Origin of the sequence: Leyella lascolaii, from assembly GCF_900079775.1 — a bacterium.
Lineage (GTDB): Bacteria > Bacteroidota > Bacteroidia > Bacteroidales > Bacteroidaceae > Prevotella > Prevotella lascolaii.
Genome location: NZ_LT556036.1, coordinates 408049 through 465719 on the forward strand (window position 1 = coordinate 408049; position 57671 = coordinate 465719).

Here is a 57671-nt window from a genome sequence, read left to right on the forward strand (position 1 = left end):
TTGAGATTTCATGTAAAAAACAGGGGTATCTTATTATGATAAAAACATCAAGATACCCCTATATATAATTAGGCGTCATAACCGACAGACGGAGCGTGCTTGTTTTCCAACTATGCTTTGTTCTGTTTCTATATTCTTTGTTTCGTGTTTTTCAGCAGTATCTTGCTCCTGTGGCGGTGCGGTACAACGACAAAAATCGTTTCTCCTGTACGCTATTATATTATAAAGGTGTAGGAATCTTATTAAAAAATGAGAAATTCTAACTTGCACCTCTTGGCATCGTTCCATTCATCACAATAATCATCGGATACTCGTGTTTTACTTGCTCTGCTTGGCAATCCTTGCGGTTCACAACCTTACTGATAAACCATTGTCTGAACAACAAGGCTTGGTATGTATCCATTTGAAGTGCTATGGCGATAATCACTTCCATATCATAGACATGCGCAGAATATCCATTTTCAAGTTTGATGTATTGAGAATGCCGGAAGTCTTTCAGCACACTTTGTTTCCAAATGCGCTTGATGGTATTCTTCACTGCTGTCCCTGTTACATTCAACAGTTCGGCAATCTCCCAAGCGGTCATCCACACCTCGCCATGATGAGGAGCGTAGATAACCATGCTTTCCTGTATAGTTATCACTTGTCGTTTCATACTATGCCTTTTTTGTGTTCGTATTATCGCTGCAAATATTCCCGAATGTGAATTCCTCAATGTGATTGAGTTGTTGGGACAACTTTTCTACATCCTTGCTCAACTTTTCCTTGGTAATCTTGGCGTACACTTGCGTGGTCTTGATGTCTTTGTGACCAAGCATGGAACTTACTGTTTCTATTGGTACACCATTGGAGAGGCAAACCGAGGTTGCGAACGAGTGCCTTGAGACATGCCAGGAAAGTGGCTTGGTGATACCGCATTTCTTTCCCAATCTTTTGAGCGAACGCAGACAACTTCTATAAGGTGGTACAGGAAAGACTCTGCCATCCTTGCACAATCCACGATATTTCTCCATTATCTGCTTGGGATAGTCAAGCAACTTGATGTCGGCTTCCGTTCCTGTCTTCTGTCGGTGGATAACAATCCACTCGCCATCGTCAAAAAATGTCTTGATGTTCTCTTCCTTCAAGTTGTACAGGTCAATGAATGCGAGACCTGTGAAACAGCAGAATAGATACAAGTCACGCACCAACCCCATATGCTTTCTGGTGATAGGAGTTTCCATCAACAGGTGAATTTCTTCTTTTGTCAGAATCTCCCTTGTTGTTCCCTCGTTCTTGTACTCGTATCGTCTGAAAGGGTCTTTGACGAGCCACTCGTTATCAATCGCCCGAAAAATCATGGCACGGAGATTACGGACAAACACCATTGCGGAATTTATCTTCAGTTGCTTGTCTATTCTAAGGAATGTCTCATAGTTCGTAATAAACGGCAGGGACAATTCTTTCAAGGCAATGTCCTTTACACGATAATGCGACTGCAAAAACTCGCCCACGTAAGCACAACCGATTCTATATTTTGTGAATGTGCTCAAAGATTTCATGCCAGCCTTGTATTGTTTTTCCATTTCATCCCTGCTTTGCTCATAGACTTTCATCAAGGTATGGCAGCGATACTCCAATCCAAGAAAAGCGTTCTTAACCTTGTCGGCAGAGACAAAGTTGTCTCGATCTATTATCTCCTGATAATGCTTGCTGATACTCACACGCATTTTGTCCAGTTTGCGGTTCACCTCCAAGGCTTGCATACTTTTTCCAGTCATGCGTCCGCCCTTGGTGTCCCACAAATTGGGATTCACAGTCATCTTGCAACTGAACTGTGCCTGTGTTCCGTCCACTGTGATACGTCCCATAACTGGAACAGTACCGTCTTTCTTTACTACCTGTCTTTTGAGGTAGAAGATAATTGAAAATGTACTCTTCATAACGTCATTCTTTTTTGCGTTCAAAATTAATACATGAAGAGTCTTTTCTTGCTANCCGTCTTCGTCTGTCCTCGCCACTTTTAACCAAAATGAGGAAAGTAACTGATAACCAGTAAACTTTCCTCATTCTTCTCTCAAACACTTTTTATATGTACTTTCTATGACGGAAAAGGCTGTTTGGGAGTACAGAAAAGGCTCTATGATGGTATGAAAAAGCCTTTATGGGGAAGGTGTATTCCAGCATGAGCATGGTGTGTAGGGCGGAATAACTCTTAAAAAAGACAGATTTTGCGACTTTAGGATGAGCAATACGATGTACTATTCTGCTTTCGAGGAAACTTTCAGAATATGAATACAGTCTGTTGAGTAAATATGTATTCCTAATTTATATCAGTATTGTGGAAAAACCGTGCAGTCCTACGTAATGAATACCTGTTTTTATCTTGTCGGCTCTGTCTATTTCAATGAAATTTTTTGTCAATATTTTTTACTTCAGCTATAGCTATTATGGGCAATTTATTATATGGGTACAAACGTGTCATAACATTGTATATTTGCTCTTGTTTTATTCTGCTTTCTTTTCATGTATTTATGTGATTATGCCTACTGATTGTCGATTGTCGAGTCTTGTTGTAGTCATATATATTTTCACCATAACTGAAAGCTGTCCTTCTTGTGTGTGATTAATGTCGGCATGTATCATTATGCAATCAAGTGTGCACAGCATGGCCTTTATCTATCATTGCCCATATTTGTACGCTCAAGATGATGAACAGATATAAAAAAAGTAGGAGGAAAATAAGTGTTATTTTTCCTCCTACTTCTTATTATTCTTAATAATGATTAGAATTTAGCCATTTTTATAGCATCTATAGCACATTCGTCACCTTTATTTCCAAGCTTCCCTCCGCTTCTGTCTTTTGCCTGCTGCAAATCATTGGTTGTCAATAAGCCATATATAATTGGAATTTCACTTGTTGTATTAAGGTGTGCGATTCCGTATGTAACGCCTTGGCAAATGTAATCAAAGTGCGGAGTCTCACCTCTGATGACACATCCTAAAATTATTACCGCATCGTATCCGTGAAGTACCATCTGGTGTGCTCCATATATTAACTCAAAGCTCCCGGGTACTTTTTTTACATGTATATTTTCGGGTAGTGCACCATGTTTCTCCAGTGTAGTTACCGCACCGTCGAGCAACGCATTTGTTATATCACTATTCCATTCTGCTACCACTATGCCGAAACACATGTTGCTGGCATCCGGTATCGATTCCTTATTGTATTTAGAAAGATTATGTAGTGCTGTCGCCATTTATTCAGAAACCCGTTCTATATATTTGTCAATTTCAGAATTTTGAACCACCGGAGAGTTTACATATTTTGTTTTGATGTCCTGATATATTTTCAGTGCATCCGACTTTTTACCCTGGCTTTCAAGCAGTTCTCCGGCTTGGATAAGGAATGTCGGTGAAATGCTCATGTTTGCTTTTGCCTCAGACCGGCTATCAGCCATTTTTGCTGCGTCTTTTAGGTTTTTCACAGCTTTATCAATTTCTCCTATCTGAGCATAGGCGTTTCCTAATGCTGCTACTGCGGCAGGACTGACCATTGCATCATCGGAAGGTGAATATGCTTCCAGATACTTCACTGCATCATTCCATTTGTTAAGATTCGCACAAGAAAGTCCGGCATAAAGATTTGCAAGGTTTGCGGCGTCAGTTCCACTGTAATCACTGATGATTCTGATAAAGCCGGTATATCCCGTGCTGTCTCCATTGAGTGCTTTGTCGAATTGCTCCATGTTGAAGTATTCCTGACCTTTTGCTAATGCCGTACTTGCCTTTTCTTCTCTTGGTCCTGCGTAATAAGCTTTGTAAATCAAGAGACCCGCAATTAAGATTATGATTGCGGACAATACGATAAGAATAGCTTTCTTGTTTTTATTATAGAAAGCTTCTGAATTGCTGAGAGTCTCTTTCATGTCAAGAGCTCCGGATTCTTTTTTGTTTGCCATTCTATTTTATTGTTTTTATTATTTTCTGTTTTTGCAGAATTAGATGTAGTATATGCATAAAAAATGCGACACAAAATTACGTAATTAATCTCATATATTGAAATTTATTTTCTACTTTTTTCTTTTTTATTGATAAAAGACTTATCTTTGCATAAAAGAAGATTTTACATTTCGGATGATATTAAATAAAGTTTCAATTATTAATTTTAAGAACATTAGAGAAGCGACGTTGTTGATGTCACCCAAGATTAATTGTTTCATTGGAAATAACGGTGAGGGTAAGACAAACTTGTTGGATGCGGTGTATTATCTTTCGTTTTGTAGAAGTTCTTTTAATCCGATTGACTCACAGATAATAAAACACGGAGAGGATTTTTTTGTTTTAGAAGGATTTTACTCTGATGATTCCGGGAATGCCATAGATGTATATTGTGGCATGAAGCGTGGAACAAAGAAGCATTTTAAACGAGACAAAAAGGAATATAAAAAGCTCTCACAGCATATAGGATTAATACCTCTTATATTTATATCTCCGAACGACGTTTCGCTCATAGGTGGCGGCAGTGAGGAGCGAAGACGGTTCATGGATGTGGTGATTTCTCAATATGACCGGAATTATATTGAGGCTTTGACGGCATATAACAAAGCTCTCATGCAGCGTAATTCTTTGCTGAAAACGGAAAAACCGGACGAAACGCTTCTTGATATCTGGGAAAACGAGATGGCACATCATGGAAAGATTATCTATGATAAAAGGGAACATTTTATAAAAGAGTTCATTCCTGTTTTCAAATCTGTTTATAATACTATATCAGGGAATAAAGAGAGCGTTTCTTTGAGCTATGTCTCACATGCGCAAAAAGGTGATTTGCTTGACATGATACGTAAGGGGCGCAGCAAGGATTGCATTTTAGGATATTCTTTGCACGGTGTGCACCGTGACGATTTGAATATGATGTTGGGAGATTATCAGATGAAGCGTGAGGGAAGCCAAGGACAGAATAAGACTTTTGTGTTGGCACTTAAATTGTCACAGTTTGATTTTCTGTGCAGGACTGTTTCAAATACGAAACCGCTGCTATTGCTTGATGACATTTTTGATAAATTGGATGCGGATAGGGTAGAGCGGATTATAAGTTTGGTTTCCGGGAACAATTATGGTCAGATATTCATCACAGACACAAATCGTGAGCATCTTGACAGAATACTTGACAGCGGGTCTTTCAATTATAAACTATTTGTGGTTAAGGACGGTGAAATAGAGGAGAATACAGATGTTTAAGCAGGAAGTTATGTCAATTTCAGATCTCGTGAACATTTATTTGAGGAAAGAGGGACTTGAGACACCATTGTTACAAAAACGCCTTGTTGACTCATGGAGTATTGTGGCTGGGCGTACTGTCGAGAGGTATACTGCGGAGAAATATATAAGAAACCAGACTCTTTTTGTAAAGATATTGAATCCTGCTTTGCGGCATGATTTATCTATGATGAGAGAACAGCTTGTGAAAAGACTTAATATGTCTGTCGGAAGCCAGGTGATTGTTGATGTGAGGGTGTATTGATTTTATCATGTCCTTGTTCTATATTACTTCATCTACGGGAACATCATTATTGTCAGCAGGTATGTCTGTGATTTTTTGGAAGTCGAAGCATATGCCTATTTTGTATGCAAGTGGAATCTTTGCTAAAAACCTGTCATAGTATCCCTTGCCACGCCCGAGTCTGTTGTTTTTTTCATCATATGCGATTGCCGGAATGACTGCAACGTCTATACTGTCGAAATCCGTATATTTATGCCCTATGGGTTCCATTATGTTGAATGCTCCTTCACTCATATTATCTTTCCGGCTGAATTTATGCAGTTCCATTTCAAAATTATCAAGAACTACCGGAAGGAATACTTCTTTACCTTCGTTTACAAGCTGTATAATCGCCTCATGTGTGTAAACCTCATCAGGCAAAGAATAATACATTAATATTCTTTTTGCTTTTTTTATCCGAGGGTGACCCAACAGCCTGTCAATAATAGCAAGCGACAATTCCCTTAATTGTTCTTCTGTGAATTGTCGCTTGCGTCTTTTTATCTGTTGTCTGATTTCTTCTTTTCTAAGCATGATATATCTTTATATGACCGTGCTCTCTGAGGTCACGGCTCACATATGCCGTCGTGTTTTTCTTTTTATTTTCCTTTTGTGGCTTCTGTGGGAATGCGGCGTTGTTTTTGAAAACATTTATAGCACTCTCAATTGCCGGATCGTCAAGATTGATATATTCGGTCCATGCCGCCTCATCAAGCATGTTGTAAATGATGCGACTGTTAATGTAACGCTCTAACAGTTTGTGCGACTTCCTGATCATAATATTGCGTCGCTTCAAACCATGTTTTTCAGCGTATACAACAAATTTCTCTACAATATTCTGACTCACCAGATAGTCTGATAATTCGGACATCTCCTTGTAGTTATTCAGCTTTTGCCTGTTATTGTCTGTGTAGTTAAACGCAAACTGCAGGATGAGTCCGCTTATGCTTGCTTCTTTATAATATGAAGTAACACCAAGTGTATCCTCTGCAATGAAAATGTCCGGCGTTATGCCTCCACCTCCATATACGGTTCGGCCTAAACCGGTGTAGTATGCCGGACCGGTGTGTTTGATGCTGTCCTGTGAGAAGAATTCTCCATGCTGGTAACGGGCAATAATATCCTGTTCGTAATTTTTGTCATCACCGGCTGTATACGGTTTCTGGATGCATCGTCCGGACGGAGTGTAATATCTTGCTACAGTAAGCCTTATCATACTTCCATCAGGGAATTCCATAGGCAGCTGTACAAGACCTTTTCCAAAGGAACGCCGTCCTATAATTGTTGCACGGTCGTTGTCCTGCATTGCACCTGCAAAAATTTCAGACGCTGATGCCGAGCCCTCGTTTATCAAGACAACGAGAGGGAGGTTCTGATAGTTGCCACGCCCGTCAGACCTGTATTCCTGTCTTGGCGATTTTCTTCCCTGAGTATAGACAATAAGTTTGTTCTTTGGTAAGAACTCGTTAGCCATCTGCACTGCCGGATTCATATAACCGCCGGTGTTATCCCTCAAATCTATGATAAGACTCTGGAATCCGCTTTGAGACAATTGTGCCAGAGAAATAAGCAATTCAGGATATGTCGTCTCGCCGAAATTCTTTATTCTTATATATCCGGTTTTGTCGTCAAGCATATATGTCGCGCTGATGCTCTTCTGAGGTATTTCTCCACGTGTTACGGTAAAGTATTTTACGTTCTTCTGCTTATATCTGATGACACCAATTTTCACTTTTGTTCCCTTAGGACCTTTCAATCTGTACTGTGCCTCCTGATTGGTAACAATCTTTCCGACGAAAGGTTTGCCGTCAACACTTACAATCTTGTCTCCCGCAATTATTCCGGCTCTTTCAGCGGGACCATTGCTTATGACGTTCTGTACCCTTATCGTATCCTCCCTTATGGTGAATTCTATACCTACACCGGAAAAAGAACCTTTCAGATCATCGTTTGCCGCCTGTACATCTTTTGCACTTATATATACAGAATGCGGGTCAAGTTCTGCAAGAATCTTCGGTATTGCAGCCTCTGCCAGTGAGTCGAGGTTTACTTTATCCACATATTTGTCATCGATAACATGAAGTAGGTTCGTGAGCCGGTTGCTCCCTGAGTTTATTATATTCAACCGATTTCCTGAAAAATGATTTGCATAGAACGTTCCTATGACAATACCAATTACGACGCACAAAGCCATCATAAATGGTATGAAACGATTTGATTTATTAATATTCATTCTCTTCTGGATTTAAATAAATCACTTCAATATTTGCTTTTTTTAATAGATTTATGCCATCCTCCAACCTGTATTTCTCACCATAGACAACCCTTTTTATCCCGGCTTGAATAATCAGTTTTGAGCATTCTATGCATGGTGCGGCTGTTACGTATAGAGTAGCATTGTCACTGTTATTGTTGCTTCTTGCAAGTTTGGTGATGGCGTTTGCCTCGGCATGTAGAACGTAAGGCTTGGTTACATTGTTGTTGTCCTCGCATTGGTTCTCAAATCCGCTGGGTGTTCCGTTGTACCCGTCGCTGATTATCATTTTATTTTTTACCACGAGAGCTCCAACCTTACGTCTTTGGCAATAGCTGTTTTCTGCCCATATTCTTGCCATGCGCAGATACCTGATGTCAAGATTCCTTTGTTTGTCTGTTGATTCCATTGCGTGTCAGTAATGCGTCTATTGTCGGTTTCTGTCCTCTGAATTTTGTATAAAGAATCATTGGGTGTTCTGTACCTCCCTTTGAAAGTATGCAGTCCCTAAATCTTTGAGCGGTATCCTTGTCGAATATTCCATTCTTTTGAAACATACTGAATGCGTCGGCATCAAGTACTTCCGCCCATTTATAACTGTAATATCCCGCAGCATATCCTCCTGACATAATGTGCGAAAACTGTGTTGTCATGCATGTGTTCGGCAATTGCTTCGATATTATGGCTTTTTCCCATGCTTTCTTTTCGAATTGTATTATGTCTTTGTCAAAAACATCTTTTTGAGTGTAATATGCCATGTCTAGTAATCCAAAGCTTACTTGTCTTAAACATCCGTATGCGGCGAGGAAATTACGACTCTTGTGTATACGTTCAATCAACTCATCTGGAATTGGTTCTTTAGTCTCATAATGGAAGGCGAATGTACGTAGGAAGTCTTTCTCAACAGCAAAGTTTTCCATAAATTGTGAAGGCAGTTCCACAAAGTCCCACCATACATTCGTCCCGCTGAGACTTTCAAATCGTGTGTTTGCAAACATTCCGTGCAGTGCGTGTCCGAATTCGTGAAGGAATGTTTCTACTTCTCCAAGTGTAAGCAGTGCCGGTTTATGTTCTGTCGGCTTTGTGAGATTCATCACCAAACTCACGTGCGGTCTTACATTTACGCCTTTTTTGTCTATCCATTGTCCCTGGAATTCTGTCATCCAAGCACCTCCTTGTTTCCCTTTTCTTGGGAAGAAGTCTGCATAAAGCACGGCGAGATAAGTTCCGTCTTTATCGAATACTTCATACGCTTTAACATCCTGATGATATACAGGAATGTCCTTATTCTCTTTGAATGTGATTCCGTATAATCTGGTTGCCAGACCGAACACTCCGCTTATTACTTTTGACAGTTCAAAATACGGACGCAGCATTTCAGAATCCAAATTGTATTTTTCTATCTGGAGTTTGTGGGAATAGAAGCTGAAATCCCATGGCTCCACATTGAAATTATCTCCTTCTTTTTCTTTTGCCAACATGTTTATTTCTTCAATCTCTTTCAGTGCTGTTGGCTTATAAGCCTCTATCAGCTCATCCAGAAGCTTGTATACGTTGGCTGTGCTTTCTGCCATTCTGTGTCTCATGACATAATCTGCAAACGTATCATAGCCAAGTAGCTGTGCTATTTCACGTCTGAGGTTTATGAGACGCTTGCATATTTCCAGATTGTTTTCGTTGTTTTCATGTATACCAAGAGTGTTTTTCTCCATATACATTTTCTTCCTCAGTTCTCTTTTGGTAGAGTATGTCATGAATGGGGAATAACTGGGTGCGTCAAGTGTAAACACCCATCCTGTCTTTCCTTGTTCCTTTGCAGTCTGAGCAGCCGCGTTTATGGCAGTTTCTGGAAGTCCGTCTAGCTGTTTCTCATCTGTTATGTCAAGAGTATAAGCTTTGTTCTCTTTCAGTAGGTTTTGTGAAAACTGGAGGGACAGCATACTTGCTTCTTCTGTAAGCTTTCTGAGCTTTTCTTTTCCATCTTCGTCTAATAAAGCTCCACTGCTGACAAAACCGTCATAACAGTTGTTCAATAACATCTGTTCTTCCGGTGACAGTTCACGGTGATGCTCATAAACATATTTGATGCGTTCAAAAAGTTTCTTATTCAGTTTTACGTCATTGGCGTGTTTTGTCAGAATAGGACTCATTTTCTGTGCCAGAGCATCAAGCTCGTCATTGGTTTCGGCACTGAGCATGCAGGAAAACACATTGGACACACGGTTCAGCAAATCATAATAATGCTCACCCTTTTCATTATCTGTCCTTATAATTGTGTTTTCGAAGGTAGGTTCTGATTCGTCATTTATTATTTTTTCAATTTCTTCATCATCTCTTCTGATGCCTTCCATAAAGGCTTCCTCATAGTCTGATATCTCTATCAGGCTGAAAGGAACTGTCTCATGTGGGGTGTTATAATTCTCGAAGAAGGGATTCGTTCGATTGCTTTTCTCTTTTTTATTTTCAAACATACGTATTGATATTCTTTTATTGCAAATTTAAGATATAACTAATATAGTTTATACCTACTGCAAAAATAGTAAAAATATCATATACGTTTTGCATTGAACTTATTTTTAACTTATATTACACATGGGATGAGGTTACATCATCAGTTTTTCAAGTGACGGTATGTGTATGATGGCTCTTTTGAGTTGTAATAGTCCCTCGCTCTGCATTTTGTTGAGTTCGCGTGAAATATTGAGCCTGTTATCGTTCAACTCTTCAGCCAGCCGTTCCATTTTTATGTGTATTGTTTTTGCTCCGGCGGGTTTCTGGCAGTGAGACTCAAAGAAACGGACGATTCGTCTTCTTAGGTCTGTAGGTTTAGCAAGCCACCATTTGTGTGTTATTTTTTGTGTTTGTGTTGTTATTATGTTAAGAAGGTTGAGTCGGAATATTATAAATTCGTCGGATAATCTGAGTGTTTCGTTCTTGTCAAGCGTTATAAGGTTACATGAACCTGACGCAGTGAATGTATAGGTATAGCGTTGGTTAAGTCCGAATATATGTTCCGGCTGCAGTATTTCCGGTGCTGCTAATTCTTCAGAGAATGCATATCCGTGGTCGTCAGAATATCTGGTTGCTTTAATCTTTCCGTTTGTAAGGAATATGAGCTTGTTGCATACGCTTCCATCCTTTACAATCGTTTCTCCATCCTTGAATTTGTTGAAGCCGAACTTAGTATGGGCTATGATATTGTGGATATCAGTTTTGCTCATACCTTGAAACAGAGGCTGCCTTAGCAGTCTGGTGTACATATCCGGTTCGTTCACCATATGGATTTTCAGTTTGACAGTTTTTGTCTTATTGTATCGGAGTACCACACTTTTGTTTTCCCCGAATCATCAGAATATATGAAATACGCCATGATTTCCGTGTTATTTTTCAATATCAGTTTGGCTTTTTCAACCCCCATCACCATAAATGCGGTGGCGTACGCATCTGCAGTGGCACAGTCTTTGGCAAGTACGGTTGCTGAAAGCAGGCTGTGCTGTACAGGTCTCCCTGTCTTGGGATCTATCGTATGGGCATATTTTTTCCCATTCTTATAATAGAAATTTCTATAGTTACCGCTTGTCGCCATTGCCATGTCTTTTACTTTCAATACAGCCTGAATGTCTCTGTTTACATTCAAAGTGTCATCCACAGGCTTGCTTATGCCTATTCTCCATGGTTGTTGTTGGCTGTTAATACCGCGTGTGACAACTTCTCCGCCTATTTCAACCATGTAGTTCTTCACTCCTTGCGATTCCAAATATCTTGCAACCATATCAGATCCATAGCCTTTTGCGATGGCACTACAGTCAAGCATTATCCTGTTATCTTTCTTTATAATCTCTCCCTTGCCGTCAGTCTTGATATATTTTACTTTCTGATATCCTGTTATGGATAACAAACTGTCTATTTGACTTTGTACCGGCATTTTCCCTTTTTTGAATCCGAATCCCCAGGCGTTTACTAATGGAGCCACAGTTATGTCGAACGCACCGTCTGTCTTTTGGGCAATGTCCTGAGCAAGATTGAAAACATCTAAAAACATCTCGTCTGGCTCGACATGTTCGTTGCGGTTTATTCTGGATATTGTTGAGTTTTTGTTGAACATGGAGAGTGAGTTGTCAACTTCTTTCATTGCAGCAAGTATTCCTTCACCAAGGTTCTTGTCACATTGGTATGTAACGTTGTATATGGTTCCGAAAATCATTCCGCTATCATGCTGATATGGCATGTTGCGCTGTTTTCTGACAATCAGCACCGTACCCACAATTAGGAATATCAGAAACAGTATTTGTCCTATATTTTTTCTGTTATATCTGTTCTTATTCATGATTTAAAGTTCAAATGCCACATTAAACGTTCCTCCAAGTCTTGTGCCTCCTTGCTTTCCATAGCCGGGCACGTACCATGTGTTCCCTATGTTGCCGTCGTCATGAATCAGACGTCTTTTATATCTGAAACTCCATCCGAGTCTTATGGGACCCCATATTTTTGCGTCAAGTCCGAATACCGCTTCTAACCAATGATAGCTTGCTTTGATTCCTTTTGCGGAATATTCAACATTGTCTCCCCACACTGGGTCGCTTATATCGTTTCCTTCAACATCGAACTTAAAGGATGTGTAGGCATATCTGACTCCTCCGTAAATTCTGTAAATGTCGTGTTTGTTCTTCATAAGATTAAAGTCTACACCTACTCTTCCGTATGGAGCACTTGTCTTGTATGACAGTTTCGATATTATGTTTTCAGTGTCTGCCTTGCCATATCCCAGTTCTATTACAGGAAAGTATCTGTCCTTCAGGTTAATGCGCAATGCCGCTTCATACTGTCCGTAGTCGCTGAATGCCAGTTGGCCTATTCCTGCAAGATCAGCAGAAACGGCAATACCACGGAAAAATGGTATGGTGTCGGCAGGCATTTCTGTTTGGTGTCTGTTATTTTGTTGGGCAATAGTGTATGTGTTACCGGACATCAGAAATGTCAGAACTGTCGCTATCTTTAAGATATATGATAAAATGTGCTTCTGCAACATTATAAGTTACTGTATTATTATTTATTATAATTGATTCAATGGCATGTCTTGTATGTTCTACACCTGTAATTGTATGAAAGAATGCAGGATTGCAGTCCACCGATTCGAAATGGGGTATATTCTTTTTTGCAACCTTTACTGTATCTGTAATTGTACTGCCGTTGCTTTTCTCAAATTTAAAATAGAACACATCCTCTGTTCTTGCATAACTCATCGGCAGTGATATACTGTCGGCATACTCCATTTTGTTTATTAGAACAGAATCGTCACCTTCAGCCTGCGACAATGATGTTGTGACAGTAATAATTGTGCCGTCACTCATACCATCTCCTGCAAACTTATATTGAGCGTATACCTTATTATTGAGCGGGCAGTCAATAGAAGAACATGCGCACAAAGCTGATGCAATTGCAAAGAATATTATGAGTTTCCGCATCTCAGCATTTTTTCTATTTGATAATCATTGCGTGTCTGCGAAGTACGGCTTACAAGATCGCCTATAAAACCTGTCAGAAACAGCTGTGTACCAATCATCATCATTGTAAGGGCTATATAGAAATATGGCGATTCTGTAACAAGACGCTGTGGTACACCATTGGACAGACACCAAAGCTTTTCTGCTCCTATAATCATTGCGGAAATCAGACCTATTAGAAAAACTATGGTGCCTAAAAATCCGAATACGTGCATAGGCTTCTTTCCGAAATTGTTGAGGAACCATAATGTGATAAGGTCTAAGTAGCCGTTGAAAAATCTATTTAGGCCGAATTTTGATTTTCCGTATTTGCGCGCTTGGTGATGCACAACTTTTTCGCCTATCTTATCGAATCCTGCATTTTTTGCAATGTACGGTATATATCTATGCATCTCACCGTATACCTCTATGTTTTTCACCACTTCACTGCGATACGCTTTCAGTCCGCAATTGAAATCATGCAGATTGTGTATTCCGCTTATCTTCCTTGCTGTAGCGTTGAATAGTTTTGTCGGTATTGTCTTTGAAAGTGGGTCGTAGCGTTTCTGCTTATATCCTGACACCAGATCATAGCCGTCTTCCGTTATCATTCTGTATAGTTCCGGTATCTCGTCAGGAGAGTCCTGAAGGTCTGCGTCCATTGTTATCACAACATTTCCCTTGGCTTCTTTGAAACCGCAATAAAGAGCCGGGCTCTTTCCGTAATTTCTGCGGAACTTTATGCCCTTCACCTCATCGGCTTTCCTGCTGAGTTCCTCTATCACTTTCCATGAGTTGTCTGTAGAGCCGTCGTTAACAAAAATCACTTCATAACTATAGCCGTTGTCCTTCATGACACGCGCAATCCAGTTGTAAAGTTCTGGCAGCGATTCTTCTTCGTTATATAGAGGGATTATTACAGAGATGTCCATATTATATAATTATAATTTTTGTTGAATCTTTCAGTTATTGATTTTTATTTTTCTTCCAGCACGTCTGGAGCATACAGCGGCTATGGGAAACGCTAAAATAAAACCGATGAAAATATTTTGCATCATAAACATGAATGCCCATTGTATGGGAGTCAGCTCTGCCATCATCTTCAGTTCGTTATTTAATTCCTCAACAGGGAATCCGTTTTCCGTATATATGGGCATGATGTCATTCATCGTTTTTGTAATCATGGTCATGAACATGTTATTGTCAAGAAACATGAAATACAGATATTGCATTATCGCAAAAATTGCAGAAGCATAAAATGTAGTAAATACAGAATACGCAAAACCCCTTCTGAATGAGATGACTCCATTTAGCGCGTAGTTGCGAAAGCTTGCAAGGCGCCATCCTATAAAGAATGGGGTGGCAAGTGCCAGAATGTTGCCTAACGGAGTCTGCGGGGCATATATTACAGCTGCAAAACTTGCAGTCCATAATAGTGACAACAATGCACCGTCCTGACGTGCGAACGCTTTAAGTTGGATTAAGTTATCTAATTTAATCATCAAATGAACAGATGGTTTTATAAAACATGTGCAAACTTACACAAAATTTTCGGATTAAACATGTGTGGGATATATAAATTCACTTTCTTTAAATTCTGCGGAACGCATGCAGCTCGTTTTCAGCTCTTGCGTAAAATCGTGAATGATCGGTGCACCCGGAATAATTGGAAAGGTTTGAGACAGGCAGGTTTTGTTTATATATATAAATAGGTGACATGTTGAATATAAATGATTGCGCGGGCTAATAATATTGTAAAATAAGTTAAAATGCCAATACCTGACTCCATAATACATTGTAATTTAAACTTTATTGTTACCTTTGCACCCGCAATACGGGTAAGTCTTGCACGGCCAGCTCCCTTCGAATCCTCCAGGACGGGAACGTAGCAAAGGTAGTTGGTTGTAGCGGCGCGATGTAAGTAGCTTACCCACCCGCCTCTTTAGCTCAGTTGGCCAGAGCACGTGATTTGTAATCTCGGGGTCGTTGGTTCGAATCCGACAAGAGGCTCAGAATAGAAAGAGACTAATACAAGGGTAGTGCTTGTATTAGTCTCTTTTTTCGTGTTAAGTATGGCGGTGCCGGTTCATTCTATATGATTTCTTTTATTTATACTTATAGCGGGGTATTCATAACAGAAAAAGGATGTGCCTATTCTGACACATCCTTTTGTACATCCTTAGGGATTCGAACCCTAGACCCACTGATTAAGAGTCAGTTGCTCTACCAACTGAGCTAAGGATGCTCATTTTGGGATTTGCATTTGTACATCCTTAGGGATTCGAACCCTAGACCCACTGATTAAGAGTCAGTTGCTCTACCAACTGAGCTAAGGATGCAGCATAAATATTACTATTATTTGCTCATTTCCAAAATGCGAGTGCAAAGGTACTTCCTTTTGGGTAAATAACCAAATATTTTCGACTTTTTTTTGAAAAATATTGTGATTGGATAAAATTTATATTGTCATAGGCAATATAACAGGATTATATTCGTTTCATTTTTAATGAAGGCAGAATATATATATATACTTATAGTACTTATAGTATCACATGTCATTTGCAGTTGTGACGATGAGGATTCGTTCAGTATGTCCACGTCAGACACTCTTACTTTTTCTACGGATACTATTAAATTAGATACTGTATTTTCAACAGTACCGTCATCAACGCGTTCTTTCTGGGTCTACAATAAGTCCGGTAGCGGATTGCGCAATATAAATGTCCGTTTGGAAAACGGCAATCAAGCCGGGTTTCGTGTGAATGTCGATGGAACATACCTGAGTCCGTCGTCAGGTTTCCAGGCAAATGGCATAGAAGTAAGAAATAAAGACAGCATACGCGTATTTGTCGAGCTTACATCTCCAGTTAACAATGGAGATAAGCCATTGAAAATAGAAGACAACATTGTATTCACACTTGAAAGCGGAATCCGGCAAAAAGTGAATTTGACGGCATATTCATGGGATGCTACAATAATGAAAAATGTTGTTATAGACAATGATTCAATATTTGACAGTGTTTCCAAACCTATTGTCGTTTATGGTGGCATAACTGTAACCGACGGCTCAACTTTGACAATATCCCCCGGCACAACTATATATTTTCACGGTGACGCAGGCATGAATGTTTACGGTAAACTGAATTGTCAGGGGGAGGCAGGACGTGAAATAACTTTAAGGGGCGATCGTCTTGACAATATGTTCGACTATCTTCCTTACGACTATGTTAGCGGACAGTGGCTTGGTATAAGATTTTACGAGACTTCATACGATAACGAAATCAGATACACCGATATACATGGTACGTTTGATGGCATAAGGGTGGATTCTGCTGATGTTTCAAGACCGAAACTCGTTATTGAAAACAGCACCATACACAATTGTCAGGGATATGCTCTTACAGCAGAGAGCTCAAACTTAATTATAAAAAATTGCGAGTTCACCAATACACTGCATAATTGCATAGCAATAAAAGGTGGGAAAACAGATATAAATAACTGCACATTCGCTCAGTTTTATCCGTTCGATTCGAACAGGGGCAGCGCATTCTATTTTTCTGAGGACAAGTATCCTCAAAGCTCTCTCATATGTGCAAACTCCATTATTACCGGATATGCTGATGATGAAATGATGATACAGACAGCAAGTGATGAGGAGGAAAAAACGGCAGCATATCTGTTTGACCATTGCATAATACGCACACCCAAGATAACAACTGAGGACAGTGTGCGGTTTGCCAATGTCATATTTGAGGAATATGAGGACACTGTTAAAACCGGAGTGAAACATTTCCGTAAGATCGATTCGCAGAATCTCAGATACGACTTCCGGTTGGATAGCATCTCACCAGCCATAAACGCCGCAGACCCGGCTACCGCTACGTTATATGACAGATATGGCACGAAAAGGGATGAGAGACCTGACATTGGAGCATATGAGTATTTTATGAAATCTGAACATAAAAGATACCGCAATGAAAGAAAAAGAAATCAAAATTACAATCAGAAGTTGCGACGTCTCTGAATTGACAGAAGATGAACAAAGATTGATTGAAGACGCAAAAAGGGCGACAACACATGCGTTTTCTCCATACAGTCATTTCTCTGTGGGGGCTGCACTTCTGTTGGAGAACGGCAAGACCGTCATAGGAGCGAACCAGGAGAACGCGGCGTTCCCATCGGGGACATGCGCAGAAAGGTCCGCTATATTTGCCGCACAGTCGCAATTCCCGGACAGTCCGGTAAGAATTATCGCAATAGCTGCGCAGAACAGCAATGGCTTCCTGCCGGAACCTGTAACTCCATGCGGCGCATGTCGGCAGGTGATATTAGGAATAGAGGACCGTTACGGAAAGGAAATACGCATCTTGCTGTATGGGACAAAGATGACGTATGTGATAGAGAGAGCTTCTGATCTTTTGCCTTTGTCGTTTGTGGATTCAAGTATGAGCCAATCATGATTTTAAAATAAAACAGGCTGTGCAAGGCAATATGAAAGCGGGTTCTCGTTGCTTTCGCTTGCACTGTTTTTAAATAAAACAGGCTGCGCTCGGCAATTTGATAGCAAGCTTTCATTGCTCTCGCTTGCACTGTTTTTGCCAAAAAATATATGATAACATCTGTTTTTTAGATTTCAACGTCTCTGATTGTATTTTTTTTAGTACATTTGCAATCCACTAAAAAGATGAGAAATAAATTTAAATTATGAGTAAACAAATAGAGAAAATCAAGGAGCTGGTCGCCAAGCGCGAGAAAGCCCGTCTTGGAGGTGGCGAAGCTGCCATAGAGAAACAGCATGCTCGTGGAAAATATACTGCACGTGAGCGTATCGAGATGCTTGTTGATAAAGGTTCGTTCGAAGAATATGACATGTTCAAACTCCATCGTTGCCATAACTTCGGTATGGAGAAGAAACAGTTTCTGGGAGACGGTGTGGTTGCCGGTTCGGCAACTATTGACGGACGTCTGGTATATCTTTATGCCCAGGACTTTACCGTTAACGGAGGCTCATTGTCTGAAACAATGTCGCAGAAGATTTGCAAAATCATGGATATGGCAATGACCATGGGTGCTCCTGTAATCTGTATGAATGACTCCGGAGGCGCCCGTATTCAGGAAGGAATATGTGCTCTTGCCGGATACGGAGAGATATTTGAACGCAACATTCTTGCAAGCGGTGTCATCCCGCAGATTTCCGGCATCTTCGGGCCATGCGCGGGAGGTGCTGTCTATTCACCAGCCTTGACAGACTTTATTCTCATGATGGAAAACACATCATACATGTTCCTTACCGGTCCGAAGGTTGTAAAGACCGTAACAGGTGAGGATATAGATTCCGAACATCTGGGTGGAGCGTCCGTTCATGCCACAAAGAGCGGTGTGACACATTTCACAGCCAAGACAGAAGAGGACGCGATGGCTCTTATAAGGAAACTTCTCAGCTACATCCCTTCAAACAATACAGAGGAGGCTCCTCGTGTGGAATGCACTGACCCCATTGACCGTAAGGAGGATTCTCTCAATGAACTTCTGCCGGATAATCCAAACATGGCATACGACATGTACAAGGTTATCAATGCCATTACAGACAATGGTGAGTTCTTTGAGGTTCAGGCAAACTTCGCAAAGAACATTATAGTAGGTTTCGCACGCTTCAATGGTCAGAGTGTCGGCATTGTGGCAAACCAGCCGTCATGCTATGCCGGTGTGCTGGATGTAAATGCAAGCCGCAAGGGAGCACGCTTCGTACGTTTCTGCGATGCATTCAATATTCCGATAGTCTCATTGGTTGATGTTCCCGGATTCCTGCCTGGAACAGGTCAGGAATACAATGCGGTTATCCTGCACGGTGCCCAGTTGCTGTATGCTTATGGAGAAGCTACTGTTCCGAAAATCACCGTGACACTACGTAAAAGTTATGGTGGAAGTCATATCGTTATGGGTTGCAAACAGCTGCGTGCGGACTTGAACTTTGCATGGCCTACTTCAGAGATAGCTGTAATGGGTGCAAGCGGTGCGGTTGCAGTTCTTTGTGCAAAAGAAGCTAAGACCAAGGAAGATCCCAAGGCTTTCCTTGCTGAAAAGGAAGACGAATATACGGAAATGTTCGCAAATCCTTATCAGGCAGCTCAGTATGGATATATTGATGACGTTATAGAACCGCGCAACACCCGTTTCCGCATCTGTCGTGGTCTTGCCCAGTTGGCGACAAAGCGTCAGAATCTGCCGGCAAAGAAACACGGATGTATGCCAATGTAATATAAAACATTATTAATCATGACAAAATCAGACAATGCGGTATTCGCCGCGATAGCTCTTGCCCTGCATGATTTCCGTGGAAACAACGTGCATGATGAGGAGCCCGGAATAATAACAATAAAAAGAAACTCGTCTGAGACATTATGGAACGCCCATATACTTCAGATGACACAACATCCTTAAAGAGAGAGTCCTGATATGAAAAAATACAAATATACAATAGACGGAAAGAACTACGAAGTTGAGATAGGCGAAGTAGTGGAGAATGTTGTCACTGTCAATGTAAACGGAGTTGACTACAACGTTGAGATGGAAGAAGAGCCGAAACCTGAAAAGAAAGTCGTACTCAAGCAGGTTGCAAGTGCAGAGGCTGAAAATAATGAGCAGGCATCATCGGGTGCTAACGTAAACACAGCCAATGCCCTGAAGGCTCCGCTGCCGGGTGTTATAACAGAGATATGTGTTGCAGTCGGCGATGAAGTGAAGGAAGGTGATACTGTAATAGTTCTCGAAGCCATGAAGATGGCAAACAATCTGCAGGCAGAGAAGAGTGGAAAGGTAACGGCTATATGTGTGAAACAAGGAGAGAATGTCATGGAAGACACTCCTCTTGTTGTAATAGAATAACTATTCCGCAGGCATAACACAATTTGCCGCAAATCATGAATGTGAGGGAGGTGAGAATATGCAGACAGCATAATTTCACCTCTTTTCTATGTTACAATAGGGCATAGGTCTGCAGTTTGCCCATTATTACCGACCATATCATAAAGCCTTTGCAAGTGTATTCCAATGTTTTTTATAAGTTATCCTAATACCGTATCAGTCATCACATTTCATCCATATCCGGTCTTTTGTCAGGCATATTTGTTTTTTACTTCTATCGGAAATGTTCTGTAATATGTCCGGATAGAACGTAGAACAGTTTGGCCGCAGCAGTACTGAAGAGAGAAGAAGTGCTGTCGTTCAATTCTGAATTTATTTTTTTTCGTTCAAAATTACGACTGATGCTGAATGACTTTTATGCATCGGGCTTCCTTTTTCTTTAATTATTGTCTTTATTCACACAGCCGTGTCTTCCGCATTATATAAAAACGGCATGCCACAATCCGGTAAAATACATATCAATTGTAATACCAGACGCCTGATATATACAAGTTTTGCCACGTGGATGCAGATAATATAGGTCTGCGTTTTTTATTATCCTAAAGTAAAATTTTTTGACAGTTGAAATTTACAAAACAGGAAATAAGAGGCTGCCAAAAGTCGTTTTAAGAGGACAATTTTACCATAATATTGTAGGCATAACATATGCCTGTTGTGCAGAAAAGCCTTTTTGACTATACGGAACAGGCATATCCGGCATGCCTTTAAGCGTGTTTGACATCACGAAACGGGCTTTATTGATGTGTGAAATGGGCTCTATCGCGATGAATTAAAAGCTTCTGGATATGGTGGTTATGCATAATGTATTGATTGTCAATGATATGCAAAACGTTGTTAAATTACTGATTTATAAAGCGGAACTCGGTTCTTGTTGCAGATATACGGTTCTCGTGAGGTTGTGCCTTTTCTGAAATTCTTATTTATTGTCAGCTTTATACATATATGCGAAAAACGGTATCAGTTATTGATCCTTATTTTTTTGTTATTATGAACATATTTCATATTATTAATGTAACTTTGCATTCTCATTATGAATATCGCTTTATAGAAGTATAATATTAAAGGTTTATCCGAGATAAATAGGAATGGTTTTTTCTGATTTGTTTTTTCTTTTTGTATTCATTCCGGCTTTCATGCTTATGTATTTTGCAGCGGCAATTGCCGACCGCAATATATATGTAGCATCAGACAGCTCGCGGAATAGATTCAAGAATCTGGCACTTGTGTTGTTCTCACTGATTTTTTACGCATGGGGAGAGCCGGTATACGTGTTTCTGATGCTCATCAGCGTTTTTTTCAATTTCCATTTTGGTCTGTTGATAGGCAAGAGCCGTCGTCACAGACGCGCGGCACTTGTTGGCGGACTGATTTTCAATGTACTTGTAATATGCACATTCAAATATCTCGGATTCTTCGCGCAGATACTCAATGAATGCGGACTCGGTGTTCCGGTACCTCATATAGCGTTGCCGATAGGTATCAGTTTTTACACGTTCCAGTCAATTTCCTATCTTATGGATGTATACCGCGGAGTGTCGTACGCACAACGCCGCTTCTCGGATTTGCTGCTATATATCTCGATGTTTCCGCAACTTGTCGCAGGTCCTATAGTGCGCTACCAGACTGTAGCGGAGGAAATACAAGACCGACGTGTGTCTGCTCAGGATTTTGCCGACGGCTCTTACCGTTTCCTGATAGGACTTGGCAAAAAGGTGATTATAGCAAACCAGTTGTCTGAGATATCCGGACAGTTCCTCGCAGACGGACTGAACTCACTCTCAACAGCCGGCGCATGGGTAGGAATAATAGCATTCACCCTGCAGATTTATTTTGACTTCTCAGGATATTCCGACATGGCAATCGGAATGGGACGGTGTCTCGGTTTCCATTTCAACGAGAACTTCCGTCATCCTTATTGTTGTACTTCCATCACTGATTTCTGGCGGAGGTGGCATATCTCGCTTGGCAGTTTTTTCCGGGATTACGTGTATATTCCCATGGGGGGAAACAGGCACCATCAGGCTTTAAACATTCTTGCTGTGTGGTTTCTCACAGGAATGTGGCATGGGGCAAGCTGGAATTTCATTATATGGGGACTTTATTTCGGTGTGATAGTGATGCTCGAGAAGTACACTTTGCTGCGAGTACATGACAGGATTCCACGTATCGTATTGCATGTATACAGTCTGCTGCTTGTTGTGACAGGCTGGGGGATATTCTATTTTGACGATTTCGGTTCAATGCAAACGTTCTTCAAGGCATTCACCGGTAACGGACAGTCATTGACGGATTTTGTGTCTCTGGCAGCCATTACGGATAATTTCTGGCTGTGGATTGTCGCCGTTATGTTTTGCATGCCGCTACGTCATGTGGCTTCTAAATTTCTTGGACGCATGCTCGGACACGGTACAGCCATACATGGCAGTGCTGTGTTATGCGCGCGTGTAAGCATTTCTGTTGTCCTGCTTCTACTGAGTGTGGCACTGCTTGTCGGAGCTACGAATAATGCATTCATTTACACACGGTTCTGAAATACAGGTTAAAGACATATATAACATATGAGACATATATTTGTATACATATATATAATTGGGATTACTGCCATGATGCCGTTATCAGCAACAGGACATGTAGGTTATGATTCGGATGTGAACGACAACTCACCCGCTGGCGGTTCGCCGTCGTCAAGCCTCTCACTGGCTCGCAAGACTCGCTCAGGCATTATAGTTCTTGGCAGCGGAAAGGACGTCAGGGCATTCGAGCCTTATGGAGGCGGACATGACAACGGGGAGAAATATGCCAATGCGGTAAACAGGTATAAGCAGGCTTTTGGAAATGACGTAAATGTATACTGCATGGTCATTCCTACGGCAGTGGAGTATTATTGTCCTGACAGTATAAGAAGCTGGACCCATGATGAGAGGAGTGCCATAGACGGTATATTTTCCCATTTGTCTGACTCTGTTGTGAAGGTTGACATATACGATGTGCTGGCTGCCCACAAAACGGAGAACATTTATTCCCGTACAGACCACCATTGGGCACCACTGGGCGCATATTACGCGGCAGGATGTTTTGCCGGTAAGGCAGGTTTGGCGTTCCGCGATTTATCTTCGTATGACAGCGTTGTAGTGAGAAATTACGTCGGAACGATGTATACGTTCTCAAAAGACATGGCTGTGAAGAACGCACCCGAGGATTTCGTATATTATGTTCCGCGCGGAGTGGATTACAAAACTACTTATATAAAGTACAGACTTGGACGTAACCGCCGCGTTACAGGTGAAAGCAAGCCTGTTGACGATTCGTTTTTCTTACGCTATAACGACGGCAGTCCAAGCGCATACTGCACATTTATGGGCGGCGACTCACGTACGGTGAAAGTCTGTACGTCAACAAAAAACGGCAGACGCTTGCTGATAATGAAAGACAGTTATGGTAATGCCTTGCCCGGGTATCTGTTCTATTCGTTTGAGGAAATACACATTATAGACTTCCGCTATTTCAGAAACAGTGTGACTGAGTATGTCCGCAGAAACGGGATAAGCGACATGCTGTTTGCCAACAATATATTTCATGCAAGTCTGGAGTCAACGAGCAACGCTTATCTGAGAATAATGTGATGAAATGTATCGGTTCATGATTTTGAACAGATAGGGTTCATGCGTGTGACAGACTTTTAATATGTTGTCGGCAGATGTAATATATTTAATGTAGGAATATGAGATTTTCAAGAGTTTACATATTTTTCATCGTTTTGGTGTTCGGTTCGCTTACAATTGTATTCGCAACATTTCCAAGAAGCAGATATTCGGAACTGGAGAAACGTGAGCTTGCCGTTTTTCCGGAATTTTCTATTGATAAATTGAAAAGCGGAGCCTATACAAAGGCTGTTTCTTCATGGTTCAGCGACAGCGAACCGTTCAGGGATGTTTTTATGACGGCAAGCATGCATGTGAAAGACGCTCAGGCTCTTGTCATGTCTGACGATAATATAAAGTTTCATGCATCAGAACCTGCTCCTTCGTCCGCACAAAAGACTATCGGCGCTGATATGACAGCCGCACCGGAAGAGGAAGAGTTTGTGAATGGTACGACGGATAATGAAAACGCCAAGATTGCAAATGCCGGAATAATAATTGTCGGTACCGGTGATAAGACAAGGGCGTTGATGGCTTTCGGAGGTACGGCTAAAGGCGGTACAGGTTATGCCAATGCGGCAAATAAATATAAGGAGGTGTTCGGTGACAAGGTGAACGTGTACTGCATGGTCATACCTACGGCTGTGGAATATTATTGTCCCCCGAGGGCAAGAAAGGTGACAACAGCCCAGCGTCCGGTCATAAACAACATATTCTCTCATCTGTCTGACGGAGTGAAACCGGTGGATATATATAATGTTTTGGGCAAGCATGTTTCGGAAGACATATTTCTACGTACTGACCATCACTGGGCACCGCTCGGAGCATATTATGCCGCCGGACGCTTTGCACAGGTGGCTGGAGTGCCTTTCAAGGATTTGTCACACTATGACCGTAAGGTAGTGAGAGGCTATGTGGGTAGTATGTACGGATATTCAAAGGACATATCTATAAAGAATGCGCCTGAAGATTTTGTATACTATGAACCGCGTGATGTCAAATACACAACGACATACACCAACTATACTATTGACAAGAATTATCGGGTGATAGGAGAGGGCAAGCCTTTCAAGAGCAGATTCTTCTTCCGATACCGCGACGGAAACGGTGGGGCATACTGTACATTTATGGGCGGAGATACAAAAATAACTGTGGTGAGGACGTCTGTTCATAATGGTCGCAGGCTTATTATACTTAAAGACAGTTTCGGAAATGCCCTGCCTGGATTCCTGTTCTTCTCTTTTGAGGAGATACATGTCATTGACTCAAGATATTTCACTAAGAATATGAGGAAATACGTGTCGGAAAACAAAATAACCGATATATTGTTCGCAAACAATATATTCAAGGCTTATTCGAGCCATATTTACCGGTCTTATCTCAGATTCCTTGAACAAAGCGACCATAGCATTTTCAAGGCTGTAACAGACAGCACGATAACCGACTCTGTTATGCAAGGCAAGAAGCACGGGCACTTTAAAAAAGACACAACTGTTGTTGTAAAACGAAAATCATCCGTTGATACTGTTAAATCATCCGGTGACAGCTTGACTGTAAATTAAATATTGAACGATATGCAGATAATGATAGGTTCGGCAAAAGAGATGAGAGCGGAATGCAATTATGCGCCGAAAGAAAACACATCACCGCTTTTCAAGGATGAGGCGTTGGCAAACGCCATGCAGATGTCGGCTTATAGTGAGGATGAGCTGGCAGGAATATTGAAATGCAATGCGGCTATTGCGGGTGAGAACAAACTCCGTTTTATGCGTTTTACAGAACATGACAATGAGTTGCAGGCGATTCTTACATATAACGGAGTCGTCTATAAACACCTCGGAACATCAGATTTTACAAAAGAAGATTTCAAGTTTGCGGGAGGTCATCTGTGGATTACGTCTTTTCTTTACGGATTGCTCAGACCTCTTGATATGATAAAATGTTATCGTCTGGAAGGAGATGTTGTTTTGCCTGACAACGGATGTTCAATGTTCGACTATTGGAAGGCAAGGTTGACTGATGTGTTTATAGAGTCAGTAAAAAATGACGACGGTGTCTTGCTCGACCTCGCAAGCTCGGAGATGCACAGACTTTTCAATTGGAGTAAGGTTAAACGTGAGATTACAGTTGTCAGACCGGAGTTTTACGTTTGTAAGGGAGGGAAGCTTAAAACAGTTGTGGTATACGCGAAAATGTGTCGTGGGGAAATGACTCGTTTTTCAGCCAAAAACAGGTTGGATGATGCTGATGCTCTGCGCGGATTCACGTATGAGGGATTCCGCTTTATACCGCAGGAGAGCACACAGACATCACCTGTTTTTGCACTTGAATGACTGAGTTTACGCTATGATATGTCTACCACTGTTATGCCGGCGCCTCCGAACTGTACATGCTCGTCATGATAGTCTGATACGTTAGGTACAGTTGCAAGATATTGGCGTATAAGCTGTCGAAGTATTCCGTTGCCTTTCCCGTGTAATATCCTTACACGTGACATCCCTACAAGTATGGCATCATCAATGAAATAAGTAACGGCATTGAGTGCCTCGTCACCACGCATACCTCTGACGTCAAGATCCTGATGGAAATTCAGTTTCCGGTTGTCTATCGCATCTCTGGTTTCTCTGCTTATGTTAAGTGATGGTTTGCTGTTGTTTTCCGGCTGGGAGGCATGTTCAATTCTGTCGACAGGCATCTTTGTACGCATGTCGCCAAATATTATTGTTGCTGTCTTGTTGTCTGTTGTTTCTATTGTTCCAATAGAAGTGAGTCCTTTTATTTTTACAGTGTCGCCTTTTCTGAATGCATTCAGAATCTCTTCGGCTGCGTCTGTGCGTTTTGCCGCATCACGCAATTTCTTCGCGGCTTGTGCTTCTTTGTCGCTTTTCTCCTGTTTGTGTTTCTTGTGCCGTTCTTTCCTTTCCTGTATTTGTTTTATCTTTTTGGCGATGAATTCGTCATTTTTTTGCGTGTCTATAGAACTGATTTCTTCCTTAAATGAATTCAGTTCTTCTCTGATGCGACGCGTTTCTTCTTTATCTGCCTGACACTCTTTTATTTCTCGTATTGTGTTTTCTATGTTTTTATTACTTTGTCTGAGCAACTCTTCTGCCTCTTCTTTGGCTTTCTTGAGAATTTGTTTCCGGCTTTTCTCAATTTCAGTTATGTCATTCTCGTATTTGACAGTCAGTTTGTCCAACTCTTTTTCACGTTGATGGATTGCCTGACGTTTATTTTCCCAGTATCGTTTGTCGCGTACAATATCCTGCAGGTACTTGTCGCTTTGTATGTAGTCGCTTCCTACTATTTCACTCGCATCATGTATAACTTCCTCCGGGAGACCTATTTTACGGGCTATCTCTATTGCAAACGAACTTCCTGGATTGCCGATTGACAACTGGAAAAGTGCCTTCATCTGATGTCTGTCATATAGCATTGCGCCATTCACCACGCCCTCATGTTCTTTTGCGAAATGCTTCAGATTCTGATAGTGGGTTGTTATTATTCCGTAGGCTTGCTTGTTACAGAATTGTTTAAGCACAGCTTCTGCGATGGCTCCTCCGATCTGTGGTTCTGTTCCGGTGCCGAACTCATCAATCAGAAGCAGAGTGTTTCCGTCAGCATATTTCATCATGTTCTTCATATTGGTCAGATGGCTGGAATACGTACTCAAATCGTCTTCTATGCTTTGTTCATCACCTATGTCGATAAGAATATTTTTGAATATTCCTGTATGCGAACGTTCTCCGACAGGAATGGAAAGTCCGCATTGCAGCATATACTGCAATAATCCTACTGTTTTCAGACAGACGGATTTGCCGCCGGCATTAGGACCTGAAATTATAAGTATACGCTTGTCATTTGTTATTGTAATGTCTAAAGGTACAACCTTTTTATCTTGTTTTTCCAAAGATATTTTTAATAAAGGATGAATTGCCTGTATCCAGTCTATCTCCGGCTTTGGTCCAACTGCAGGCTCGAATCCGTTGATTTTTCTCGCAAGCTCTGCTTTCGCATGAATCATATCAATTGTTGCAAGAAATTTGTATGATTCGAGCATTGACTTTACGTGTGGGCGTATTTCTTTTGAAAACTCTGTCAGTATGCGTATTATTTCGCGGTGTTCTTCCGATTCAAGTTCTCTTATCCGGTTATTCGCTTCTACGACTTCTGTAGGTTCGATAAAGACCGTCTTACCGGATGCGGACTCATCGTGAACGATACCTTTTATTTTACGTTTGAGCCCTTGTGTTACAGGTATTACGAGTCTTCCGTCACGCATGGTAGGTGTGACGTCTTTGTCAACAACTCCATCGCTTTGCGCAGAACGTAATATTCTGTTTAATGTTTTTGATATTCCACCTTCTGTGCGTGCAAGTTCTTGACGGATGTTTTGCAGTTCGGCAGACGCGCTGTCCTTTATTCTGCCAAATTTATCAAGTATGTTATCTATGCGCTTTATAAGTTGCGGAAATGTTATTACATCAGTGGCAAGCCTGTGTAATGCAGGATATAAATATGTATTGGGCTCATTGTCATTGTTATCTTCACCTCGGTTGAGATAGTTGACAATGTTGTATATTGTTTCCAGAGAGCGTTTGAGGTCGAATAATTCATCCTCGTTCAGATGGGTCCCTTCAAGGCGTAAGCGTGCGACAGACTCCCTTACGTCAAAGAAAAATTGCATAGGAAAATCATCAGCCTGTTCTTGAAGAAGACGGAATTCTTTCACTTGCTGTAACCATTCGTTTATTATCGTAGGATTTGTAGAAACACTCATGTCGTCAATCTTTTCTTTTCCAAGAGTGCTCAGACAACGTTCACGTAGAAGTGTACGTATTTCATCAAATCCAATTTTGTGTTCAAATGTCTTAGGATAAATCATGCTGCAAAGTTAGTGTAAGTTATATATAATACAAAATAAAGCCTTTTATTTTTGTACAAGAATAAATGTTTCCGCTCGGCATGAAACCTGCTGGCTTTATATAACGTTATTATGTGTAAAAGGAAATGAATCCGTTAATGAAAAAAATAAACGCCCGGTAAAGTCAACCGGGCGTTTATTTTAAATTGATAGGAATCAGATCTTTTCAGACCAGTCTTCTTTTGACTTGCGTACATAGCTCTGATAACGCAGTTTTGCCATGCGTTCAGCCTCGCTGAAGAGTTCGTCTGCCTCATTCGGATATGCTTTCTGTACAGAAAGATAACGAACCTCTCCAAGGAGGAAGTCACGGAATTTGCTCCAGTCCGGTTCTTTTGAATCAAGTGTGAACGGATTCTTTCCTTCCTCTGCAAGCTGTGGGTTGTAACGCCAGAGATGCCAGTAGCCGCATTCTACAGCACGTCCTTCCTCTGCCTGTGAACGTCCCATGCCACCTTTAATCTTGAGCCCGTGGTTTATACATGGTGCATATGCAATCACAAGTGACGGACCCGGATATGCCTCTGCCTCACGTATTGCTTTGAGACACTGTGCGTTGTCTGCACCCATTGCAACCTGAGCCACGTATACATAACCGTAAGTTGTCGCAATAAGTCCAAGGTCTTTCTTGCGTATACGCTTTCCTTGTGCTGCAAACTGTGCGATAGCGCCAAGCGGAGTTGCCTTTGATGACTGACCGCCGGTGTTTGAATAAACCTCCGTGTCAAGTACAAGCAGATTTACATCCTCGCCACTTGCTATCACATGGTCGAGACCGCCATAACCGATGTCATAAGAAGCACCGTCACCACCGATAATCCACTGGCTGCGTTTTACAAGATAATGCTCAAGTGTCTTAAGCTCTTTGCATATCGGACATCCTGCCTCAACACCCTGTGCAATGTATGGTTTGATAAGTTCTGCAAGACGTTTTGTCTCATCTGCATTCTCCTTCTGTTCAATCCACTGCTCTGCAAGAGCCTTGAATTCCTCTGGAGTGTTTTCCTGAGAAATAACATCTTTGAACAGCATTGACACGCGTTCTTTCATCTTTTTGTTTCCAAGCACCATACCCATTCCGAATTCGCAGAAATCCTCGAAGAGCGAGTTGTCGAATGCAGGACCCTGACCTTTTTCGTTTGTACAATAAGGTGTAGACGGTATAGACGCAGAGTAGATGGAAGAACATCCTGTTGCGTTGGCTATCATTTCACGGTCTCCGAAGAGCTGCGAAACAAGTTTTACGTAAGGAGTCTCACCACATCCGGCGCATGCACCAGAGAATTCAAACAACGGCTGTGCGAACTGAGAGTTCTTGACATTTGACTTGATGTCAACCAAATGTTGTTTGGAAGTTACGTTCTTTACGAGATAATTCCAGTCGGAGGCAGCCTTCTTCATATCCTCTGCATCCGGATTGAACGGAACCATTGTAAGAGCCTTGCCGAGCTTCGGATTTCCAGGACAAACGTCAGCACAGTTTCCGCAGCCAAGACAATCGAGAACAGACGGCTCGATAGCGAAGTGCATGCCTGCCATAGGCTTTGGAACCTTCATCGTAATTGTCGGGATGTCAACACCTTTCAGTTCTTCGTCGGTGAGAACGAACGGACGTATTGCAGCGTGCGGACATACATATGCACATTTGTTACACTGTATACAATTATCAGGATTCCATGTCGGTACGAAAGCCTCAACACCGCGTTTTTCATATGCGGCTGTACCTGTAGCCCATGTTCCGTCAACAGTACCGTGTTTAACAAAATCTGAAACCTTAAGCAAATCACCTGCCTGTGCATTGATAGGATGTACCAGTTCTTTTATGAATGCCGGAGCGTCGCTTTCTTTTACATCATCATCAGCAAGATTTGCCCATGCGGCTTCAACCGTCAGCTGTTTGTATTCGTTACCGCGATCAACAGCCGCATAATTCTTATCTACAATGTCCTGACCTTTCTTTCCGTATGATTTAACAATGAATTTCTTCATCTGCTCAACGGCAAGGTCTATTGGAATAACCTCTGTTATGCGGAAGAATGCACTCTGAAGGATTGTGTTTGTTCTGTTACCCAGTCCGATTTCCTGCGCGATTTTTGTAGCGTTGATGTAGTAAACCGTGATATTGTTCTGGGCGAAATACCTCTTTACTTTGTTTGGAATGAAGTTAACAAGTTCCTGTCCGTCAAAGATTGTGTTCAGAAGGAATGTTCCGTTTTTGCGAAGTCCGCGTGTTACGTCGTACATGTGCAGGTATGCCTGAACATGACATGCCACGAAATTGGGGGTGTTCACCAGATAAGTGGAATGTATCGGCGCATCACCGAAACGCAGGTGAGAGCATGTGAATCCACCTGATTTCTTTGAGTCGTAAGAGAAGTAAGCCTGACAGTGCTTGTCTGTGTTGTCACCGATGATCTTCACAGAGTTCTTGTTGGCACCTACAGTTCCGTCTGCTCCAAGACCGTAGAACTTAGCTTCAAACATACCGTCGCCACCCATAGGAATCTCTTCTACTTCAGGTAGTGAGGTGAAGGTGACATCGTCTACGATGCCTACAGTGAAATGGTTCTTCGGTGTATCCAGTTTCAGATTGTTGAACACGGATATAATCTTTGCCGGAGTGGTGTCGCTTGAGCCGAGTCCATAGCGTCCGCCGACAATAACAGGACGGTCTTCAACATCGTAGAACGCACTCTTCACATCGAGATAAAGCGGTTCGCCTTCAGCTCCGGGCTCCTTTGTGCGGTCGAGTACGGCTATCTTCTTAGCTGTCTTAGGCACTGCTGCAAGCAGGTGCTTTACACTGAACGGACGATACAGGTGTACGCTTACCATACCCACCTTCTCGCCATTCCTGTTCAGATAGTCGATTGCCTCGCGTGCTGCCTCTGTAGCAGAACCCATGAGGATTATTACGCGGTCGGCTTCTTTGTCTCCATAATAAGAGAAGAGGTGATATTCGCGTCCTGTAATCTTGCTTATTTCACCAAGATAGTATTCCACCACTTCCGGAACCTTGTCATAAGCCATGTTGCATGCTTCACGATGAGTGAAGAAAGTCTCCGGATTCTCTGCTGTACCACGTGTCACCGGACGTTCCGGAGAAAGGGCGCGGTCGCGGAAGCGTTTTATTTCAGCCGGGTCTACAAGCTTTGCAATCTCATCCTGATCGATGACTTCAATCTTCTGGTATTCATGAGATGTACGGAATCCGTCAAAGAAGTTGATGAAAGGAACATCTGTCTTGAGTGTTGCCAGATGAGGAACGGCAGACAGATCCATAACCTCCTGTACGGAACCGGAGCAGAACATGGCAAATCCTGTCTGACGACAAGCCATCACGTCCTGATGGTCACCGAAGATACATAATGAGTGTGAAGCCAGCGTACGCGCCGATACGTTGAATACGCACGGCAGCATCTCTCCGGCAATTTTGTACATATTGGGAATCATTAGCAGCAATCCCTGTGAGGCAGTGAATGTGGTTGTAAGTGCACCTGCCTGCAGTGAACCGTGTACGGCACCGGCGGCACCGCCTTCCGACTGCATTTCCTGTACGCTTACTGTTTGTCCCCAGAGGTTCTTGCGGCCCCTTGCAGCCCATTCGTCCACATGTTCTGCCATGGGTGACGACGGAGTGATGGGGTAGATGGCAGCCACTTCACTGAACATATAGCTCACGTGAGCGGCAGCTTCATTACCATCACATGTGATAAACTTTTTTTCTTTAGCCATTTTGTTTTATAGATAAAATGTTAATGTATATTTAATATTTAGTACAGGAAACCAAACAGCCATAATGGTATCTGGTTTTCTTTTCCTATTTCTGTGTTATATCTTGCGTAGAAAATATTCGATTTATAGCGTATTCTGCTGTCGCTTGTAGCATCGCAGACTCTGAATCTCAGCTTGTCGTCTATGTGATATATCTGTTCTTTACTGCTCTGGCTGACCGTATGGCTTTTCCATAGCGAGTTCACAAAGAATGTCTCCATAAGATCCTGCATTTCAGCTTTTATGGGGTATATTGCATGCATGAGATTCGTATTATATATCATCACCTTTGCCGGTTTCTGCGGGAACATGCCTCCAGGAGGATATATTATGTTTATGAGACGTGCGTCTGCCAGATATTTGATGTAGTTCATCACTGTGGCGCGGCTTGTCTCTATCTCATTTGCAAGATTGCTTATATTCGGCGTTTTGGGACCCTCCATCGCCAGCAGATAGAACAGTTTCTTTATTTTGGTGAGATATTTCAGGTCTATCTGTTTTATCAGCAGAATGTCCACTTCGGTCATCATGTTCATCGTTTTGAGCAGATTCTCCGAATAGTTGCGATGCTCGAGAAAGAAAGGATAGAATCCGTGGTGAATATAGTCCGGAAAGAATTTCATCGGACTTACCTGTGAGAGTATTGTTTTCTCTATCTGTTCGTGACTGTGCAGAATGTCCTCAAGGCTGTATATCGGCAGGTTCAGCCCCGTCATAAGATTTATGAACTCCCTGAAGGAGAATCCTCTCAGATTGTAGCTTTTCACAATCCCGTTCAGTTCTGGGTTCTCTTCTTTCAGTCTCATTACGCTCGAGCCGGTAAACACAATCTTCAGTCCCGGATAATTGTCGTAGCATTTGCGCAGTTCGCTGCTCCAGTCAGGCTGTTTGAACACCTGGTCTATCAGCAGTACTCTGCCGCCTCCATGATAGAAGTCGCCTGCGAAGTCTGATATTCCACGGCTCTGGAAATAGAAGTTATTCATATTCACGTACAGACACTGGCGGTCTTTCGTGTCGAAGTTTTCCTTTGCATATTGTAGCAGGAATGTTGTCTTCCCGACGCCGCGCGTCCCTTTGATACCGATCATACGGCTGTTCCAGTCAATCTCGTCCATCAGCGAACGGCGTACCGGAGCGTTTGTATGTTCGATGAGATATGCGTGTGTTTTGAAGAATTCTTCCATTTCGCGTTTTTATAGTGTTTCCATGTCGCCATGCAATGTTGTACTTTATTGCCGACGACGCTCATATGCCGCGTTCGCGGATGCCTGAAATGTGGTTTTTGCGTCCTTCATTTGAGTTCTTCCGCATCGCTCGCATTATCTTTGCAAAGATAATATATATTTCTATAATTTGCAAACTCTATATTACAAATTATGTCATTTTTTATTTATTATTTATTATTTGCCGTCCTCATTATTATATATGTGTGTATGAATGCCGCCAAGATGCACATATTGAAATTTTTGTGCAATATTCATATTTGTATCTGGTTGAACCATGATTGTTTACGCCAAGTTGTTTAAAGTGTTTTCAGGGCGTGTTTATGTTAGGATTATATGCCATCTGATTATGTGTATTAAATGCGGTACGTAATTTAGATTTGTCACTGTTATTGGATAATCCCGTATTTCCACTTTCTTCTATATGACAATTGTATAAATGATATTCAACAACACTGATTGCCGGTATTATATTTTCGTGCCACAAAAAATTGCATTAATTTTGCAGTCGGGAAAATATCTTGTAAGAATGAACAGGCAGGCGTGGGCATACATTTTGGCATAGCGTATCTTCCAGAAGGAGGTAAAGACACGGTAAGAACTTTATACGGATTGCCGGTTTTGCGGGCATGTACTGTATGTTTGCGACTGTTTTTCCTGTAACATTAAGAATCGTATTTGTATATGAAATTGCATGTTTTTAATCCGGAACACGATATTGTGATGGCTTATGGTGACGGAATGTTCACGTCACCTCATGCTGCACGCGGGCTTCGGCGTGATCTTGGTTTCATTCCTGCGTTCACGGCGGAAGACGGAGATTTTGTGCTTGTAGATGATATTGAATCGGCACTTGAGTCTTTGAGGCATGTCAGGAAATATGCGTCGGATGTTGTATTTATCACACCCGACGATCTCCGTAACATGCGTTTTGACGGTTATCACAGTTTATCGATAGAACCGTGGGGGTGGGACAGTACCCTTAAAAGACAATTGGTTGCCTCAAATCCTGACTTACTTCCATTTCTGCCAGATGACAAGGCGTTGGAAAGTATACGTAATATGAGTAACCGCAAATTTGCGTCGGAACATCTGTTGCCGTGGCTTTGTGAGACAGACAGCATTTTTGTGGGAAAAAGCCGCTATTTCACAACGGTGGAGGAGATGAACGGAGAACTTGTCCGTAATGGCAGAAGTGTGCTTAAAGCACCGTGGAGCAGTAGCGGACGAGGTGTGAGATATGTTGAAGGCATGGCTGAGTGTCCGCTTTCCGGATGGTGCCGCAATGTGATTTCCAGGCAGGGAGGCATAATGGTCGAGCCATATTATGACAAAGTGATGGACTTCGGCATGGAGTTCAGCATTGGTGAGAACGGTATGGCAGAGTATCGCGGACTGTCCCTGTTTCGCACCGTGAATGGCGCATACGCAGGCAGCATACTCGCCACAGAGAATGAAAAACGTAAAATGATGGGACGTTACGTCGGATTAGAGGTTATAGACAGGCTTGCCGATACGGTAATTTCTCGTATGGGTGATTTGACCGGAGGGTCTTATAAGGGTCCTTTTGGCATAGACATGATGATTGTGGCAGACAAGGCAGGTGACGGTTTTAAGATACATCCTTGCGTGGAACTTAATTTGAGATGCACAATGGGACATGTCGCTCTTGGCATATCTCCAAACGAACATGAGGCTCAGAAACTGATGCGTATATCCTATAACGGCAAATACAGACTGCGTATATTAAGTACGAATGAGAACCTGCTCAACACGAGCCTTGCTGTGTAAGCTCCTCGCATGACGGCAGCTATGATTGATTTCCGCGTGTTACGGGTGTGCCGTTCTGCTGTCTTGCATTATGTATGGACTGTCATGTCCGGATAAGTATGAGGATATAGATAAGGCATTATTCATGTACAATAGCATTAACATTTGTATTTATTTTAGTTGTCATATTGATAATTAAAATCCGTTCATATGTATTTTTCATGTCGCCAAAACTCTCGGAATTACACATAAAATACATTTGGAAGATTCTGACGTGAAAATTCATAACTTGTTATCATTCATGATTATCAGTCGCTTATATTATACTATGGCTTAATCTCCATCGGCTGACGTTGCCGAAAAGGCTTTTCCGCAGACCGAAAAAGCCTTTCCTGTATGCTGATACAGCCTTTCCTGAGACATCAAAAAGCGTATTTCATAATGTGATAAAGGCTTTATCATGCATATTCATATGGTATATGACGGTTTAAAACAGTATTATGAGTGATGCAAAATGGCTGCTGACAGGAATTTATACCTTAAATAAGAAAGTCCAGTATGTTAAATTTCTCACGTTGTTTAACTTAAAATCAAAATCTTAGTATTAAGAATATTTATTGTGTTTTCTATCGAGGTTTGTATAAGTTATTGTTAATCGACCGCATTACTGTATTCTTTCTTTTATCATTTAAAATATATACATGCCAGCATGACTGTAAGGTAAATGCAAGGGAGAAATACGGAGTATTGCCTGCTTTGCCTAATTAAGTCCTTCCATAAGCATGACCATCGTGCCTGATGTTGTCTGATATACAAGCTGATTGTTTTTTCGCATCTTATCATATATCGTTCTATTTCTCCACAATACTATACTTACATGCATCCCGACGTGTTATCGTGGATTTGTTTTCTGTTTATCAATAAAATATGCTATCTTTGCAGAAGATATGCCGCACTCGGGAAATTAAGAGCGAGCTCTCTTTCCTCTCGTTTGCATTATCTTTGCAGAAGCTAAGCTGCACTCGGGAAATTAAGAGCGAGCTCTTTTTCCTCTCGTTTGCATTATCTTTGTATAAGATAAGCTTCGATTCGGCAATGTCAAGACTGGTAAAACTCAGTTTTCCCGTCTTCCCGTTGCACTCACCTTGCATTATCTTTGCATAAGACAAGCTTCGGCTCGGCAGTACCAAGTCTGGTAAAACTTCGTTTTCCCGTCTTGCTGTTGCACTCGCCTTGCATTATCTTTGCCGCCGATAAGATTAAAGTACTCACTTTGTGAGGTATCAGTATAAACCTAAAATGCATTGCTTATGGTATAAACTTACAACATCGGTTACGATGTAATATTTTTGAGGATAAAAAGAAGCGTTGTGTCTATGTCTTGCTGTAATAAAGCGTAGGAAACTTTAACCAGATAACAAGATTGGCATGATGGTTCTCCGCGTATATGCGTGGGGCTACCGTCTCCATTCCGTTATCAGGGGCTTTCCTACCGCCTTTTACAGAGGAGTGTACGATGTGTAGTTCCACGTTTCTGTTTCTCTGTCTCTAATCCCCTTAATCACGTGATAAAAATGTAAAGTACGAACATTATATAGTTATTCAAAGAAACGTTGTGTCTTCATCTTTCTGTAATAAAGCGTAGGAAACTTTAAAACTGATAACAAGATTCTGGCATGATAGTTCTCCATGGGGTTTGCATGGGGCTGCTGTCTCCATTTTCGAGTTAAGACATATTGTCTGTACAAGAGGATGTTGGCATATGGTTCCACGTTTCAGTACCAACCTAATATTAAGCCGAGCAGGAACTGGTGAGGCTAAGCAAATTTCATGGATGTCAAAAATTTAATTCTGGCAGTTACTATGACGGTAATTCTGCCAATGAACGTGTACGGGCAACAGGCTGATTGTGATTCATTGTCCGTAAAAAACAGAGGTCTCGGAAACTATGGGTTTAAATGGCGGCAAACAATCCTTCCCGCATCTTTAATAGGTGCTGGTGCGGTTGCGCTCGCCCCTGGTTTCATCAGAAACGGTAGCCGTGACATCACAAACAACGTGATAGATATACGGGGGAGCAACAATCGGCTCGAGTTTGACGATTACATACAGTATCTTCCGGTTGCCGGTTCTTTAATGCTGGGCTGTGCTGGCATAAAGGCAAAGCATCCATTCCGCGACAGATTTTTTATTATTGCTACTTCCTATGCGACATTGGCAGTTCTTACAAATGTTCCGAAATTCTGCATTGATGAGAAAAGGCCGGAGTTTGCAGGTCACAACTCTTTCCCTTCAGGACATACTGCAACAGCTTTCATGGGTGCTGAACTTGTGCGGATGGAATACGGTGGTTGGTATGGAATCGGTGCTTATACCATCGCAGTTGGGGTAGGGTTCATGCGGATGTATAACGGAAGGCACTGGCTGCATGATGTTGTGGCTGGTGCGGGAGTCGGTATATTGAGCGCACGTGTCGGTGAATGGAGTTGCCGCTTGTGGCAAAAAATCTTTCAAACAAATGGAAAGAAAGAAAACGACCTTGTTTTTACGCCCGTTGCAATACCTGTTAACGGTGGATATTATGGTTTCACTATGGGGTGTTTCTTTTGAGTCACTGTATTATCGTAAGAACCGGTTTATGGCATGGTTTGGATATCAAGTCCACCATGCCATCGGTTTTTCAGTCCGATGTTATCTTGGTTTCATTTCTTTCGCAGGTGGATGTCAATCGTTGTCCCAGCTGTCCCAGTCACTGTCATTTTTCTTTGCTCGTCCCTCACCTGCTGACGACTCCTCATCACTTATGTCGAGAAAAAGTCCTCCTTCCATCTTTGCAGAACTGCCTGAACCGCTTAGAAGCACTGCCGGAATGTGGAGCAGGCAAATAGCCGGGGCGATATATGTCTTTTTCATGTATTTGTTTTACTGTTATTTTATTACTGTTTTTCTGCCGTTCACAATATAAATGCCATGTCTGAGATTTTCTGCCGAATCCCCCATGTAGCGACCGCAAAGGTCATACACCCCCTTGTGCCGGAGCTGGATATCACGCTCTACCGATATAATCCCACTGGTGACGTCTCCACTGTTTATCTTTGCCGACACATTTCCGTCAGGCATCTTCATGTATGCGCGGAATCCTTTGAGTCTGGAGCCGTCATTTGCCGGAACAGTGAGAGTGACGCCGTCTGCGGATACAAAACGGATTGTCCTGCCGTATATGGCTGTGGGGTTGAATATTCCGACGAACGAGCATTCGTACGTGGACGCGTCCCGGCATGCGTGGGTTACGGTCTCCGGACGGTTTGCGGTGATGGTCTTGTTTGTGAAAACAGGATTCTTTATTTCGGTTCCCTCAATGGGACGCACCATATACGGTACGCCTGCCTTTGTCACGGAGACACGTTTGAAAATGAGATTGAGACTGTTGTCCGGGTTCACCTCCACATCGGTGAACTCCTGAAAATCCGCCCCTTGAAACTGTTCCCTTATGTCTTCTGCTGTAAGCGGGAATGGCAGACACACGGTATACCATCCTCCGTCACCGACAAAAGTCCTCTGAAGGGTAACCTCATCGAGAGTGGCGTTGTAATGTGTGCTTATCACACCGCTGTTGTCAGCAGATTGCGAACTTCCGTCTAATGTTATTACGTCAGACGGAGAGTCCGTACACATCTTATACAAAGAAATCCTACTGTTGATTGCTGAATATAATTTAAATAAGCCCTGAAAGCCCTGAGATGCGTTCTTATTATAATTATATCCGATTCTGTATTTTGATTTGAACGTTATTGTAGCGGTTCCGCCATCTATTTTTATGCTTGCTTTAGAATATTCATCAGCCTTCTCATAAAACGACAGTTTGTTCGTGGAAGACNCGTCAGACGGAGAGTCCGTACACATCTTATACAAAGAAATCCTACTGTTGATTGCTGAATATAATTTAAATAAGCCCTGAAAGCCCTGAGATGCGTTCTTATTATAATTATATCCGATTCTGTATTTTGATTTGAACGTTATTGTAGCGGTTCCGCCATCTATTTTTATGCTTGCTTTAGAATATTCATCAGCCTTCTCATAAAACGACAGTTTGTTCGTGGAAGACCCTCCCAGATAAGATGTTCCGGTATGAAACCGCCATCCGGCAGACAACTTCCCGAGCCGGAAAACCTGCACGTCATCATTTACCGTCACCTCATCACCGCTTATATCGATGTTTGAGGCATAAATGCAGTCCTTTGCATTATTCGTTCTTTTGCCTAATGCAGCACCTTCTTCGGAATCGACAATAACCACGGCATCACCGTCATTAAGCTCTGACACATCACGGACAAGAGTGAATCTTGTATTGTCCTGCGCCTGCACGGCAATACTAAATCCAATAACTGAAAATAAAATCAGACTTCTGAGAAATGTTTTCATTTTAATGCTATGTTTTATCATGTCACAAACGGCATCTGTGTGAATGCATCAATATAATTGGTGGAGGCAGAAGTCGGTGATGTGATATCATGAGACAAAGCTAACAAAAATAACATTATGCGCCAAATTTTCCACGCATTAATACATCAAAATATGGAAAACAAACAGCTGTAGTTCAGTATTTTATGAATACAAATGACATTTGTTGGAATGGAAGTATGCAGGATATGGGTAAATACTAACGTGCAAAATATTATCAAGTATATATAAGCTTTTAACCCAAACCGTTAGAAAATAGTGTCTCTATTATTTCTATTACGATTTGGGCTAAATAATTTATAGTACAGCGGTGGTGTCCTCTAATTTATATATTACATATTATATAATATTGGTTACAATTTTTTTATCACGTTAAGTATCTGTTCACCTATACCTATGGTGTATCCTTGTGAGACAAAAACTACCCTATTGAAAGTGTCGGCAATGATGAATATAGGCAACTGTCGTTTGTCATTGAGTTTCATCTGCTGAACAAGTTGCTTCATGATCTCACCATTTTTATCAGTACCGAATATTGTTCCAGACGGCAATGAGGAAAATTCTGCTGAGTTGAACTTGCTCATTGAGGCATTGTTTTCAAAAAGCAGAACAAGAGGACGTCCCCATTGCTCAAACTGAGTCTTTATTTTTTCAATGTCGTGCAACGTGTGGTTTGTCGGTTCCTGACCACTATTTATTACACCCAAAACATAATAACCACGACCGGTCTGAGAAAGAATTGAAACGTCTTTCCCGTCTTTATCGAAAATTGACTCACTATTGAACGAGCCAATCACACTTATTGCAGATGTGCTTTGGAGCATATCAAGAGACACCGTTGTTATCTTGCCCTCCAAAATGTTGAATATCTTGTTAGAAACAAGCACACTGCCGTTGGCAAGACGTGTTCCTGTAGTGAGCATATAAGTTCCTGTATCAAGCGATACGCCTTTTTTGAATGTGTTGCCCCAACTTGTTCCGTTACCCATATCAGCTTGTCCTTCCTCCATGTTCAGCAGTTGAGTGCATCCGTTTTCTATTTTACTTATGGTGAAATGACTGTAATATAATGGATCCTCAAGATGTTTTTGAGGCACATATGACAGAATAAGTTTTCCTTTTCTACCCTTTTTTATTATATCTTTCTCATCGAAGTTTACGTCTATCCATTCATTACCAAAGCGATATTGAACCTTTGAAGTTATAGCATCTTTCCGTGCTTCAATACCAAGACTTCTGGCAGCGTCTACAAACAGTATATCTCTGGAACGCGGTGTGGTTATGCGTGACTTCATGGCACCAACCGGTGTCTGCGCAATCTGAAGGGCAAGACTGTCTGTATCAATTCTTATATTATCGCTTATCCATGCAGCTAATTCTGACGGATTATTCCGGAATCTGTCAGCTTCTTCTTTGCTGAATGCCGACGCCAAATAATGTTTGAATGGGCGAATAATCATCTCGTCTTCTACTCTTGGCGACAACTGATTGCTTTGTGCGGTATAATTGTCTTCAAGTATCTCTGTTGTTATATCTCGCAGATCTTTATCGCTGAGTGTGGCAAGCAACGCAACGACACGCTGTGGATTATCCCTGTGACGGTTAATGAAATCAACGATAGTTTTATGATTACCTCTTGATTTTACAATGTATTCGGAAGCATACTCAGCAATTTTATCAGCCTCATCTTCAGTTAAGAATGTTGACACATATGCTTTTCGAAGTGAATCCTCATATGCAAATCTTTTCTGATTTACTTTTATCTGCTCCTCACTGAGATATGGTATTACGGCTTTTTCAGGAGGAGGCACTATAGTCATTGTATCTTCTATAATACTGCTATTGTCCAAGATTGTAGCTTGATTATCCGTATCAATATTAATGGTAATGCTATGGTCTTTTCCAAAAGATACTTTACGCCATGCGTAGCGGTTGTCTTTTGAAGCCCAAATTAGCATGTCTCCCTTGCCTGCGGTAAGACTCGTTTGTCCGTTATTGTCGGTGTATTTTGTCGCAACTGTACAGAATTCGGCATAGTTGTATATTTTGAAATCAATTCTTGCATTGTTTATAGGTGTATTATTTTTATCTGTAACAGTTATTATGAGTGGTGCTGTGTCAGCATAGTTGTCTGTCACGTTTATTTCTGTAAAATTGGATGACCGTAGAATCACTTCTTCAGGACCATTATAATTACCGAATACCCTTGTATGCATGAGCATAGCACGTGATGCCGGAGCATTGAACCATCCAAGGTTAAGCACAGGTTCAGGCTCGCAAGCTCCGAGAAAATACCATTTGCCATCAGCCCACGCTTCAACCCAGGCATGATTGTCATCTGTATGCGCCCAGCGTGGTGTATATACCTGACGTGCCGGTATACCTACAGAACGTAGAGCAGCAACCGTAAAAGTACTTTGTTCGCCACAACGTCCAGTGGCAGTTCTGACAGTTGCCAGCGGAGATGAAGTTCTTGCGTCAGAAGGTTGGTATGTCACTTTCTCATGACACCAATGGTTTACCTCTAAAATCGCATCATACATGTTTTTACCATTTACTCTTTCTTTAAGTTCATTGTAAAACACCATTCTTGAGGAATCAAGAGCTTCATTATTTACTCTGACAGGAATAACAAAGTGTCTGAATAAATTCTCCGGAACGCTGGCTCCCCATGCCATTTCTCTTCTCGCCTTCAATGAACATCTTATGTTATCCAAGAAAAATGAAGTAGGGTAGTCTGTTATATCAGCAAGCGGCATATAAGCATAAAGGAACATAAGGACGTTTTTCTCTTCAGACGTAATGTCAATTCCGTTCAAATAAAAAAACTCTTTTCCGATGACATTCATTCTTTCTGTAAAAGTTAGCTCTGTATCTTTTTTACGAGATATGTCATCATTATAATTGTTTATGGCATTTGACGTCATGCAGCTTACCATGACGTATAGTAGTAAAATGATTCGGAGTTTTTTCATAATATAAGTGAATTATAAAGGTGAGAAAAAAGCAGTACCTTATAATTCTGTTTTCTTTTGTTTATTGTTCAATAATAAAACTAAAACCAGAAAAATGCCGTCTGCATTTTATCTCACCTTTACTGATTAATTTATATTTTCCTTTCCTTTTACAGCTGGTCTATCTTATTGATTCTATTTTGATGACGTCCGCCTTCAAATGTAGTACTGAAAAACTCATTCAATATTTTTTCTGCCGCTTTGTTATCGATGAACCGTCCTGGCAAAACAAGAACATTTGCATCATTGTGCTGCCTTATCATATGAGCAATTTCCTGTGTCCATGCGAGACCGGCTCTTACACCTTTATGTCGATTGAGTGTCATACACATACCCTCACCGCTACCGCATATTCCTATTCCCGGATATACCTCACCATTAACAATTCCGTCAGCAAGAGCATGAGCGAAATCGGGATAGTCACAACTCATATCACTGTATGTGCCATAATCCTTGTATGGAATATGATGTTCCTCAAGATATTGCACCACAAATTTTTTTAATGCATAACCAGCATGGTCGCATGCTATTCCAACAGTCTTTACTTCCATAGTTTTACGTTTTTATTTATTAGATATAAACATTTTAACCTGCTTGTATATATTTTCAGCAGTGAATCCCAGTTTCTCATCAAGTACCTTGTATGGTGCGGAATATCCAAACGAATTCATTCCATAAACCATTCCGTTAGAACCCACCAATCCTTCAAGCGTAACGGAAAGTCCTGCCGTAAGACCGAATATTTTAGCTCCGGTTGGAAGTATATTTTCCTGATATTCTTTACTCTGACATCTGAAGAGACCTTCTGATGGAACACTTACGACACGTAGTCTTACACCGTCTTTACGCAATAACTCTGCTCCGGCAAGAAGTGTTGCTACTTCAGAACCTGAAGCAAGGAGGATAACATCATAGTCTTCATCAGAGCCATTTACAATATATGCACCCTTGCGCACCTGCTCATAATCAGTACCTTCCGGGAGGCTATTGACCGGCTGTCTGGAAAAAATCAATGCTGTAGGAGTATCCATATTCTCTACAGCCATTTGCCAGCATACGGTTGTCTCTCCGGCATCTGCAGGACGGAATACTCTTACTGAGTCTTGACCTTTATGATTCTTAAGCTTTTCCATGAGACGTATTTGAGCCTCTTGCTCAACAGGTTCATGGGTAGGTCCGTCCTCTCCCACACGGAACGCATCGTGCGACCATATGAACTTTATAGGTACTTGCATCAAAGCAGCCATTCTTATCGCAGGTTTCATATAGTCTGAGAATACAAAGAACGTTCCGCACGCGGGAATAACTCCTCCATGAAGATACATACCTATACATATACATGCCATTGTCAATTCGCTTACTCCAGCCTGAAAGAAAGCACCACTGAAATCATCGGCTTTGAACTCATGTGTCTTTTTCAGGAATCCGTCCGTTTTATCAGAGTTGCACAAATCCGCTGAAGAACAGACCATGTTGTGTACCTGCTCTCCTAATATTCCCAGACAAACAGATGATGCCACACGTGTTGCAACATCTCTTTTTTGCGTAACAGAACTCCAGTCTACCTTTGGAGCTTTCCCTGAGAACCACTCGTCCATGAGTGTTGCTGTTTCCGGATTGTCCTTCCTCCATTTGTCCTCTGCAATATGCCGCTGTTCAACAATTTTAAGCAACTCTTTCTTTCTATTTTCGTAAAGTTCCTTTACGTCGTCGAATATGACAAACGGATTATTTATATCGCCTCCGAGATTCTTGACAGTATTGACATAAGATTCCTGCCCTAAAGGTGCTCCATGCGTGTTAACATTTCTTTCATAACTGGTTCCGTCAGCCTTGATGGCACCTTTTCCCATTATAGTATGTCCTATTATAAGAGTAGGACGGTCCTTTTCGTTATTTGCATTTTTAAGAGCCTCACGTATTTCATCAGGATCATTTCCATTTATTTCCAGAACATTCCACCCCCACGACTGGTATTTCATCTTGGTGTTCTCGTTCATTACAGTATCACATTCCGTAGATAACTGTATTTCATTTGCGTCATAGAACATTATAAGATTATTCAGATGCAGCAGACCGGCAACACGTCCGGCACCCTGTGAAATTTCCTCCTGAATACCGCCATCAGATATATAGGCATATATCTTATGCTGCATCATGGTATGGCTCAGACGTGCCTCAAGAAATTTTTCAGCAATAGCCGCACCTACTGCATAAGTATGTCCTTGCCCCAAAGGTCCTGATGTATTTTCTATTCCATGTCTTATATCTCGCTCAGGATGTCCTGGGGTGACAGAACCCCATTGTCTGAATTCCTTAAGTTCATCTATTGTATATTTACCTTGCATTGCAAGAGCTGAATATAACATTGGGGACATATGACCTGGATCAAGATAAAATCTGTCACGTCCTTCCCATTCAGGATTATTTGGATCGTACACCAAAAACTCTGAGAAAAGTACATTAATGAAATCAGCTCCTCCCATCGCACCACCTGGATGACCAGACTTTGCTTTCTCTACCATCGATACAGCAAGAATCCTGATGTTGTCTGCTGCATGATTCATTAAATTCTTATTGTTCATTATGATTTTTGTTTGAAATGTAGTCTTTATGGATTTATAATGCAAATATAGGGAAAATGTTTTACTTAAATACATATTCACAAAATAAAAGTGCAGCTTTTATCGGGTTTTTCGTTTTTACATATATTAATATAAGCTTGTTATGAACATAATATAATAAAGTCATCTTCAACAAGCCCATATAAACTGCAACTATAATTTCTTTAAATCAGTGAAGTCATTAACACTATTTGGATTTATTCATATATATATTTATAACCTACGGATACATCCTATAAACCCATTTGTTATATTAAGAAAAAATATCGTATGTAAGTAAGTGTTTTTTCATTCGGCGTTGATATTAGTGTGTTATTGATAATAATCATATGCAGTATATGCCGTTTCACAACTGGATATTAACACCAATACTTATATATCAATACTTCGGTAAAAATTTACCGCGCTAAAAGTTAAACATTTGAAGCCGGCTATCCGGTTTCACTATATAAAAGTTCATTGAAATACTGTCAATAACTATCGCTTGAGCAAGCTGTAAAAGGTCTAGAAAAGACTCTGAAAAATTGTCTAAAATATTGATAATTAGGCAATAAAAGTATTGCATAAGTCGCTGATTATTAGTAACTTAGAGTTTTCTATAATGAAAGAGACATGTGGGTGAACCAGTATGGCGACCCTACCTACGTCGACGATTTCGGCTGGCCCGGTCTTTCCGGACGTATGCTGGAGCGTTCTGTCATCAGTTCCATGCCTTTCGAGACATCCTTCTGTGTCGGTCTTGGCAAGCACCGCTTTGTGGAGGGTGAGAAACAGAACACTCAGGACTGGTATCACAGCGGCGTGCAGAGCATCATGCCGACGTGGCGCTACTGGATAGAGAACAAGGAAGGTCTGGATGTGTCAATCGACTGGGATGACGCATACAACTTCGGAAGCTCACTTAAAATTTCCGGGATACTTCTTCCCGGCAATCATCTGATGCGTCTGTACAAAACCATGATACCTGTAAACTCTGGAGGAACACTCCGGCTGGTTTACAAGACAAGCACGCCCGGCTCGGTAGAGGTGAGACTCGCTACTGAAAGTAAGGTTGACGGAGAGATGATTACACTCACAAACCCGAAGACAACAGAAAAGAACGGCTGGACTGTCTGTGAATATGACCTATCTTCTTTGAACGGGAAAACAGTCTACATGATTGCTATCAATATGAAGACTGACACCAAAGTTGCTGATTACTCTTTGTCGCTTGGAGAGCTTGCCATGCTTCCCGAATCCTATGCTCCGGCTGCTGTGACTGTCAACAACCTCTCTACAACGAGCGTGCTCGGTGAGGAGAAGGGCGACATCCGCGTGACATGGGATTACAGTTATACTGCCGACTTCGATCATTTCGACATCTATACCGAGACAGCCGACGGCACACGCAAGCTCGTGGGACAGACACGAGGTGGCGGCTTTTACATTCCTCCGTTCGAGCGCAACGCCAATGACGAGTATGTCAATGTGCTCGTTGTGCCTGTGATGAAGGACATGAGGCAGCAGCCGGCACAGACTCTGAAGGTAAACTATCCCACACCAAAGGTTCCTACCGTGACATTCAAACTCTCCAAGAGCTACATCAACGTGGGCGAGACAGCCACAATCACCGCAAAGGGAACAGGCAAGCCAACCGCATGGAAGTGGACTCTTCCGGAAGGACTGGAGCTCGTAGACGGCTCGCTGACCGACAGCAGGATAACTGTAAAAGGCTTGAAGAGCGGACGTCAGAGCGTCACGGTAGAGGCGACAAATGCCGTTGGTACATCCACAACTACGAAAGAGGTACTTGATGTGATGGAAGCCGGTGAGGAGAAAGAGGTATATAACGTGGTTATGAATAAAACTGTGGTATCGTTTAGTGGTTCTACAAACTCAACCGAAGTGCCGTCCAAGATTATTGACGGCGTGGAGCGTCCTAACAGTACAAGCGACAAGTGGTGCAACGTGAGTGCTGACAACTGGGTGATATTCGACCTTGAAGGTGCATATCTTGTCTATGGTTTCAAGATATTCGACGGCAATTCCGGTCCGGAAAGCGGAGTGGACCAAATCCGTTCGTACACCATCGAGCTGTCTGACGACGGTGAGCACTGGACGACAGTGGTGGATGAGGAGGACCGCGAGAGCGAGTCAATCAAGACAGACTACATAGCTCCTTATAAGGCTCGATACCTACGCCTATCTCCGCATGTGAGCGGAACACTCCGCATATGGGAGTTCGAGGTGTTCGGAAAGGACGACAACAACCTCACTGTAGAGATGCAGCCTGCAGAACTGAAACTTAATGCCGTGGAGGCAAAGAACATTGTGGTGAAATACAATCTAAACGGTGACGAACGTGCTGAGCAGTTCAGCTGTAGTGCGGTTGCGGGGAAGAACAATGTGATTGTAGGAAAGATAACCGAGAATGAACAGGAGGGAACATTTACTGTGCCAGTAACAGCCGGGAAAATAATGGGATTGGACAAAGTGACTATCCGGATTAACAACGGTGAATTGTATAAAGAACGTGTAGTCAATGTAATTATAGATACTGACGAGCAGCCCAATGTGCTTGCCGGAACAGAGGCTACATTGCGCCATTATAAGTCAGACTTTTCGTTCGAGGCTGAGTTTGATGAGTTAAAGACCGGTACTCTTACCGACGGCAACACCACAGACGAGGGTTGCGGTGAGATAGAGACGCCGTCTATGTTCAAGAAAGACTTCTGGACCATATTCACCGCTCCGGAAGGCAAGAACTGGAACATCTCTAAGGTGAAGATATATATCCCGGGCGAGAACCAGGCTGAGAACGACAACGGAAAGAGCGGAGCCGCCAACAACGAGATAAGTATCATGATGGGCAACGACCTCACCAACCTCACGGCAGTGAAGACTTTCGCCGGTCTCGACAAGGTTTCCGAACTTGAGTATATCCTGCCGGAGTACAAGAGCTGCAAGTATCTCGCCATAGTATGCACGCTCAACCCTTACTTCTATCCCACACTCGCTGAGGTGGAGGCATTCGAGCAGTTTGCAGAGGCGGTGCCTGTAACAGGTCCTGTGTCTGTTAAAGGATTCAATTATGATGTCATTGCTGAGAGCAAGCCTTGTGCAAAATCCACCAACGGATATCTCGATATGCAAGGATGGGTGTTCTACACCACTTCTGTTCAGGAGGGTGGAGCTATTGCCGGTGACAACCACATTGTAAAGACTGCTTCAGGCAAGGAATTCAAATTGGCGGACTATGCTCAGAACAACGCACTCGTATTGAATGAAAGCGGTGTAAGCCATGACCTTGTATTTGACAATCCGGAGAAGTGTTCAGAGCTTTATTTCCTGATGACTTCCACCGGCGGGCAGTCTGATGTTGAAGTAACAGCCAATTATGATGATGGCACAGCAAGCAGCACATCTGTATTCAGTCCGGATAACTGGTACAATTATTATCCTTCAGGAGACGAAGCTGTATATGGTATAAGTAGAATACCCACTACAACTATACCAGGTTTCTTCACTGAAGATGTACCTGACAATAATTACAAATTCCGTCTTTATGAGTATACACTGCCTACAGACCGTAACAAGAAAGTGAAGTCAGTATCGTTTAAGACAGACTCTTACAGCTGGCCTACCATTCTTGCTATATCCAAAACAGGATATAATGTGGCAACGGATATAACAAGCACAGTCAAGAATGTATTTGAGAAAGAGATTCAGGCTATATATACCATCAACGGTATAAAACTGAACGCTCCGCAGAAAGGCATCAACATTATAAGATACACTGACGGTACGGCGAAGAAAGTAATAATAAGATAACCGTCGGAAAACACTCTATAAAATAGTTATAGCAGGGTGGGGGCATGCTCGTATGTCCTCACCTTTTTTATTGAGTGCCACAAGGCGGTGAGGTTGGTTTCCTGTTTCCACCATGCATATTGGTGGCGTCAGCCAGTAGAGACGCAAGATTTTGCGTCTCCCATGGAGCCATGCGCAATTTATCCCAGTTATAATCAGCGTGTTTTCATTGCGTTTGTTGCTTGTGAGACGCAAAATTTTGCGTCTCTACTTTTAGCATGCAGCGTAATAAAAGTGTGAATAATGTTGCGCTATTACAATGGCGTATGCCAGTAGAGACGCAAAATTTTGCGTCTCCCGAGGAGCCATGCGCAATTTATCCCAGTTATAATCAGCGTGTTGTAATAGCGTTTCCTGCTTGTGAGACGCAAGATTTTGCGTCTCTACTTTATATGTCGCGCTTTTTTATATGTATCCTTTGCGCCACCGCAGTATGAAAAATCGCATGACACGAAAGTTGTCCGACATCGCCATATGGAATATTCCGTTATGTGCATTCCGTATTAATACATATGACAAAATAAACAATGCCAACCTCATGATACCGCTCTATTTATTCGCGAACGGCATTTCCGGTGAAAATACGCGGGTTTTGAGCATTTTGTGAAATTATTTGATATACAGCGGTTTACGTATTTGTGTATCACGGAACAGCTGATTCCGCTTTACGAAAAAGCCTTTCCAGTGTTGCGGAAAAGCCCGTTTGGGGTGATGACATGTAACGTTTTGCAGTGCGTAAAAGGCATTTTCATGACTGCGTGTCGCTATTTCCGTATATCAAAAAGCCAGTTTGGGAATTTCGGGAACAAATATTCGGTAATCTGGGATATACGAAAATGTATATAGGTAACCACCACACAATGTTTCCGATTCTGTTTTGAGAAATATTTTTGTCAATATTTTTTACTTCCCGTTATGTGTAAATTTTCATTTTAAAAGATATGCCACTCTATTCTGAACATATGAATGCATCTACTTCTGAAATTATGACAGGTGAAACTTTTGGTTTATTGCAAGAAGAAAAACAGGGGTCAGTAGATTTTTAGTGGGGATAGGCATACAGTTTAGCAATACGGAATAAGAAAAACTTCTTGTCAACAACTCCCCTGAGATTCGCTCTGAAGAGTTTGATTTTAGCGTTGAATGATTCAGCGAGCGCATTTGATGAACGGTTGTTGTAGAGGATTCATCTTCTCGTCCAGGCTGATGTGTATCTCTCCGGTGGTTTGCTCAATGCCAACTATCGAAAAGTAATCCAATATCTGTGTGGGCAGTACGATACCGGCCAACATATTCAAATAATCTTTTTCCATACTGCAAAGTAAAGGACTTTTCGATTTTCTTACAAATTTATCCCCACTAAATTTCTACTGACCCAAAAACAGGGCTTATTAATTGGTGTTTATCTGTATAACGATAATAAGCTTTCTTAAATATAGAGTGATGCCGGAGCATCCGTTAATGTCGTTTCATTTCCAGAATTGGAAACGGATTTCCTGCGTCGTCAAACTCATTGCGTTTGAACACCTTGAACCCCATGTGTTCGTAGAATCTACGGGCATTAGGATTCTGTTCATTGACATTAACAAACTCTATGTCCAATTTATCAAATGCAATTTTGATGAAAACCTTGCCCAAACCTTTCCTGAAACAGTCCGGATGGAGAAATAGCATCTCAATTTTACGGTTTTGAATACCCATAAAACCGACCGGACGCTGCCGGTCTTCCATCACCCATAGGGTTTCTATTCCACGCAATGCATCTTCGGCTTGTGGTGTAAGGCGAATGATATCGTCTTCTGTGAGAAAATGATGGCTCGCACGTACGGATGATTTCCATATGTCCGATAATGTGTCTATCATCATCGGAGTTCTTTTATCCTTTTCAATTTCGAGTACCACGACACCGGATTCATTTATATATATTGTCTGAGATGATTCGTTCATTTTGTTGCTGAGTTAAGATGTTGTAATCAGAATTGCGTTATTCAGTTCGACATACTTACATATATGCCTGTCATCCATTTATTTCCATACAGCAGTGACATCTTTATACCGTTTCCCGCTTTTGCCAGACGTATACAGCTATATCTTCGACAAAAGCGGGAAACAGGTTGTTTGACAGCATCCGAAATGTGGAGGATTTATAATGAACTGATTGTGTTTAACGACAAGTTCTGTTTATTATAACTCATGTATCACTCAAATCATTATATCCATGTGCTATAAATCCTCAAGCTTTACTTCCTCCTCTTTAACCGGACGCAGTTCTTTTTTCTCTTTTTTATTATCTTTATGGTTTTCCTTGTTATTATTACTTCCACTACTCAAGTTGCTATGTTTTACATTTTCTACGGGAGTTTCACTGTTCTCTGTTACTTCAGTTGTAACCTCAGTACTGTCAGTTTCCAGAGTATCGGTTTTTGCCGTGGCATAGTAACTCGGGCAATTGTACATACTGTAAGAAATGTCACTGTCTTTGGGTTTACCGAACTTTGCGTGATATTGTTTAAATGCCGGATCGGAAAGCAGGGAACTAAGGAAGTATCCGCATATAGGCAATGCCGTTCTGCTTCCTTGTCCGAGCGCGCCCGTACGGAAGTGTATGCTTCGGTATTCTCCACCTACCCAGGCTCCAACAACGAGTTTCGGGCTTACACCCATAAACCATGCGTCAGAATGATTGTTTGACGTTCCAGTCTTGCCGCCCCATTCTGTATCGTTGTATTTTCCGACATATCCCCATAGGCTTTGTGAAGTACCTCCCGGTTCTCTCAGTCCTCCGAGGAGCATCTGTTGCATAAGGAATGCGGACTTATACGGAATGACCTGTGTTTCTTCAGTAGGACAGGTGTAAACTTCTTTACCATCCTTGTCTATTATTTTCACAACAAGTACAGGTGCGACATGTTTGCCGTCGTTCGAAACAGTGCAATATGCATTGGTCAACTCCAGAAGATTAACATCGCTTGAGCCGAGTGCAAGCGACGGTGCATCATCAAGCGGACTTTGAATACCCATCTTGTTCGCTGTTTCAATGATTCTTTTTATACCCATCTCCTGTCCGAGTCTGACGGCAATGGAATTGATGCTTCTTGCGAATGCGCTCTTTAACGGCATGGAGTCTCCTGTGAAATATCCATTTGCATTTGACGGAGTCCATTTCACGACATCTTTTTTCTGCTTGTCATAAACCTCCATGCTGAAGTACTCGTCCCTTCTTTTATCACACGGTGTGAGTCCTTGGTTCATTGCCTCGGTGTATACAAAAAGCTTGAACGTTGAACCGGGCTGTCTCATGGCTGTTACCTTATCATATTTCCATGAGTTGAAATCTATGTCTCCTACCCATGCCTTTACCGCTCCTGTCTGAGGTTCCATTGCCACAAACGAGCAGTGCATGAATCTTACCATGTAACGTATGGAGTCCATTGTGGACATTTCTTTTTCGATTACTCCTTTGTCATAGTCAAACAGTTTGACTTTATGAGGTTTGTTAAGATAGTATGTTATAGAGTCCGGATTGTTTGGAAACCTCGCAAGTAGATTCTTATATACAGGTTGTTTCTTGGCGATGTCCTCTATAAAATTAGGAATGACCTGATGTCTCTCGTCTCTCCATGGATCTTCTTTTCCCCAATGATTATTGAAGTTGCGCTGTACAATCTTCATCTGTTTCAATGCCGCCTGTTCGGCATAGCGTTGCATGCGCGTGTCTATTGTTGTGTATATCTTGAGACCATCGTTGTACAAATCATAATTATTCTCGTCACACCAGTCTCTCAAATAGTTGGCAACCGCCTCGCGGAAATATAGGGCCTGACCGTCATAGTTGCCCTCGACACTATAGTTCAGCTTGATTGGTATCTGACACAGAGAGTCATATTCCACACGCGTTATGTCACCGTGCTTCACCATGTTGTTAAGAACTATGTTACGGCGTTTCAGACTATTATCGGGATTGGCTATGGGATTATAATAGGTTGTTGCCTTCAGCATACCGACAAGCACGGCGACCTGTTCTGTCGTGATGTCTGCCGGTGTGGTGTTAAAGTATGTCTTGCATGCAGTCTTTATACCGAATGCGTTGGAGCCGAAGTCTACCGTATTGGCATACATGGTAAGAATGTCTTTCTTATCGTAAAGATATTCTATCTTTGTGGCGATGATCCATTCCTTGCTTTTCATTATAAGCATTCTTACGCCTGGTATCTTTCCCAACAACCCGGTGGAGTATTGGGTGCGTACCCTGAACATATTCTTGGCAAGTTGCTGGGTTATCGTGGAAGCTCCACGTGCATCATTCCTCAGTATGGCATCCTTGGCAGCGGCAAAAAGACCTATCACGTCAATTCCATGATGACTGTAGAAACGTTCGTCCTCGGTATCGATGAGCGCTTTCCAGAATGCCGGATTTACATCCTCATATTTTACCGGAGTTCTGTTCTCGTTAAAAAACTTGCCAATCAGAACACCGTCTGCACTGTATATTTCGGACGCCTGATTAGTGCTGGGATTCTTTATTTGAGAGAATCCTGGCGATTTTCCGAAAAGCCAGAGAAAGTTCATATCCACCATACCCAAATATATGATGAACGCAATTATGCATGACGCAAGTCCGACTGCGGTCTTTATATACCATGCTTTGTTTTTATATAAGCTTCTGTACCATTTGAAAAAAGATGTGACAGACTGTCTACACCATTGCAGAATGTTCTTAAATGTGCTCATTATTGATTATGATTTTGTGCAAATGTACAAAATTTGTTTATTCACATAGATTATTTTCTATATAATTTATGATTTCTTTAATATTGTGTGGGGCAAACCATCTGACTGTATTGTCGCGCTTGAACCATGTCTGCTGTTTCCTGCAATAGCGGCGTGTGTTGCTTTGTATTCGGCGTATCGCCTCATCCAGAGAGATATTACCGTCAAAATATTCGAACAGTTCCTTATAACCTACTGTGTTTAATGAATTGTAGTGTCTGTAAGGATAAACACGTTTTGCTTCTTCAAGAAATCCTTGACTTAACATATCTATAACCCTTGTATTGATACGGTTATAAATGTACTCACGCTCTGCTGTAAGTCCTATCTTAACAATGTTGAAAGGACGCTCTTTTCGTTGTCTCTTCAGATATGACGAATAGGTATTTCCTGTCATATGACATATCTCGAGTGCATGAATAACTCTGCGTGGATTCTTTTTATCTATAAGTTTCCAATGGTCATAGTCAAGTGTTTTCAGCTCGTCCACAAGAGCCTCAAGCCCTTCGGTTTCAAGGCGTTCTTTCATTATTTTTCTTGTGGTGTCGTCAATTGTCGGTATGTCATCAATGCCATTGCATACAGTATCTATATACATCATACTGCCACCACTCATAAGTGCAATAGAATTCTCTTGAAACATATCGTTCAAGAGAGCCATTACGTCAGCTTCAAACATTGAAGCGTTATAATAATCTGATATATGAAGGTTTCCTACAAAAAAATGCTTTACTCTCGTCTGTTGTTCCTTGGTAGGTGCCGCAGTTCCAATGGGTATTTCTGCATACATCTGCCGTGAATCCGCATTGATTATCGGAATATTAAAGTGTTCTGCAACTTCTATTGCAACTTTTGTCTTACCAATACCTGTCGGTCCTATAATAACAATGAGAGTATTCATTTAGCGAATGATCCCACGTTTTGATGATTCTACAAAATCTATGATGTATTGTATTTCTTTCGTAATTTGTATGTTTCTTTTTATTTCCAAGATTCCTTCAGCCAGAATCCCTTTGGAATATAATAATCTGTATGCGTTATGGATAAGGTCTATCAGTTCATTGGAAAAGCCTCTTCGGCGAAGTCCGACAAGGTTTATACCGGCATATCTGATTGGCTCTTTTCCTGCTATAATATATGGCGGAATGTCTTGGCTGAAACGGCTTCCACCCTGAATCATAACATATCCGCCTATATGACAGAATTGATGGCATAATACAGCACCGCTTATGACAGCATTGCTGTCAACGACCACTTCTCCTGCAAATTTTGTTGAATTGCCGATAATCAGATTATCACCAAGGATGCAGTCGTGGGCAACATGCACTGTTTCCATAAGCAGATTGTTGTTTCCTACCTTTGTTGTCCCTTTTGAGGCTGTGCCTCGTGATATTGTCACATTTTCCCTTATACTGTTTTTATTGCCTATCTCACAGGTTGTTGATTCCCCGCGATATTTCAGATCTTGCGGTTTTGTGGAAATGCTTGCTCCCGGAAATATCTCATTTTCATTGCCAATACGTGCACCGTTGTGTATTGTCACACTGTTCATCAGGACATTATTGTCACCAATAACTACATCTTTGTCTATACAGCAGAAAGGTCCTATAATATTATTATCTCCAATTTGAGCTTCCGGATGAATGTATGCTAATGGACTTATCTGATTCATTTTTGATATGTTTCTTATTTGTTTTTAACTATCTGGGCTGTAAAAGTTGCTTCTGACGCAATGTGGTCTCCAACAAACACGTAGCCTTTCATTGAAGAGATGCCATGACGCAATGGGGCAAGTAAGTCAACCTTGAATATTAAAGTGTCTCCCGGAACAACCTTCTGTCTGAACTTAACTTCATCTATTTTAATGAAGTATGTTGACCAACGTTCCGGCTCTTCAACAGTGTTAAGTACAAGCAGTCCTCCGCACTGAGCCATTGCCTCAATCTGGAGAACACCAGGCATAACGGGTTCTTGCGGAAAATGTCCGACAAAAAACGGTTCGTTGCTTGTAACATTCTTTATACCGACAATACTTGTCGCACCCAAAGAAATGACTTTGTCGACAAGTTGCATGGGATAGCGATGAGGCAAAAGTTCACGAATGCGAATATTGTCCATTATTGGTGTCTCATTCGGATTGTATATAGGAGCCTGCACTTCATGCTTGCGTATTTCCTTACGCATCTGACGTGCAAATTTATTATTGATCGTATGTCCGGGACGTGTCGCTATAATCCTGCCTTTTATGGGTTTACCTATCAAAGCCATATCACCGATTATATCCAACAGCTTATGGCGTGTGCATTCGTTTTCCCAAACCAATGGTTTATGCTGGATATAGCCTAATTCTGATGCATTACGGTGCTCAACTTTAAGCATATCAGCCAATTTATCCAACCTTTCTTGCGTGGTCTGCTGTTCATATATTACGATGGCGTTATCCAAATCGCCTCCCTTTATGAGGTTTGCATTTAACAGTGGCTCTATGTCACGTACAAAAACAAAAGTTCTGGCTGGAGCTATCTCTGTTGCAAAGTCATTTATCTTGTCTAATGTTGCAAATTGACTGTTAATGAATTTGGAATTAAAGGAACACATTGCCGTAAGACTGAAGTCATCATCAGGCAGGATGGTGATACACGAACTTCCATCTTTGATTTCAATCTTATGTCGTATAATATACCAATCTTTTGGGGCATTGAGTTCCTCTACACCTATTTCCTGTATTTTCTGTATATACATCGCAGCACTGCCGTCAAGAATAGGAAACTCCGGACCGTTAACTTGTATAAAACAGTTGTCTATTCCCAATGCGTAAAGCGCAGCCAATCCGTGTTCGACCGTGGAGATACGTATGTTTCCTTTTCCAAGTACGGTTCCTCTTTGGGTATCTATTACGTTTTCTGCTACGGCATCTATTATTGGCATGCCCTCAAGATCAATACGTTGAATCTTGTATCCGGTGTTTTCCGGAGCGGGATTAAATGTTACCGTCAGACTCAATCCTGTATGCAGTCCTTTTCCACAAAGAGAAAAACTGCCTTTCAGTGACATTTGCTTCAACATAGTATATTTATTTTTTCTTTAATTCGTCTACTTGCTTTTGCAATTCTGCAATTTGTTTGTATAATTCCGGCAGCTTGCGGAATATTGCCTGTGACTTGAAATACTTATGTGGTTCCATCGGTGGAGTACCTATAAGTTTCTCATTTCCCTTTATGTTACCAGGCACACCGGATTGTGCTCCCAAGAAGGTCTTATCTCCGACAGTAATGTGACCTGCCAATCCTACCTGTCCTCCGAACATACACCATGAGCCTACTTTTGTGCTTCCTGCAATACCAACCTGCGCTGACATAACGGTATTTTCACCTATTTCAACATTGTGTGCCACTTGGACAAGATTATCTATTTTTACACCTTTTCTTATTAT

General features: G+C 41.7%; 42 protein-coding genes, 3 tRNA genes and 1 pseudogene (1 of these 46 running past the window's edge). 15 read left to right on the plus strand and 31 right to left on the minus strand.

The window, feature by feature from the left end; translation table 11 throughout:
- Nucleotides 1–259: 259 nt before the first annotated feature.
- The 4 genes from BN4609_RS05045 to BN4609_RS05060 form a co-directional block, all read right to left on the minus strand.
- Nucleotides 260–655: a virulence RhuM family protein gene (locus BN4609_RS05045; protein ID WP_068855530.1), complete on the minus strand. Its 396-nt coding sequence runs from the start codon at nucleotides 653–655 to the stop codon at nucleotides 260–262.
- A gap of 1 nt (nucleotide 656) precedes the next feature.
- The gene (locus BN4609_RS05050) at nucleotides 657–1922 is read right to left on the minus strand and encodes a site-specific integrase (RefSeq protein WP_068855651.1); all 1266 of its coding nucleotides are present in this window, start codon (nucleotides 1920–1922) and stop codon (nucleotides 657–659) included.
- 843 nt (nucleotides 1923–2765) lie between these two features.
- Entirely contained in the window at nucleotides 2766–3239 is a 474-nt protein-coding gene (ribH, locus tag BN4609_RS05055; RefSeq protein WP_021993290.1) for a 6,7-dimethyl-8-ribityllumazine synthase, read from the minus strand.
- A complete protein-coding gene (locus tag BN4609_RS05060; RefSeq protein WP_068855531.1) occupies nucleotides 3240–3941 on the minus strand; it encodes a tetratricopeptide repeat protein in 702 nt (233 codons plus the stop codon).
- Between the two features lie 175 nt (nucleotides 3942–4116).
- Between BN4609_RS05060 and recF the strand changes: the two genes are divergently transcribed.
- Together recF and BN4609_RS05070 are read left to right on the plus strand one after the other, a co-directional pair.
- Nucleotides 4117–5223: a DNA replication/repair protein RecF gene (gene recF / locus BN4609_RS05065; RefSeq protein WP_068855532.1), complete on the plus strand. Its 1107-nt coding sequence runs from the start codon at nucleotides 4117–4119 to the stop codon at nucleotides 5221–5223.
- Nucleotides 5216–5506, plus strand: coding sequence for a DciA family protein (locus BN4609_RS05070; RefSeq protein WP_068855533.1), 291 nt, complete (start codon nucleotides 5216–5218; stop codon nucleotides 5504–5506). Before recF ends, BN4609_RS05070 begins: the two co-directional genes overlap by 8 nt.
- Nucleotides 5507–5524: 18 nt before the next feature.
- Here the strand turns inward: BN4609_RS05070 and BN4609_RS05075 are convergent, their stop codons facing one another.
- The 10 genes from BN4609_RS05075 to BN4609_RS05120 form a co-directional block, all read right to left on the minus strand.
- Nucleotides 5525–6058 (minus strand): 5-formyltetrahydrofolate cyclo-ligase, encoded by a 534-nt coding sequence (locus BN4609_RS05075; RefSeq protein ID WP_068855534.1) that lies wholly within the window; start codon nucleotides 6056–6058, stop codon nucleotides 5525–5527.
- On the minus strand, nucleotides 6051–7757 hold the full coding sequence (locus BN4609_RS05080; protein ID WP_021992341.1) for a S41 family peptidase: 1707 nt from the start codon (nucleotides 7755–7757) through the stop codon (nucleotides 6051–6053). The genes BN4609_RS05075 and BN4609_RS05080 overlap by 8 nt, the downstream gene beginning before the upstream one ends.
- Nucleotides 7747–8187 carry a deoxycytidylate deaminase gene (locus BN4609_RS05085; protein ID WP_021992340.1) on the minus strand — a complete coding sequence of 147 codons (441 nt, stop codon included), beginning with the start codon at nucleotides 8185–8187 and terminating at the stop codon, nucleotides 7747–7749. The genes BN4609_RS05080 and BN4609_RS05085 overlap by 11 nt, the downstream gene beginning before the upstream one ends.
- Nucleotides 8156–10249 carry a M3 family metallopeptidase gene (locus BN4609_RS05090; protein WP_068855535.1) on the minus strand — a complete coding sequence of 698 codons (2094 nt, stop codon included), beginning with the start codon at nucleotides 10247–10249 and terminating at the stop codon, nucleotides 8156–8158. Before BN4609_RS05090 ends, BN4609_RS05085 begins: the two co-directional genes overlap by 32 nt.
- Nucleotides 10250–10381: 132 nt before the next feature.
- Nucleotides 10382–11056 (minus strand): Crp/Fnr family transcriptional regulator, encoded by a 675-nt coding sequence (locus BN4609_RS05095; RefSeq protein ID WP_068855536.1) that lies wholly within the window; start codon nucleotides 11054–11056, stop codon nucleotides 10382–10384.
- 8 nt (nucleotides 11057–11064) lie between these two features.
- Nucleotides 11065–12105: an FAD:protein FMN transferase gene (locus BN4609_RS05100; protein WP_068855537.1), complete on the minus strand. Its 1041-nt coding sequence runs from the start codon at nucleotides 12103–12105 to the stop codon at nucleotides 11065–11067.
- Nucleotides 12106–12108: 3 nt separating this feature from the next.
- Nucleotides 12109–12807: a DUF6048 family protein gene (locus BN4609_RS05105; RefSeq protein WP_164071577.1), complete on the minus strand. Its 699-nt coding sequence runs from the start codon at nucleotides 12805–12807 to the stop codon at nucleotides 12109–12111.
- Nucleotides 12737–13243, minus strand: a complete 507-nt coding sequence (locus tag BN4609_RS05110; protein WP_068855538.1) for a DUF6452 family protein — start codon at nucleotides 13241–13243, stop codon at nucleotides 12737–12739. Before BN4609_RS05110 ends, BN4609_RS05105 begins: the two co-directional genes overlap by 71 nt.
- On the minus strand, nucleotides 13228–14193 hold the full coding sequence (locus tag BN4609_RS05115; RefSeq protein WP_068855539.1) for a glycosyltransferase family 2 protein: 966 nt from the start codon (nucleotides 14191–14193) through the stop codon (nucleotides 13228–13230). Before BN4609_RS05115 ends, BN4609_RS05110 begins: the two co-directional genes overlap by 16 nt.
- 30 nt (nucleotides 14194–14223) lie before the next feature.
- Nucleotides 14224–14763: a DUF4199 domain-containing protein gene (locus BN4609_RS05120; RefSeq protein WP_068855540.1), complete on the minus strand. Its 540-nt coding sequence runs from the start codon at nucleotides 14761–14763 to the stop codon at nucleotides 14224–14226.
- Nucleotides 14764–15197: 434 nt separating this feature from the next.
- Here BN4609_RS05120 and BN4609_RS05130 point away from each other — a divergent pair.
- Nucleotides 15198–15271: transfer RNA gene (locus tag BN4609_RS05130), tRNA-Thr, on the plus strand.
- 162 nt (nucleotides 15272–15433) lie between these two features.
- Here BN4609_RS05130 and BN4609_RS05135 read toward each other — a convergent pair.
- Nucleotides 15434–15506, minus strand: a tRNA-Lys gene (locus BN4609_RS05135).
- Between the two features lie 21 nt (nucleotides 15507–15527).
- Nucleotides 15528–15600: transfer RNA gene (locus BN4609_RS05140), tRNA-Lys, on the minus strand.
- Between the two features lie 389 nt (nucleotides 15601–15989).
- On the opposite strand from BN4609_RS05140, the gene BN4609_RS05145 reads away from it, so the two are divergent.
- The 9 genes from BN4609_RS05145 (at nucleotide 15990) to BN4609_RS05180 (ending at nucleotide 26159) form a co-directional block, all read left to right on the plus strand.
- Nucleotides 15990–17285, plus strand: coding sequence for a right-handed parallel beta-helix repeat-containing protein (locus BN4609_RS05145; RefSeq protein WP_306455817.1), 1296 nt, complete (start codon nucleotides 15990–15992; stop codon nucleotides 17283–17285).
- Nucleotides 17236–17721, plus strand: a complete 486-nt coding sequence (locus BN4609_RS05150) for a cytidine deaminase (RefSeq protein WP_068855542.1) — start codon at nucleotides 17236–17238, stop codon at nucleotides 17719–17721. Before BN4609_RS05145 ends, BN4609_RS05150 begins: the two co-directional genes overlap by 50 nt.
- 244 nt (nucleotides 17722–17965) lie before the next feature.
- Nucleotides 17966–19519 (plus strand): acyl-CoA carboxylase subunit beta, encoded by a 1554-nt coding sequence (locus BN4609_RS05155; protein WP_021992315.1) that lies wholly within the window; start codon nucleotides 17966–17968, stop codon nucleotides 19517–19519.
- Nucleotides 19520–19537: 18 nt separating this feature from the next.
- Nucleotides 19538–19702, plus strand: a complete 165-nt coding sequence (locus BN4609_RS16425; RefSeq protein WP_021992316.1) for a hypothetical protein — start codon at nucleotides 19538–19540, stop codon at nucleotides 19700–19702.
- 15 nt (nucleotides 19703–19717) lie between these two features.
- Complete coding sequence (locus BN4609_RS05160; protein ID WP_021992317.1) at nucleotides 19718–20146, plus strand: acyl-CoA carboxylase biotin carboxyl carrier protein subunit; 429 nt, start codon at nucleotides 19718–19720, stop codon at nucleotides 20144–20146.
- Nucleotides 20147–21318: 1172 nt separating this feature from the next.
- Nucleotides 21319–22716, plus strand: coding sequence for an MBOAT family O-acyltransferase (locus BN4609_RS05165; protein ID WP_241033200.1), 1398 nt, complete (start codon nucleotides 21319–21321; stop codon nucleotides 22714–22716).
- A gap of 27 nt (nucleotides 22717–22743) precedes the next feature.
- The gene (locus BN4609_RS05170) at nucleotides 22744–23808 is read left to right on the plus strand and encodes a DHHW family protein (RefSeq protein ID WP_068855544.1); all 1065 of its coding nucleotides are present in this window, start codon (nucleotides 22744–22746) and stop codon (nucleotides 23806–23808) included.
- A 98-nt stretch (nucleotides 23809–23906) separates the two neighbouring features.
- The gene (locus BN4609_RS05175) at nucleotides 23907–25388 is read left to right on the plus strand and encodes a DHHW family protein (RefSeq protein ID WP_068855545.1); all 1482 of its coding nucleotides are present in this window, start codon (nucleotides 23907–23909) and stop codon (nucleotides 25386–25388) included.
- A gap of 12 nt (nucleotides 25389–25400) precedes the next feature.
- Nucleotides 25401–26159, plus strand: coding sequence for a YaaA family protein (locus tag BN4609_RS05180; protein WP_068855546.1), 759 nt, complete (start codon nucleotides 25401–25403; stop codon nucleotides 26157–26159).
- Between the two features lie 11 nt (nucleotides 26160–26170).
- Here BN4609_RS05180 and BN4609_RS05185 read toward each other — a convergent pair whose 3' ends face one another.
- The 3 genes from BN4609_RS05185 to BN4609_RS05195 all read right to left on the minus strand — a co-directional run bounded on the left by BN4609_RS05185 (nucleotide 26171) and on the right by BN4609_RS05195 (nucleotide 33711).
- Complete coding sequence (locus BN4609_RS05185; RefSeq protein ID WP_068855547.1) at nucleotides 26171–28711, minus strand: endonuclease MutS2; 2541 nt, start codon at nucleotides 28709–28711, stop codon at nucleotides 26171–26173.
- 195 nt (nucleotides 28712–28906) lie between these two features.
- Entirely contained in the window at nucleotides 28907–32485 is a 3579-nt protein-coding gene (nifJ, locus tag BN4609_RS05190) for a pyruvate:ferredoxin (flavodoxin) oxidoreductase (RefSeq protein WP_068855548.1), read from the minus strand.
- Between the two features lie 38 nt (nucleotides 32486–32523).
- The gene (locus tag BN4609_RS05195) at nucleotides 32524–33711 is read right to left on the minus strand and encodes an ATP-binding protein (protein ID WP_021992077.1); all 1188 of its coding nucleotides are present in this window, start codon (nucleotides 33709–33711) and stop codon (nucleotides 32524–32526) included.
- A gap of 1101 nt (nucleotides 33712–34812) precedes the next feature.
- Between BN4609_RS05195 and BN4609_RS05200 the strand changes: the two genes are divergently transcribed.
- On the plus strand, nucleotides 34813–35541 hold the full coding sequence (locus BN4609_RS05200) for a hypothetical protein (protein WP_241033201.1): 729 nt from the start codon (nucleotides 34813–34815) through the stop codon (nucleotides 35539–35541).
- A gap of 1809 nt (nucleotides 35542–37350) precedes the next feature.
- On the plus strand, nucleotides 37351–38130 hold the full coding sequence (locus tag BN4609_RS05210) for a phosphatase PAP2 family protein (protein WP_068855551.1): 780 nt from the start codon (nucleotides 37351–37353) through the stop codon (nucleotides 38128–38130).
- A 114-nt stretch (nucleotides 38131–38244) separates the two neighbouring features.
- Here the strand turns inward: BN4609_RS05210 and BN4609_RS05215 are convergent, their stop codons facing one another.
- From BN4609_RS05215 to BN4609_RS05235, 4 genes are all read right to left on the minus strand, one after another.
- Nucleotides 38245–38433: a hypothetical protein gene (locus BN4609_RS05215; RefSeq protein WP_021993786.1), complete on the minus strand. Its 189-nt coding sequence runs from the start codon at nucleotides 38431–38433 to the stop codon at nucleotides 38245–38247.
- A 1901-nt stretch (nucleotides 38434–40334) separates the two neighbouring features.
- Nucleotides 40335–42956, minus strand: a complete 2622-nt coding sequence (locus tag BN4609_RS05225) for a transglutaminase-like domain-containing protein (RefSeq protein ID WP_068855553.1) — start codon at nucleotides 42954–42956, stop codon at nucleotides 40335–40337.
- Between the two features lie 149 nt (nucleotides 42957–43105).
- The gene (gene rpiB / locus BN4609_RS05230) at nucleotides 43106–43546 is read right to left on the minus strand and encodes a ribose 5-phosphate isomerase B (RefSeq protein ID WP_068855554.1); all 441 of its coding nucleotides are present in this window, start codon (nucleotides 43544–43546) and stop codon (nucleotides 43106–43108) included.
- A gap of 12 nt (nucleotides 43547–43558) precedes the next feature.
- Nucleotides 43559–45580, minus strand: a complete 2022-nt coding sequence (locus BN4609_RS05235; RefSeq protein ID WP_068855652.1) for a transketolase family protein — start codon at nucleotides 45578–45580, stop codon at nucleotides 43559–43561.
- Between the two features lie 651 nt (nucleotides 45581–46231).
- Between BN4609_RS05235 and BN4609_RS05240 the strand changes: the two genes are divergently transcribed.
- Nucleotides 46232–49429: a discoidin domain-containing protein gene (locus tag BN4609_RS05240; protein ID WP_068855555.1), complete on the plus strand. Its 3198-nt coding sequence runs from the start codon at nucleotides 46232–46234 to the stop codon at nucleotides 49427–49429.
- Between the two features lie 1081 nt (nucleotides 49430–50510).
- On the opposite strand, the pseudogene BN4609_RS17305 reads toward BN4609_RS05240, so the two are convergent.
- The 8 genes and pseudogenes from BN4609_RS17305 to lpxD form a co-directional block, all read right to left on the minus strand.
- Nucleotides 50511–50648: pseudogene (locus tag BN4609_RS17305) on the minus strand (ISAon1 family transposase); the annotation flags it as partial.
- The gene (locus tag BN4609_RS16430) at nucleotides 50617–50760 is read right to left on the minus strand and encodes a hypothetical protein (protein WP_164071560.1); all 144 of its coding nucleotides are present in this window, start codon (nucleotides 50758–50760) and stop codon (nucleotides 50617–50619) included. The gene BN4609_RS16430 and the pseudogene BN4609_RS17305, both read right to left, overlap by 32 nt.
- A gap of 166 nt (nucleotides 50761–50926) precedes the next feature.
- Nucleotides 50927–51415 carry a GNAT family N-acetyltransferase gene (locus BN4609_RS05245; RefSeq protein WP_084791363.1) on the minus strand — a complete coding sequence of 163 codons (489 nt, stop codon included), beginning with the start codon at nucleotides 51413–51415 and terminating at the stop codon, nucleotides 50927–50929.
- Between the two features lie 276 nt (nucleotides 51416–51691).
- Nucleotides 51692–54199 (minus strand): transglycosylase domain-containing protein, encoded by a 2508-nt coding sequence (locus BN4609_RS05250; RefSeq protein WP_068855556.1) that lies wholly within the window; start codon nucleotides 54197–54199, stop codon nucleotides 51692–51694.
- Nucleotides 54200–54236: 37 nt separating this feature from the next.
- A complete protein-coding gene (gene miaA / locus BN4609_RS05255; RefSeq protein ID WP_068855557.1) occupies nucleotides 54237–55139 on the minus strand; it encodes a tRNA (adenosine(37)-N6)-dimethylallyltransferase MiaA in 903 nt (300 codons plus the stop codon).
- Complete coding sequence (lpxA, locus tag BN4609_RS05260) at nucleotides 55140–55910, minus strand: acyl-ACP--UDP-N-acetylglucosamine O-acyltransferase (RefSeq protein ID WP_068855558.1); 771 nt, start codon at nucleotides 55908–55910, stop codon at nucleotides 55140–55142.
- Nucleotides 55911–55924: 14 nt separating this feature from the next.
- Complete coding sequence (locus tag BN4609_RS05265; protein WP_068855559.1) at nucleotides 55925–57304, minus strand: bifunctional UDP-3-O-[3-hydroxymyristoyl] N-acetylglucosamine deacetylase/3-hydroxyacyl-ACP dehydratase; 1380 nt, start codon at nucleotides 57302–57304, stop codon at nucleotides 55925–55927.
- Between the two features lie 7 nt (nucleotides 57305–57311).
- On the minus strand, nucleotides 57312–57671 hold the final stretch of the coding sequence (gene lpxD, locus BN4609_RS05270) for a UDP-3-O-(3-hydroxymyristoyl)glucosamine N-acyltransferase (RefSeq protein WP_068855560.1). 672 nt of this gene lie beyond the right edge of the window; 360 of the gene's 1032 nt are visible here — the last part of the coding sequence; the start codon falls outside the window, past its right edge — the gene reads right to left on this strand; its stop codon occupies nucleotides 57312–57314.

Coding starts and splice junctions, on each gene's coding strand:
- BN4609_RS05245 (WP_084791363.1), bottom strand. CDS start 51,415: ATGAACGAATCATCTCAGACAATATATATAAATGAATCCGGTGTCGTG.
- BN4609_RS05045 (WP_068855530.1), bottom strand. CDS start 655: ATGAAACGACAAGTGATAACTATACAGGAAAGCATGGTTATCTACGCT.
- BN4609_RS16425 (WP_021992316.1), top strand. CDS start 19,538: ATGACAAAATCAGACAATGCGGTATTCGCCGCGATAGCTCTTGCCCTG.
- ribH (WP_021993290.1), bottom strand. CDS start 3,239: ATGGCGACAGCACTACATAATCTTTCTAAATACAATAAGGAATCGATA.
- BN4609_RS05085 (WP_021992340.1), bottom strand. CDS start 8,187: ATGGAATCAACAGACAAACAAAGGAATCTTGACATCAGGTATCTGCGC.
- BN4609_RS05165 (WP_241033200.1), top strand. CDS start 21,319: ATGCTTATGTATTTTGCAGCGGCAATTGCCGACCGCAATATATATGTA.
- BN4609_RS05175 (WP_068855545.1), top strand. CDS start 23,907: ATGAGATTTTCAAGAGTTTACATATTTTTCATCGTTTTGGTGTTCGGT.
- BN4609_RS05235 (WP_068855652.1), bottom strand. CDS start 45,580: ATGAACAATAAGAATTTAATGAATCATGCAGCAGACAACATCAGGATT.
- BN4609_RS05105 (WP_164071577.1), bottom strand. CDS start 12,807: ATGTTGCAGAAGCACATTTTATCATATATCTTAAAGATAGCGACAGTT.
- rpiB (WP_068855554.1), bottom strand. CDS start 43,546: ATGGAAGTAAAGACTGTTGGAATAGCATGCGACCATGCTGGTTATGCA.
- BN4609_RS05100 (WP_068855537.1), bottom strand. CDS start 12,105: ATGAATAAGAACAGATATAACAGAAAAAATATAGGACAAATACTGTTT.
- BN4609_RS05210 (WP_068855551.1), top strand. CDS start 37,351: ATGGATGTCAAAAATTTAATTCTGGCAGTTACTATGACGGTAATTCTG.
- BN4609_RS05180 (WP_068855546.1), top strand. CDS start 25,401: ATGCAGATAATGATAGGTTCGGCAAAAGAGATGAGAGCGGAATGCAAT.
- BN4609_RS05090 (WP_068855535.1), bottom strand. CDS start 10,249: ATGTTTGAAAATAAAAAAGAGAAAAGCAATCGAACGAATCCCTTCTTC.
- BN4609_RS05225 (WP_068855553.1), bottom strand. CDS start 42,956: ATGAAAAAACTCCGAATCATTTTACTACTATACGTCATGGTAAGCTGC.
- BN4609_RS05185 (WP_068855547.1), bottom strand. CDS start 28,711: ATGATTTATCCTAAGACATTTGAACACAAAATTGGATTTGATGAAATA.
- BN4609_RS05120 (WP_068855540.1), bottom strand. CDS start 14,763: ATGATTAAATTAGATAACTTAATCCAACTTAAAGCGTTCGCACGTCAG.
- BN4609_RS05265 (WP_068855559.1), bottom strand. CDS start 57,304: ATGTTGAAGCAAATGTCACTGAAAGGCAGTTTTTCTCTTTGTGGAAAA.
- BN4609_RS05060 (WP_068855531.1), bottom strand. CDS start 3,941: ATGGCAAACAAAAAAGAATCCGGAGCTCTTGACATGAAAGAGACTCTC.
- BN4609_RS05195 (WP_021992077.1), bottom strand. CDS start 33,711: ATGGAAGAATTCTTCAAAACACACGCATATCTCATCGAACATACAAAC.
- BN4609_RS05050 (WP_068855651.1), bottom strand. CDS start 1,922: ATGAAGAGTACATTTTCAATTATCTTCTACCTCAAAAGACAGGTAGTA.
- BN4609_RS05075 (WP_068855534.1), bottom strand. CDS start 6,058: ATGCTTAGAAAAGAAGAAATCAGACAACAGATAAAAAGACGCAAGCGA.
- miaA (WP_068855557.1), bottom strand. CDS start 55,139: ATGAATACTCTCATTGTTATTATAGGACCGACAGGTATTGGTAAGACA.
- BN4609_RS05095 (WP_068855536.1), bottom strand. CDS start 11,056: ATGGTGAACGAACCGGATATGTACACCAGACTGCTAAGGCAGCCTCTG.
- BN4609_RS05250 (WP_068855556.1), bottom strand. CDS start 54,199: ATGAGCACATTTAAGAACATTCTGCAATGGTGTAGACAGTCTGTCACA.
- BN4609_RS05155 (WP_021992315.1), top strand. CDS start 17,966: ATGAGTAAACAAATAGAGAAAATCAAGGAGCTGGTCGCCAAGCGCGAG.
- BN4609_RS05160 (WP_021992317.1), top strand. CDS start 19,718: ATGAAAAAATACAAATATACAATAGACGGAAAGAACTACGAAGTTGAG.
- recF (WP_068855532.1), top strand. CDS start 4,117: ATGATATTAAATAAAGTTTCAATTATTAATTTTAAGAACATTAGAGAA.
- BN4609_RS05070 (WP_068855533.1), top strand. CDS start 5,216: ATGTTTAAGCAGGAAGTTATGTCAATTTCAGATCTCGTGAACATTTAT.
- BN4609_RS05080 (WP_021992341.1), bottom strand. CDS start 7,757: ATGAATATTAATAAATCAAATCGTTTCATACCATTTATGATGGCTTTG.
- BN4609_RS05115 (WP_068855539.1), bottom strand. CDS start 14,193: ATGGACATCTCTGTAATAATCCCTCTATATAACGAAGAAGAATCGCTG.
- BN4609_RS05240 (WP_068855555.1), top strand. CDS start 46,232: ATGTGGGTGAACCAGTATGGCGACCCTACCTACGTCGACGATTTCGGC.
- BN4609_RS05215 (WP_021993786.1), bottom strand. CDS start 38,433: ATGAAAAAGACATATATCGCCCCGGCTATTTGCCTGCTCCACATTCCG.
- BN4609_RS05200 (WP_241033201.1), top strand. CDS start 34,813: ATGAGTAACCGCAAATTTGCGTCGGAACATCTGTTGCCGTGGCTTTGT.
- BN4609_RS05150 (WP_068855542.1), top strand. CDS start 17,236: ATGAAAGAAAAAGAAATCAAAATTACAATCAGAAGTTGCGACGTCTCT.
- BN4609_RS05170 (WP_068855544.1), top strand. CDS start 22,744: ATGAGACATATATTTGTATACATATATATAATTGGGATTACTGCCATG.
- BN4609_RS05110 (WP_068855538.1), bottom strand. CDS start 13,243: ATGCGGAAACTCATAATATTCTTTGCAATTGCATCAGCTTTGTGCGCA.
- lpxA (WP_068855558.1), bottom strand. CDS start 55,910: ATGAATCAGATAAGTCCATTAGCATACATTCATCCGGAAGCTCAAATT.
- BN4609_RS16430 (WP_164071560.1), bottom strand. CDS start 50,760: ATGTTGGCCGGTATCGTACTGCCCACACAGATATTGGATTACTTTTCG.
- nifJ (WP_068855548.1), bottom strand. CDS start 32,485: ATGGCTAAAGAAAAAAAGTTTATCACATGTGATGGTAATGAAGCTGCC.